Raw genomic sequence first — 46,965 nt, 5'->3', positions numbered from 1 at the left:
GCCCCGCGCCCCCCCCCCCCCCCCCCCCGCCCCCCCCCCCCCCGCCGCGCGACCCAGTATTGCAGGGCGTCAGCGATCATCAACGAGCTCTCTGGGATACTGGGTCCCCGCATACGCGGGGATGACGGCTGAAGTTGCGGCGGCGCTGCAGGAAACTCACGCGCTGAGCTCCGCTCTCCGCCCCTCCCGCCATGTTTTTTGGCGAACGCCCGGCGATTTGCTACGCAGGCCTTGGTTCGGTCCACTTCGAATCAAACAAGGCTTATAGCCACTAGAATCCTGCGAGGAATCCCCCCGATGCGCGCGCTCCTGTTCAGCCTGCTGATGCTGCTGCCTGCGACCGATTTGGCCCGTGCCCAGAGCAAGGCGGCCCCCAAGGCCGCCGCGCCGGCCTCCGAGGTGCACTACTTCACCGCGCTCGACGGCTTCATGGACGGCGCCGACGTCATCCTGAAGGAGACCCGGCAGGGCAAGGTGGTGACCTCCGCTGTGCTCGACGTCTGCTACGCGCCCACCAAAGGCTCCGACCACAAGGACCGCTTCGTCGCCAACCTGCAGGCCAACGGCCCGGCGCTGACCGGCACCACCCAGGCCAGCGGCGACAAGGCCCCTGTGACGGTGAAGCTCGCTCGCAAGCAGAACGGCGAGACCGTCGACTTCAAGGGCCAGATCAGTATCGGCAGCACGGTCCACGAGATCGCCTCGGTGGACAATTCCGATCTGAGCGAGAAGGAATATCTCGAGAACCAGTCGACCGACGACGCCATCGCGCCGGCGCCGAAGGACTTCACCGAGGTCTCGCCCGAGGCTGTCGGCGTCCGGGTCAGCCTCGAAGCCGCCGCTGATTTCCTGAAGACGCTGAAAGGCCAGAACCTGCAGGTCTCGCTGTCGAGCCTGAGCATCGGTTGCGACGCTTTGCGGGCCGGCACGCTGGTGATCAACCTGACCACCGATCCGGCCCGCGCCGCCGCGGTGATCGCCAAGGCCAAGACCTTTCCGGGCGTGACCGCCGCGGGCTGGACCAATGGCATCATCGAGCTCGATCGCACCATCCTGTTTCCGGCCGCCGGCTGGCGTGACGGCGACAAGCTCAATCGCGACAAGATCGCCACGACGATCGCCGGCGTGCTGGCGCAGACGCTCGGCGCAACGCTGGCGACCTCCGCCTGGAACGACGAGACCGGCAAGCTGAAGATGACCTTCAAGAAGCCGAGCGACCTGGTGCCGTCGCTGCAACTCACCGAGATCATCGAGGTCGAGGCGATGGTCAGCGCCGACAAGCCGGGCGCAACCGACAAGCTGCTGGTGTGGGTCGGTAACCCCACCGATACCACGGCGGACGAAACCACGGGTCCGAAGCTCGTCATTAATGACGATGCAACCGGCGACGAGGAAGCTGAGCCGCGCAGCGACGGCGGCGCGGTCGCGGCGCTGGCCAAGGAGCTGAAGGGGCAGCGTTGGGACTCCGAAAGCTCGACCTGGCAATCGCCGTAGCCGGAGCGGCCGCCCGCGGGCGGCCGTTTGACATGCCGCCGCGTTGCAGCAATGAAGCGCCCTTCTCGGCGGCAGGATTTCGGTTGAATGACGCGGACTGATGTAGTGGTGATCGGCGCCGGCCTCGGCGGCCTGACGGCGGGCGCGATCCTTGCCCGCGACGGACGCCGTGTGGTGGTGATCGAGCGCAGCAATTCGGTCGGCGGCGCCGCCTCGAGCTACAAGGTCGGCGACCTGTTCGTGGAGGGCTCGCTGCATCTCACCGGCGCCCCGCATCATCCGCAGGACCTCAAGCATGCCGCACTGGCCCGGGCCGGCGCACTGGACGGCGTGCAGTGGATCGCCACCGGCGCCCTTTACGAGATGCGCGGCGGTCCGCTCGATCCGCCGTTTGTGCTGCCAGCCGATTTCGACGGCGCGCACGCCGCGCTGATCTCACGTTTCCCAGAGGCTGCCGCCGCGATCGACCGCTTGCTCGGCGAAATGCGGCGGCTGGCGGTCGCCGCCGGCGACGGCGGGCTCGACGCGGTGTTCGCGCTGGCGCCGGAATTTCCCGACTGGTCGGCGTCGCTGGCCGACAAGCTGCAGGCACTGTTCGGCGACAACGAAGCGCTGAAATGCGCGATCGCCGGCAACCTCGGCTCCATCCACGACGACACCGCCGCGCTGTGGTGGGTGTCGTTCGCGATCGCGCAGGGCGGCTTCCTGCTGTCGGGCGCGCGCTTCGTGCAGGGCGGATCGCAGCGGCTGTCGAGCGCGATCGCGCGGCAGATTCGCAAGGGCGGCGGTGACGTGCTGCTGCGGCGGTTCGTCAGCGGCATCGAAATCGGCGAAGCCGGCGCGCCGAGCCGCATCACCCACACCGCACGCGACGGCAGCGACCCGCAGACCATCGAGGCGACGACCGTGATCGGCAACGCCGCGCCCGCCACGCTGGCGTCGCTGATGCCGGCGCCGCAGGCCGAGCGGCTCAACCACAGCAATGCGGATCGTCCGCTCGGGCTTTCCCTGTTCGCGCTGACGCTGGGCCTGTCGGCCCCGCCGCGCGAGTTCGGCGTCAGCAGCTTCGTGACACAGCTGCTGCCCGACTGGATGCGCACGCTGGCGTCCTACGCCGAGGGCAAGACGCTGATGGCCGGCGAGCCGGGCGACCGGATGCCGCCGCTCGCGCTTGCCGACTACGCGGCCATCGAGTCCGGCGTGCCGGCCCCGCCTTACGTGCTGTCGGTGGTCGGCCCGGACCAGCTGTCGAATTGGAACGGCCTGTCGCAAGACGAGTACCGCGCCAAGCGCGCGCGCTGGCAGCAGGCGATCGTCGCTTATCTCGATCGCTCCTATCCCGGGCTTGCAGCTGCGGTGACGGCGAGCTCGTTCAACGTCGCCCTGTCGGTGCAGCAATATCTCGGCGCGCCGGAAGGCTCGGTCTACGGCTTCGCCCCGTTGCCGCCCGATGGCAGCGGCAAGCCCTATCGCTCGCCACGCACCGTGCTGCCCGGCCTCTACCTCGCCTCGTCCTATTCAGGCATCGGCGGCCACAGTGGCGCCATCCAGTCGGCCGCGCTCTGCGCGGATATGATTTTGGCTGACGGAGCGGCTTCGTAACACTCGCGACCCGCACTCTCGTCATTCCGGGGCGCGCGCAGCGCGAACCCGGAATGACGAACGATGGGGCGTTTACTTGGAGAACCGACTCTACGCTCTCGTCATTGCGAGGAGCGAAGCGACGAAGCAATCCACGCCCCATGCACGGCGCTGGATTGCTTCGCGGAGCCTGTCATCGGGCGGCGCTTTGCGCCGACCCGTTGGCTCGCAATGACGGGGAGAGGTCTTGGCTCGCCTGAGTTAGTTCGTATTCAGCCGAAACCGCAGCGTCTCGCCGCCCGTGAAGGTGACAGTGTCGCCCTGACGCGACCATGTGGTTGCGGCCGAGAGCGCGGCCAGCAGGGCGTCGTCGGCTTGGGCGCGGTCGGGTGGGCAAGCGCGATTGTCGATGGTGCCGGGGACGAAGATCACGGTGTTGCCGGCCACCGAGAATTGCCCCGAGCCGCCTTTGCACCACAGCTCCAGCCGGGCTTCGCCCTTGTCGTCGATCTCGATCGAGGGGATTCGCTTCGACCCGGGCTTGGGCGGCGCGTCGAGCGTCATCTCCAGTTCGAACGGGAATTCGCTCGCGGGCTGCGCCGGCGCGACGCCGGCGGATCCAGCCAGGAGCGATGCTGCAAATGCGGCGAAGGTCAGCAGGGAAGTTGGTCGCATCATGCCTCGTCGGGTGTGGTGGCCGGATCTCTGTTTATCCCGCACGCAGCCGGCTTGGCCAGATTGCGACCACCCTGAAAACGTCAACCCCCGCGGCTCGCGCCGCGGGGGTTGCACCGTCGCGGTTCCGGATGGCTATTTCAGGACCATCGCGGTGAACGGATAGACGTAGGCCTGCAGCATCACCAGCACGCCGACCAGGCAGGCCAGCGAGATCGAATGCAGGAACACGTAGCGCAGGATCGTGCCTTCGTGGCCGTACCAGTTGGTCGCCGTCGAGGCGACGACGATCGACTGGGCGTCGATCATCTTGCCCATCACGCCGCCCGACGAATTGGCGGCGCTCATCAGGATCGGCGACAGGCCGAGCTGCTCGGAGGTGATCTTCTGCAGATTGCCGAACAGCACGTTCGACGCCGTGTCCGATCCGGTCAGCGCGACGCCGAGCCAACCGAGCAACGTACCGAAGAACGGATACAGCACCCCGGTCGCCGCGAAGGCGAGGCCAAGCGTGGCGTCGACGCCGGACAGCCGCGTCAGCGTGCCTATCGCCAGCATCGCCGAGATGGTGATCAGCGAGATCGCACACAGCCGAATGGTGCGGCCGTATTCGACGATCATCTTGGCCGGCGAGATGCCCATCAGCACGCCGGAGACCAGCGCCGCCAGCAACATGCCGGTGCCGGTGAACGACAGATAGGTGAAGCTGAACACCGCGGCTTCCGGCGTCGGCTTGGCGGCGACCGGCGGCACCTTGTTGATCATGTTGTGCAGCTCGGGCACCGGGTAGTTCCAGACGAAGATCGCGTTGGCCCAGCTCTTGAACATGCCGGTGCCCCAGATCAGCATCACGATGCAGACGATGATCCACGGCAGCAGCGCGCCCCACAGCTGCGACTGAGTGAGCTTGGTGGTGTCCATCGGCTTCGGCGGCTTCATGGTCGCGGCCGATTCGTCATTGCCGCGCAACTTCGGCGACAGCCACAGTTCCTTCGGCTGCCACACCTTGAGGAACAGGATCAGGCAGCCCATCGAGATCAGCGAGGCGCCGATGTCGACGATCCACGGATTGATGTAGTTCGAGATCACGAATTGCGGGATCGCGAAGCCGACGCCGGTGACCAGGATCGCCGGCCAGATCTGGATCATGCCGCGGAAGCCGGCGAACGCCCAGATCAGCCAGAACGGCACCAGCAGCGAGAAGAACGGCAGCTGCCGGCCAACCATCGCGCCGAGGGTGTAGGGATCGAGGCCGGTGACCGACGCGAGGCCCTGGATCGGCGTGCCGAGCGCGCCATACGCCACCGGCGCGGTGTTGGCGATCAGCGACAGGCCGGAGGCCGCGAGCGGCGAGAAGCCGAGCCCGATCAGGATCGCCGCGGTGATCGCCACCGGCGTGCCGAAGCCCGAGGCGCCTTCGAAGAACGCGCCGAACGCGAACGCGATCAGCAGAAGCTGCAGACGGCGGTCTGTGGTGACGCCGCCGATCGCGCGCTGCAGGAGTTCGAAGCGGCCGGTCTCGACCGTGATGCGATATAGAAAGATGACGTTGAGGACGATCCAGCCGATCGGGAAGAACCCGGTGACGACGCCGAGCAGCGAGGCGCGGATCGACATGTTGGCCGGCATGGTGAAGACGAAGATCGCCACCAGGTTGGCCAGGATCAGCGCGATGATCGCCGCGAGGTGTGCCTTCACTTTGCCACTGGCGATCAGCACCAGCAGCGTGACGACCGGGATGGCCGCCGCCAGTGTCGACAGCGCGGCGCTCCCGAATGGATTATAGATCTGATTCCACATCCGAATTCCTCCCTGGAGTTCGAGCGGCCGGCTTTTTCTGCCGATACCAAGAAGGGAGCGCGCCGCGCGGGTAATTGAGCCGCAGCGCACTGCCGCTCACAACCTCGCGAAATCGGCCAGCTACCATCCCCCGCCGTTGGCTTCATGCTAGGGTGCGACAAAGGGGCGCGACAAGCCGCGGTAGGTCGATTTACCTACAACTTTCGTCTAGCGCGCCGCCGTTCGGAGGCGCCGCATCCGGAGAAGCTCAGCCTGTGACAAATATCCGATCCACCCTCGCCACCGTCTGGCGGATCGCCGCGCCCTACTTCAAATCCGAAGACAAACGCATGGGATGGACGCTGCTGACGGCGGTGGTGGTCATCGAACTCGCCGTCGTCGGACTATCGGTGCTGTTCAACCGCTGGAACAACGTGTTCTACACCGCGCTGCAGGAGCGGAACTTCGACGTCTTCGTCTATCAGCTCAGCTATTTCTGCGTGCTCGCGGCGATCTTCATCGCGCTCAAGGTCTATCAGCTCTATCTCAACCAATGGCTGCAGATCCGCTGGCGGCGTTGGATGACCGAGCGCTATCTCGGCGACTGGCTGCACGACGCCAACCACTACAAGATGCAGCTCCTTGGCGACGCCGCCGATAACCCGGACCAGCGGATCGCCGAAGACACCCAGCTGTTCGTCGAGCGGACGCTGTTGCTGGGCGTCGGGCTGCTCAACGCGGTGGTCACCCTCGCCTCCTTTGTGGTGATCCTGTGGGGTCTGTCCGACGAGGCGCCGCTGCACGTGTTCGGGCGGGACATTCCGATCCCGGGCTATCTGGTGTGGGGCGCGCTGATCTACGCGATCGTCGGCACGGCGCTGACGCACTGGATCGGCTCACCGCTCGCCGATCTGAACTTCCGCCAGCAGCGCTTCGAAGCCGATTTCCGCTTCAACCTGGTGCGGGCGCGGGAGAACGCCGAACAGATCGCGCTGCTGCGTGGCGAGCCGGCCGAACGCGGCAAGCTGGCGTCGCGGTTCGGGCTGGTGGCCGACAACTTCATGCGGATCATGACCCGCACCAAGAAGCTCACCGCGTTCACGGCGAGCTACTCGCAAGCCTCGATCATCTTCCCCTACATCCTGGTCGCACCGGCCTATTTCGCCGGAAAGGTCCAGCTCGGCGGCCTGATGCAGACTGCGTCCGCATTCAGCAGCGTGCAGGATTCGTTGTCGTTCTTCATCACCGCGTATCGCACCCTCGCCGAATGGCAATCCGTCGTCGCCCGACTCGACGGCTTCGAGACGGCGATCAAGAGCGCCGATGCGCTGCGCGCCAATCCCGGAGTGGCCCGAATCCGCAGCAGCAGCGACGCCATCGCCTTCGACAACCTGAAGCTGACGCTGCCGGCCGGGCAGCCGCTGATCGCCGCCGACGATTTTCAGATCAACACCAAGGAGCGGACCCTGATCGCCGGCCCGTCGGGCTCCGGCAAGTCGACACTGTTTCGGGCCATTTCGGGGATCTGGCCGTTCGGCTCCGGCTCGATCGCGATCCCGGCCGACGCTACGCTGATGATGCTGCCACAGCGGCCGTACTTCCCGGTCGGCGAGTTGCAGGCCGCGATCGTCTACCCATCCGAAACCAGCGCTTTCACCGCCGCGCAGGTCGGTGAGGTGCTGAAGGAGGTCGGCCTGCCCGCACTGGCAGATCGCCTCGGCGAGCACGGCCATTGGAACAGAACGTTGTCACTCGGCGAGCAGCAGCGGCTCGGCGTCGCCCGCGCGCTGCTCCACGCGCCACAATATCTGTTCCTAGACGAGGCCACCGCCTCGCTCGACGAGCCGTCCGAAGCCACGCTGTACCGCCTGCTCGATCGCAAGCTGCCGGGCACCACCATCGTGTCGATCGGCCACCGCTCGACGCTCGACGCCTTCCATCAGCGCAACGCCGTGCTGAGCCGAGCCGGCGATATCTTCGAGCTCCAGGACAAGGTGCAAAGCCCGGCGCCAGCGGGAGGCTGAGCAGGAAGGCGGTTCCACCGTTCCAAGCGTCGTCACCCGCGAAAGCGGGTGATCCAGTCTTGCAGATCGTGTGTTCACGAGCTCGAGCGGACCAACGAACGCTCTGGGATACCGAGGTGCCCGGACAAGCCAGAGCGATGACGGCATGGCGAGCCGAGCGGGATCAACCCAGCGGCAATCTGGCTTTTATCAGTCCAGGCCTTTCATCAGCACACTGCAGCAACAGCCCTCGCAAACGAAAAGGGCGGCAGATTGCTCTGCCGCCCTTGATAAGCCCCTGGAGAAAGGGGGGATTTACTTGACGCTGGCCAGCGACAGATCGGCCGACAGCTTCGCCACGAAACGGGCGCCGCACCAGTTGGAGGTCACGCCGTTCGAAGTGAAGTCCGAGGTGATCGCCTGGCAGCCACCCTTGGAGAGATCGGTGTCGGTGTAGCGCAGGTCGAGCGTGAACACCTTGTAGGTGAAGCCGACGCCGACGTTCCAGGTGTTGTAGTCCGGCAGAGCCGTGAACAGGTAGAACGCGTCGGTCGTGCCCAGCCACTGACGGCCGTACTCACCCGAGATGTACGAACCGATGCCGCTGGTGCCGAAGAAATTGCTCGGCATGGTGATCTTGGCGTTCACCGCGGCGTAGGTGCCTTCGGTACCGAAGCGCAGGAAGTCCGGCGAGTAGTTGACGCTGGCACCGGCGGTGAAGACGTCGTTGAAGGTGTAGTTCACCTTTCCGTACACTTCGTAGAACGACACGTCCTTCTTCATGGCGTTGCCGTTGAAGATGGCGCTCGATCCGAGCGGGCAAACCACGCCGCCGCCCTGCACGTAGTCGATGCACTGGCCGCCCGGATAACCGTAGTACCAGAAGCCGAAGTCGAACGCGACCGGACCGAAGGTCGGGCGGATACCGGCGTATCCATCGATCTCGACCGCGGCGCGGTTGGTGAACGAGATGCTCGAGGCCGACACACCGGCATAGAGCTGCAGGTTCGGATTGATGTTGTAGCGCGGCTCGAAGTAGCCGGTCACCGACGGCTGATGGTTGGACTGGGTGATGCCGCGGAACACGTATTCACTCGAGATCGAGGTGCCGAAAGCGATGTCCCAGGGATCGACCGCCACGATCGGCGGAGCCTTGGTGTAAACTTTCGCGGGCAGATCGGCGGCGGAGGCCGAAGTTGCGCCGACAGCGAGCAGAGCCGCGACCGACAGAAGTGCTTTGTTCATTGTGATCCCCATCGATTTAAAATCCAGCCCGACCCGAAGTCCAAGAGACGCGACATCGACCTGCTAAGTAACTCACACACAATCTGCGGCGAAGGGTCGGAACCGTGAAGCAAAAAACACAAGCAGCTGCCTGTTTTTTGAGCAATTCAGCCCTTTCAATCACGAGTAGTTGTGGGGTGTTGCAGTTTGACAACTGATTTGCGAATAGTTCCCACTTACCGCGGCCAAATTCGGCTGCGAGAGCAACACTTTCGGCGAATATGACAGACCTATGACGTGGGCTCTGGCCATCGAATGTCAGCGATTCGCCTCGTTTCGGGATACCGACCTGCGCATCAGATCGCCCAAGCGCCGCCATGGCTCCAAAAGCAAAGACCGCGGGGGCGCCGCGGTCTTTCGGTATGAGGCGTGATGCGATGGCTGATCAGACCGAGTCCGGGGTCCTCGGCTTTTCGTCGCCTGTGTTCTGCTCGTCCGGCTCCGCATCCTCGTCGTCGTCCTGAACCGAAGGCTTCTCGACCGGCACGTTGTCCTCGTGGCCAGCCTCGGCCTCCGCCGGAAATGGCTCTGCGGGCTCGTCGTCGGCAGGCTCTTCGGAAGCCGGCTCTTCAAAGGCCGCTGGTTCGACCTCCGGCTCTGCAGCTTCTTCATCCGCAGGCTCATCGGACGAGGAGGTGGGCGGCGGCGCTTCGGACTCTGGCTCGTCGAGATCGGCCGAAGCCGCTTTGCGGTCTCCGCCATCCGCGTCCGGCGCCGAAGCTTCTTCGGTGCCTTCCGGATCCGGGATCGGGGGGGCCACCGGCTTCTTCGCCCGCGGCTTCCGCGGCTTGGCGACCTTGGTGACCGCCGGCGCCTCGGCGGGCGCAGCCGCGTCGATCGCCTCGAGGAGTTCGCTCGGCGACTCCTGCGGAGCGGCCTCGGGCGCGTCAGACGTTTTCGGCTTCGGCGCAGCCGATTTGGACGTCCTCGGCTTCGGCGCTTTGGCTGGTGTCTTCTCGGGCGTCTTGGCGGCCGCCGATGAGGCCTTCGCTGCCTTGGTGGGGGCCTTGGCAGGTGACTTGGCGGGCACCTTGGCCTTCAACGCTTTGCCGGCCGGAGCTGGCTGGCTGGAAGCCGTCTTAGTTGTCTTCGCCGCAGTCTTCTTGGCTGGCGCCTTGGCTGCGACGACCTTCTTCTTTGCAGCGGACTTCGCCGATGCGCCCGGCTTCTGACCGGCAGGCTTGCTGGTCTTGGAAGAAGCCTTGGGGACGACGGCCTTCTTCGATGAGCCCTTCTTCGACGAGCCCGTCTTGGCGGATGATGTCGTTGCGGGGGATTTGGCGGGGGACTTTACGGGAGTCTTGCCGGGCTTGCTTCCGGCCTTCTTGCTAGCCGGCTTGGGGGCCTTCTTGGCGGTTGTTTTCTCGGACTTCCTGGCGGACTTCTTGCCGTCCTTCTTGCTCTTCTTAGCGCTCAGCAGCAGCTTCGCCTTGTCGGACTTTTTGGCTTTCTTGTCCTTCTTGTCCGCCTTGTTCTTTTTGGACTTCTTGTCCTTCGCCATCGTCGTCCTCCTGTTGGGCGGATCGCCCCAGTTCGGCAATCACGCCATCCGCCAGCAGGGCCTGCAACGCTCAGCTTGTCGCAGGCCGGGGACCGCCTGTCGCCCAGTCGAGCAGTTCAATTGTGTGCAACACAGGGACGTCCGTTCCGCTGGCGATCTGCACCATGCAGCCGATGTTGCCCGCAGCAATCACATCCGGCTTGACCGAAGCGATGTTGGCGACCTTCCGATCGCGCAATCTGGTCGCGATGTCAGGCTGGAGAATGTTGTACGTGCCCGCCGAACCACAACACAAATGACTCTCTGGGATATCTTTCACCACGAATCCGGTCTTGGAAAGCAATTCTTTGGGCAGCCGTGTGATTTTCTGCCCATGTTGCAGCGAGCATGCGGAGTGATAAGCGACCACCAAATTGTCATGCGGCTGTTGTGATTGCAGCTCCAGACTACTGACGTACTCGCTGATATCTTTGGCCAGCGCGGACACGCGCGCGGCGGAGGCAGCGAACTCCGGGTCCTCGCGCAGCATGTAGCCGTAGTCCTTGATCACCGTGCCGCAGCCCGAGGTCGTCACCAGAATCGCATCGAGACCGCCACGATCGATCTCGCGCAGCCACGCTTTGATGTTGGTCCGCGCATAGTCGAGCGTGCGGGTGTCGCGGCCGAGATGATGGATCAGAGCACCGCAACACGCCTCGTCGGCGGCGAGCACCACCTCGATGCCGTGACGCGTCAGCAGATTGATCGCCGCGCGGTTGATCCGCGGCGCCAGCACCTGTTGGGCGCAGCCGTGCAGCAGCGCCACGCGGCCTCGCTTCGGACCGAGCGCCGGAAACGAGGTGCCGGAAGCCGGGCCCGGCTCCGGCAGATGCTTCGGCGCCAGCGCCAGCATCGCCTTGATACGGCCGAGCAGTGTCGGGCGCGCGAGATCGTGCGAGCTCGGCAGCAGCGCCGCGAACGGCTGCAGGATGCGCGCCGCCCACATGCCGACGCGGAACATGCCGGGATGCGGCATCATCCACGACAATGCCTCGCGGACCACACGGTCCCAGAACGGCCGCTGATAGTCGCGCTCGATGCGCACCCGCGCCTGATCCACCAGATGCATGTAGTTCACGCCGGACGGGCACGTCGTCATGCAGGCCAGGCACGACAGGCAGCGGTCGATATGCTTGACGACATCCGCTGTCGGCGGCTTGTCGTTCTCCAGCATGTCCTTGATCAGGTAGATGCGGCCGCGCGGGCTGTCGAGTTCGTCTCCGAGCAGCACATAGGTCGGACAGGTCGCAGTGCAGAACCCGCAATGCACGCAGGCGCGCAGGATCTTGTCCGCCTCGGCGACATCCGGATCGGCGAGTTGAGCGAGGGTGAAATCAGTTTTCATGCTGCGGTTCCACGCGACAACCGGCCGCGATTGAGAACGTTCCTGGGATCGAAGCTCTGCTTCACCCGCTGCCCCAGCGCCGCCAGCCCGGCAGGCTGCGGCGGGAACACGTCGACACTGGCGCGAACGTCGTCGCCGGCCCGGATCAGCGTGGCGTGGCCGCCGATCTTGTCGACGCGCTGGCGCAGCGCCTTGGCGTGGGCATCGGTGGCCGGCGGCAGCGCTGCCCAGATCAGGCCGCCGCCCCAATCGTAGATCACCTCGCCGCCGCTCTCCCGCTGCAGCGCCTGGCCGAACGCGCCGCCCGAAGCCGGCGGGCACACGATCCGCCAGACCGGCCACAACGCGCGCGGGCCAGCCGCCGCGAACGGCTCGACGTCACGCACCGCGCACCACAGCGCCGCCGAGGTTTCGTCGGTGATCAGCTCGGCCGCGCCATAGATCGCCAGCATCTGGCGCAGCGACTCGGCGCGGTGGCTCGCTGACGAGGTGATGCCCTCGAGCCGCAGCAGGGTCAGCGCCTGGTCGGGTTGCGCGATGTCGCCGAGCGCGCCGCCGGAGGTGCGCAGCGCCGAGCCCGGCAGATGCGCCGCGCCGCTGACATCGTAGGGCGAGCCGAGCGCCGCGGTCATCACCTTGTTGGCGGCGACGTCGTCGAGGCCGCGCAGCAGCAGCGTGCGCTCGCATTCCGGCCGCGGCGTCACCTTCAACGTGGCTTCCGTGGTCGCCGCCAGCGTGCCCCAGGAGCCGGCCAGCAGCTTGCAGAGGTCGTAGCCGGTGACGTTCTTCACCACCTTGCCGCCGGCCTTGAAGCTCTCGCCGAAGCCCGACACCGCGTGGGCGCCGAGCAGATGATCGCGCGCACCGCCGGACTTGATGCGGCGCGGCCCGGCGAGTCCGGCCGCGATCATGCCGCCGACGGTGCCCTCGGTTTCGACGGTGCCGAGCAGCAGCGCGGTGTTCATCGGCTCGAAGGCGAATTGCTGGTTCTTGGAATCGATCAGCGACAGAACGTCGGCGAGCGGCGCGCCGGCCTGCACGGTGATGATCAGTTCGTTGGGCTCGTAAGCGACCACGGCATTAAGCGCCGACAGATCCAGCACTGCATTGGTCGCCATCGGCTGGCCGACCTGCCGCTTGGTGCCGTGGCCGACGATTTCGAGCGGCTGCTCATTGGCGATGGCGGCGCGCACGACGTCTTCGACGTCCTGCGCATCGCGTGCTTTCAGCGTGTCCACGGGCGGCTTTCGTCCTTCAAAATCGGGGGCAAATCCTCGACCGTCATTGCGAGGAGCGATAGCGACGAAGCAATCCACGCCGCGCGCGCGGCGCTGGATTGCTTCGCTCCGCTCGCAATGACGTCGAGAGGCTGTGCTTCGTACATCGCCGATCGAACTATCAACTTCAGAACCGCGGAAGGTCCGGGAACGGCAGCTTTCCGCCGTGCACGTGCATGCGGCCGAGTTCGGCGCAGCGGTGCAGGGTCGGAAACACCTTGCCGGGATTGAGCAGGCCGTCGGCGTCGAACGCGCATTTCAGGCGCTGCTGCTGATTGAGATCGATATCGGAGAACATCTCCGGCATCAGGTCGCGCTTCTCGATGCCGACGCCGTGCTCGCCGGTCAGCACGCCGCCGACCTCGACGCACAGCCGCAGGATGTCGGCGCCGAAGGCTTCGGCGCGGTCCTGCTCGCCGGGCTGATTGGCATCGTACAGGATCAGCGGATGCAGATTGCCGTCGCCGGCGTGGAACACATTGGCGACGCGCAGGCCGTATTTTTCGGACATCTCGTTCATCCGCCGCAGCACCAGCGGCAGCTGCGCGCGCGGGATGGTGCCGTCCATGCACAGATAGTCGGGCGAGATCCGGCCCACCGCCGGGAACGCCGCCTTGCGGCCGGACCAGAACAACAGGCGCTCCTGCTCGCTGGTCGAGATCTGGCACGTAGTCGAGCCGCACCCCAGCGCAATGGTCTCGACGCGCGTGATCAGTTCGTCGACTTCGACCTGCGGGCCGTCGAGTTCGATGATCAGCAGCGCCTCGACGTCGAGCGGATAGCCGGCGTGCACGAAAGCCTCGGCGGCGTGGATCGCCGGCCGGTCCATCATCTCCATGCCGCCCGGGATGATGCCGGCCGAGATGATATCGGCGACGCACTGCCCGGCGGCTTCGACATCGGTGAAGCCGACCATCAGGGCCCGCGCCGTCTCCGGCTTGCGCAGGATGCGCACGGTGACCTCAGTGACGACGCCAAGCAGACCTTCGGAGCCGGTGATCACGCCCATCAAATCGTAGCCGGCGTTCTCTGCGCATTTGCCGCCGATCCGCAGGATCTCGCCGTTCATCAGCACGATCTCGCAGCCGAGCACGTTGTTGGTGGTCATGCCGTATTTCAGGCAGTGCACGCCGCCGGAATTCTCCGCGATGTTGCCGCCGATCGAGCAGGCGATCTGCGACGACGGATCGGGCGCGTAGTAGAAGCCGGCGTGATCGACCGCCTGGCTGATCGCCAGATTGGTGACGCCGGGCTCGACCACCACGGCGCGGTTGTCGAAATCGATTTCGCGGATGCGCTTGAACTTGCCGAGGCCGAGCAGCACCGCATCGGCGAGCGGCAGCGCGCCGCCGGACAGCGACGTGCCTGAGCCGCGCGGCACCACCTTGATGCCGTGCTGATGACAATAGCGCAGCACCTCGGAGACCTGTTGGGTCGTGCTCGGCAGCACCACCACCATCGGCGGCTGGCGATACGCCATCAGCCCGTCGGACTCATAGGGCTTCATCTCGGCGGCGCTGGAGATGGTGCCCTCGCCCGGCACGATTTTGCGCAGCGCCGCCACGATCTCGTCGCGGCGGGCCAGCACGGCCTGATCGGGCTCCGGCATCAGAATGGTCATCAGGAACTCCTGCGCGAACCCGGCTTCGGCCGTGGCAACGGCGGCGTCTCCGCATCGACTAAGCCGGCACGAGCAGCGGCGTACGCTCTCAACCCTTACTTAGAGCTCTTCCATTCGGCAAACGGATTGTTTCGGAACCGACTAAGCGCCGACGAGGGTCCGGGACGGCACCACGGCCTGAACCACCAGCCCGCGGGCGCGAGCGTCCATCACGCCGACGGCACGCAGCGCCAGCAGCGTCACGGTTTGCACTGCATCACGTAGTTTGGCCGGATCGTCGAGATTGTCGGGCGCCAACGGCCCGACCAGCGACTCGTGCACGGCGCCGAGCAGCGCCGTCGCCGCCAAGGCCGTATCCTGCGCCGGCAAGTGCCCGGCCCGCACAGCGGCCGTAATCCGCAACTCGATCTCGCCGGCGATCTCGCGACGGCTCGCAAGCCGCGAGGCGGTGACATCGACGTCGACCGGCTCGGCCAGAATCCCCCACGCCAGCTTGCGATGCGACAGCACATGGACTGCGACCGTCGTCACCGCCGCGGCCAGCGCGGAGGACGGCCCCGGCGCAGCATCGGCCGCGCGCCGGATGGCGGCGAGTTCGTCGCGCGAAACCTCGGCGATCAGTTCGGAGATCAGGTCGGATTTGGAGGGGAAGTAGCGGTACACAGTTCCGGCCGCAACTTTGGCCCGGCTGGCGACCGGCGCGATCTGCACCGCCGCCATGCCACCTTCCTCCGCGGTCTCGCGCGCCGCCGCAATGATCGCACTGCGCCGTGCAGCCAGCCGCTTCACGACCTGATGGGTCCGCCGATAAACCATGGCGCTCTCGTTCCGGAATCCGGCGCGTCCGATCCTGAGGGGACCGGAAAGTCGTCGCTTATCAAGATCTTGGAGCACGGGTGGGTCTCGAGACTGCGAGCGCCCGCTGCCAAATCAGTCGAAAAAACTGAACACCTATTCAGACGCGAAGGCAAGCCTTTACAGCAACGAGTGAATAGCACTCCAGCCGACTAGCCGCCAAAGCCGGCTGCGCGAGCCAGAGTCGCTACCAACATACCGGTCGCGACGGCCAGAAAATCATTGCGCCGGAGGATGCTGATGGCGATGGCGGCCGCCAACGCGATCATCACGATCGGGCCGCCCTTGACGGCGACCGGAAGCGCTGCGGCGACGATGATCGATCCCGGCAACGCATCCAGCATCCGCCGCACCCGCGGGGTGACGTTGACGTAGCCCATCAGCCAAAAGCCGCCGAGCCGCGACGCGACGGTCACCGCCGTCATCACCGCGAATGCGATCATCACGTCGCTGTGCAGCATCTCGCTCACGCCTGCGGCTGCCGCGGCGGCGGCTCGTCCATCAGGCCGGCGCTGAGTGCGCCCGACAGCGCGCCGGCGATGATGAACCAGTAGCCCGGCGTCAGCCAATGCACCGCGAGCGCAACCGCGCCCGATACAGCCCACGGAATCGCGCGCCGCGCGCCCTTCCAGGCCGGCACCAGCATCGCGGCGAAGAACGCCGGCATCGCCAGGTCGACGCCGAATTTCTTCGGATCCGATAGTTGCTCGGCGAGCAGAAATCCGGGGATCGAAGAGATCAGCCAGACGAAGTACAACACCAGCCCGCCGGCGACGTAGAATGTCGCGTTGGCGCCGCCGTGCTCGCGATAGCGCATCGCGGCCAGCCAGCCGCCGTCGGTCACCAGCAGCATCGCCGGATAGGACTGCCACGGCGGCAGCGTGCCGAACCATGGCCGCATCGACGCGGTCATCAGGAAGAAGCGGATGTTGACCGTGGTGGTGAGCAGCGCCAGCGTCGCGATTGTCCATGGCGTCAGCGTCTCCGGCCAGGACTGCACGGCGACGAATTGCGACAGCCCGCCATAGACCGTCGCCATCATGATTTCGACTTCGGCCAGCGTAAAATTCTTTTGGGCGCACAGCGCTCCGAACGCCATGCCGAACGCCAGCGTGCCCGGCAGCATCGGGCCGATCGCGACGATCCCCGGCCAGATCGCCTCGCGCGACCAATAGGCCGGGGCTTTGGTGATGTGAGTGGTCATGACAGCTTCCGCATGGCCACCCACGCCTGACCGCTTCGCTTAGTCCGGTCAAGTCGCCAGCGCGCAGCCCTGCCCGGCCCGCCCGACCGGCAACAAAAAACGCGGCGTTTCCGCCGCGTTTTCGATCTCATTGCTGTCCGGCGATTACGCCTGCGGCTGCGGCTCCAGGCCCGGATCAGGCCGCGGGCGCGGCTTGCCGGCCGGCGGCACCGCCGAGGTGCGCGGGCCCGACGGCTCGAGCACCGACTCGCGGTTCGGCTTCTTGCCGTTGATCAGATCGGTGATCTCGTCGCCGGTCAGCGTCTCGAACTCGAGCAGCCCCCTGGCGAGAGCCTCAAGGTCGGCGCGCTTCTCGGTGAGAATACGCTCGGCTTCCTTGTAGCCCTCTTCCACCAGCCGCTTGATCTCGGCGTCGATCTTCTGGACCGTCGCTTCGGACGCGTTCTGAGTGCGCGACACCGACATGCCGAGGAACACTTCGTCCTGGTTCTCGCCATACGAGACGGTGCCGAGCTCTTCCGACAGACCCCAGCGCGTGACCATCATGCGGGCAAGGCGCGTGGCCTGCTCGATGTCGGACGAAGCGCCCGACGTCACCTTCTGGCGGCCGAAGATCATCTCTTCGGCAACGCGGCCGCCCATCATGATGGCGAGACGCGAGGTCATCTGCTCGAGCGACATCGACAGCTTGTCGCGCTCCGGCAGCTGCATCACCATGCCGAGCGCACGACCGCGCGGAATGATGGTGGCCTTGTGGATCGGGTCGGTGGCCGGGACATTGAGGCCGACGATGGCATGACCGCCTTCGTGATAAGCGGTGAGGAGCTTCTCCTCCTCCGTCATCACCAGCGACTTGCGCTCGGCGCCCATCATCACCTTGTCCTTGGCGTCTTCGAATTCGGTCTGGGTGACCATGCGCTTGTTGCGCCGGGCCGCCATCAAGGCCGCTTCGTTGACGAGGTTCATCAGGTCGGCGCCCGAGAAACCCGGGGTGCCGCGCGCGATGGTCTTCAGGTTGATATCCGGCGCCAGCGGCACCTTGCGGACATGCACCTTGAGGATCTGCTCGCGGCCGACGACGTCCGGATTCGGCACCACGACCTGGCGGTCGAAGCGGCCGGGACGCAGCAGCGCGGGATCGAGCACGTCGGGCCGGTTGGTGGCGGCGATCAGGATCACGCCCTCATTGGCCTCGAAGCCGTCCATCTCGACCAGCAACTGGTTGAGAGTCTGTTCGCGCTCGTCATTGCCACCGCCGAGGCCGGCGCCGCGATGACGGCCGACTGCGTCGATTTCGTCGATGAAGATGATGCACGGCGCGTTCTTCTTGGCCTGCTCGAACATGTCACGCACGCGAGAGGCGCCGACGCCGACGAACATTTCGACGAAGTCCGAACCCGAGATGGTGAAGAACGGCACGTTGGCTTCGCCGGCGACCGCGCGCGCGATCAGCGTCTTACCGGTGCCGGGAGGGCCGACCAGCAGCACGCCGCGCGGAATCCGGCCGCCGAGACGCTGGAATTTGCCCGGGTCGCGCAGGAATTCCACGATCTCCTGTAGGTCCTGCTTGGCCTCGTCGACGCCGGCGACGTCTTCGAACGTCACGCGGCCGTGCGCCTCGGTCAGCATCTTGGCGCGCGACTTGCCGAAGCCCATCGCCTTGCCGGCGCCGCCCTGCATCTGCCGGGACAGGAAGATCCAGACGCCGATCAGAGCGATGAACGGCAGCCACGACACCAGCAGCGACACGAACCACGGCACGTTGTCGCCCGGCGGCTTGGCGGTGATCGCCACCTTGCCATTGTACAGCCGCGTCACCAGCGACGGATCGTTGGGCGCGTAGGTCTGGAAGCTCGAGCCGTTGGTGAAGGTGCCGTGAATTTCCTGGCCCTGGATCACCACGTCGCGAACGTGGTTCTGATCGACCTCGCTGAGCAGCTGCGAGAACGAGATGTCCTGCGAAGCGGCGCGCTGGCCTGGGTTCTGGAAGAGCGTAAACAGCGCCAACAGCAGCAAGACAATAATGACCCAGAGGGCGAAATTCCGCAAATTGGCGTTCATCGGTCTTCCTTATTGGTCGCGCGGATCGCGACCGTTGGCCCGGGTGAGCCGTCAGGGACTCCCGGACCGGCTAGCCCACAATCTAGGTGTCACACGGCGCGCTGCCAAGAGAAGCTGACGGGACTATTTAGCGCAATTTAGACGCCTTACGGCTCAAATCCCGGCGAGGGCGTGCTGTTTTTCCCAGGTGGTTACCTAGGTGTGTCTGCGGCTGTACCGGCTTTGCGCCGCCGAGGCGGCGCCGGAGTGATCAGCAGGCGGTCCGCCGTCAAGGTGATCACGGCGCCGGCAAGCGTCTGTTTCAGCTTGATTTGTCCACGATCTGCGCGAGCCTCTGCGGCGCTCCGGAGCGCCTCCGCGAGCGCTTCGACCTTGCCGAGTTCGGGCCGTCCCTCATAGCCGACACGTCCCAGGAAGCGGAGCAGCAGGCGGACGCGGATTTCGGCCGCGAGGCCGCAGAACGCCTTGGCGTCGTAGCCTTGGACAAGATGTCCAGCGCTGCGGACCGACAGATATTGTTCCGCGCCGTCAGTCAGCAATTCCAGCGCCTGATCGGCACGGGCCGCCCGGGCCGCGAACCGGGCGAGGCTGTGTGCATCGCATCCCTCGGCAGCCAACAGCGGCAGCAGTTCGCGCAGCCGCGGACGCGTGAAGCGCGGGTCGGAGTTGCTCGGATCGGTGGCGAAGTCGAGCCCTGCCCTGGCCAGCGTGGCGATCAATCGCTGTTTCGGGACATCCAGCAACGGGCGCGCCAGCACCACCCCGTCGCGCGGAGTTTCCCGTGCCATCGCCGCCAGCCCGGCGATGCCGCTGCCGCGCGCCAACCGCATCAGCACGGTCTCGGCCTGATCGTCGCGGGTGTGCGCCGTCATGATGTGGCTTGCGCCCAACGCTTTGGCCGCACGCGTCAGCAGGCGATAGCGCGCCTCTCGCGCGGCAGCGGGCAGACCGGAGGCCGGCTTATCGCCGGTCCAGCGCAGCGTCCGGTGCGGCAGATCGAGCGAGTGCGCGAGCTGCTTGACGGTCCGCGCCTCCCGGGCTGCGGCGGGGCGTAGGCCATGATCGACGGTGACGACGGACAGCGTCGGGCCACGCTTGAGGCTCCGGCGCCAGCGCGCGGCGAGCCACATCAGCGCCACAGAATCCGGTCCGCCGGAGACGGCGAGTACGATACCGGGCGCCGCTTTCCAATTGGCGAACAGACGGCTCGCGTCGCGCGCCGAAATCGTCCCCTCATCTGATCCGGACATCAGCGGCGTGATCCCCGAAAATCCGCTCCGGCGCCCCGGAGCTTCAGTTCAGCACTTCAGCTTCTTCTGCTCGGCCTCGACCGCCCGCTTCACCCCGGCCGAAGCCTTGGGATATTTGCGGCCGATCTCGCCCAGCGCGGCGCAGGCAGCTTCCTTTTCCTTCAGCGCCGACAACGACTGGCCGAGCCGCAGCAGCGCGTCGGCCGCCTTGCCGGACTTGTCGTATTTGCTGGTCACGGACAGGAAGGCCTCGGCGGCGTCGCGATACATCTGGCGCTGATAAAAGCTCTCGCCGAGCCAGTATTGCGCATCAGGAGTCAGCGCATCGTTGGGATATTTCGTGGTGAAGTTACGCATCGTCTCTTCGGCGAGCGCATAGTCGCGGCGCTGCATGTAGCCGATGCCGAGATCGAATTCGTCCCGCGGGGTCGCGGAGGGCGGCAGCGTCGTCAGCCCGCCGCCGGCCGGGGCGGCTCCACCGCCGCGTGGCGGCTGCGCGCCGGCGTCCGGATAGCGGCCTGCCGGGTTGTTCGACAGGTCGATCGGCTCACCCGCACGGCCCTGCCCTTGCTCCGCCGGCATCGGCAGCTGACCGCCGCCGAGCGCGCGCGGCACGCCCGGCGCCTGCGGATTCTGGCTCGGATCGAACGCGTCGCCGCGCCGCCGACCGGTCGGCGCCGGAGCGGCAGGCTGCTCCTGCACGATCGGCGCCTGTGGCTGCTGGCCATAAGGCTGCTGACCATAGGCTCCGCCCTGCTGAGGCTGACCATAGCCCGGGGACTGCTGCTGCGGCGGGCTATAGACCGGCGGCTGTTGGGCGGGCTGCGGCGGCGCGGCGTTGCCCGCAGCGGCCGGCGGCGCGCCGGCGCCGCTCTGCAGGGTTCGAAGCTGCTCTTCGAGGCGACGATTGCGGTATTGCAGCTCCTCGTTCTGACCGGTGAGCGCGCGGAGGCGCTCCTCGAGCTGCTGAACGCGAATTTCGGGATCGACCTCGCCGCCATATTGCTGGGCCAGCGCAGGAGCGGCGAAAGCAAGCGTCGCGACGACGACGAGGCAGCGCGCAGAAACGGAGAATGATGACATGGGGCCACGACGGTTGAGAATTGCGCGCCAGATTAGTAGCGCCGGATTGACCGCCGGACTACGCCTAAAATGTGACTACGGCGACGTGCGAAGGTCGCAGGGCGTCGGAACGGAGACGAGCTCCGCAAACGAAAACGGCGCCCGAAGGCGCCGTCCGCTGGATCTATGGCGAGACGGGCTCAGGCGCCGGCGTTCAGCACGGTGACGGCCCGGCGATTCTGCGACCAGCACGAGATGTCGTTACAGACCGCGACCGGGCGCTCCTTGCCGTAGGAGATCGTTCGCATCCGCGAGGCATCGATGCCCCGCGAGGCGAGATAGTTACGGACCGATTGGGCGCGCCGAGCACCGAGAGCGATGTTGTATTCGCGGGTGCCGCGCTCGTCGGCATGGCCTTCGATCGTGAAGGAGTACCGATTGTAGGTCTGCAGCCACTGGGCCTGCTTCTCGAGCGTCGCGATCGCCTGCGGCGACAGGTCGGTCTGGTCGCTTTCGAAGAACACGCGGTCACCGACGTTGACGACGAAATCCTGCTGGCTCCCCGGACTCGCCGCGCTGGCCATAGCCCCGTCGGCACCCATCCCGGTCTTGTTGTTCGCGCAAGCGCCCATCGACAGGGCCACCGCGAGCACCGCGGCCAACTTCATCCCCTGGAGGATTCGCTTTTGATGTGTCATTCCGGAGCCTCCACGCTCGCGATATTCGGACTGTCATCCGGTCTACAGGGCGATGGTTAAGCGAACGTTCCGTCAACCTTGATGAGACGTTGCCTGCTCCGATCAAATGCCCCCGACCGGATAAAAGCAATCGCGATGGTTAATGGGGTGCAAATATGGCGCCAAGGTGAAGCCGAGCGCCCAAATGGCCCGTTTTCCGACTTTGAAGAAGCGACGTCGCGGCTGCGGCCCGTGCCATTCGTCTCAAGATCCGAAAAGGCGACTTCAAATAGCAGAAGGCCGCCGGGAGGCCGGCGGCTCTTCAGGGCATCCTGACATCTGCGGGGCGTCGCTACTCGATCGTCAGATGTAGCATTCGGACGATTTCGCCGGGGCCATGTTGGGCGCATCCGCAGCGCGCAGCGTTGGCGCGTCGGCCGCCCGCCCGAACAACATCCGTCGCTCGAATGCACTGGAACGCATGAATGGGAAGCGCGCGTAGACCCGCTCGCGGATCTCACGATAGTCAGCCGCCATCAGCCCGACCGGCTTCAACAACCCCGGAAACAACCGCGGCTCGCATAGCGGCTTCTGCAGGAAGACACGGCGATAAAACGCCTGGTGCTCGGCCCTGACCGTGGCAAGACCGATGTCGGCGTCGAAGTAGCAGCAGGCGACGTAGCCGAGCCGCACCGTCACATAGGGCAGCTCGGGAATACGCTGAATCCGATCGGGATCGGCAACGAACCGGGTCGGATCGACGATCACCTTGCCGTTCTGAAGTTCCGGCCCGAGGACATCCGAAAACACGTCGACCGACGGCGACGTCGGCATTGCCGGCGTTGCAACGCTGATACGGATCGATCCGGACAGCACGCCGTCGACGTGAACCCCGAACACCCAGGAGTTGGGCATGTCGTCGTGCGCGTCGGTGACGCGGCCGTCTGCATTCGGCTCGATCGCGCCTTCGTCAAGGTAGGCACGATAGCGCAGCTGGTAGATCGCTTCCTTCGCGGCGGGCGTGTCCGCCAGGCGATAGTCGATGCGATCTAGCAACTCATGGCCCCGAGGGGATGACACCCCGGGAACCTTCGTCTGTTGGTGAACGGAGCTCATTTAATGCACCTCAACTCCGGATAACGACTTTAAGAGGTTAACAAACTACTAATACAGGAGCAAAGCAGTAGAACTATTAGGGTTAACCCATCGCAATGCATACCTTGCGGTTGCGGCGACACGACGACACCAAGGAGGGGTTGCTAAGCGACGGAGGTTAGGCGATCGACCGGAACGGCAGGACCAATTTATCGCCGTCGTTGGGCCGACGCTTGTGCGAGGCGACGAGTAATTGTCGGATCCGCGCGGCTGGCACCGGACGGCTGAACAGATAACCCTGACCTTCGGTCACTGTGCCATCGGCACTGATACGCTCGAGCTGCTCGTTGGTTTCGATCCCCTCCACCACCACCGCCATGCCGAGGTCGGCACTCAGCCGCGCAACGCCGCGAAGCAGCGTGAGGGGCCGGTCGGTGTCGATGCCTTCGAGGAAGGAACGATCGATCTTGACCTTCTGCAGCGGGAAATTGTGCAGATAGCTCAAGCTCGAATAGCCGGTACCGAAATCGTCCAGCGAGATCCGGACACCCTCGGCGTGGAGCTGCTCGAGCGCGTCATGGGTGAACTGGGTGTTCCGGAGCAGCGACGATTCGGTGATCTCGATCTCCAGCCGAGTCGACGGCAGGCCGGACACCTCCAGCGCATAACGCACCTCGTTGAGCACGTCGCGCTGATGAAATTGCTGCGACGAGAAATTCACCGCGACGCTGACATGCTCGGGCCACATCATGCATTCCATGCATGCTTTGCGCAGAATCCATCGGCCGAGATCGACGATCAGCCCGATCTCCTCCGCCACCGGAATGATGTCGACCGGCGAAACAGTGCCGCGAACCGGGTGATTCCAGCGCAGCAACGCTTCGCAGGTGGTGATCCGGCCGGTCTTCAGATTGACCAGCGGCTGGTAGTAGAGTTCGAACTCCTCGTTGGCGAGCGCCTTGCGGAGATCGAGCTCGAGGATACGCCGCGCCTCGACCGTGTGGGCCATCTCGTCGCGGAAGAAGCAATAGGTGCCGCGGCCGTCTGCCTTGGCGCGGTACAGCGCCATATCGGCGTTCTTCAGCAGGATATCGGCGCGCACGCCCGGGGTGGTCATCGCGATGCCGATCGACGCGCCGATTTCGACGACGTGGTGGTCGATCAGATAGCGATCGCTGAGGCGGTCTACGATTCGGCGCGCCAGAACCGCGGCGTCCTCGTTGGAGCGCACGTTCTGCTGGAACACCACGAACTCGTCGCCGCCGAAGCGGGCGACGAAATCTTCCGGCCGCAGCATGTCGCGCAGCCGGTCGGCGACCGAGCAGAGCAGCCGATCGCCGCAGGGATGGCCGAGCGTATCGTTGACCTGCTTGAACTGGTCGAGGTCGATGAACAGCAGGGCCGACAGCGCGGACCGGTCCGATGATTGCAACGCCAAGATGCGTTCGATCTCGTCGCGGAAGTTCACGCGGTTCGGCAGCGCAGTCAGTTCGTCGTAGCGGGCCAAATGCAGGATGCGCGCTTCTGCGTTACGCCGTTCGGTGATGTCCTCGACCAGCACGACCGTGCCGCCCCCGGCCATCGGCTGGAACGTCCAGGACAGCGAACGCGGACTGGCTTCGTCGCCGACCGTGACGATTTCTCCGGCGAGCGAGTTATCGATCTCCGACAGGATCAGGCGGCCGCTCGACGCCGAGATCGCGCCGGTGGTCACGCAGGATGCGACGATCTCGGTCGCGCTGGGCGCGCCTTCGACCAGCGACTCCTTGAGTTTCATCATGTCGGCGAAGCGGCGGTTCATCACCGCGAGCTGACCGCGCGCGCTGAACATGCACAGCCCGTGCGGCATGTTGTTGAGCGCAGTGTCGAACTGGGCGGCCAATGCCGATTCGCGTTCACGGCCGAGCAGAGCCCGAACGAAGATCTGCTGCAGGCTGGTGGTGATGTGCTTGACGCCGATGAAGAAGATGACGTTGAGCAGCGCCAGACCGCAATAGTAGATATTGCCGTGCCATGCGAGCGCCGCAGACATCGAGCCGCATGCCAGCAGGATCTGCAGATGGAATATCCACGGCCGGCCGTAGGTTCGGCCGGCTCCCGCAGCCATGTAGCTGAGGGTGACGCACACGCAGATCATATGAGCCACGGTGTCGTCCGTCGCGATCAGCGCAATGACGCACCAGACGCCCAGCACGCCGGCATAGAGCATGGCGCCGATCTGATAGCGGACTTCCCACGCCTCGACATCCTTGAACGTCAGCGCTTCCTTGCGGCGCTGATAAGCCCGCATATCGAGCGAACGCAACGCACCGGTGGCGATCAGCAGGGCGGCGCACACCCACAAGAGATGATTGCCCGTCTTCAGCGCGGTCATGGTCGCGGCCACTGCCGCACTCAAGGCCCCGGCGAACATCGGTGCAGGATTCTGGAACAGCGAGTCCACGAGCGCGGCGTAAATCGACCGCGACATCTCCTGCTCGGTGGTTCGACCGGATTTAGCCAGCTGAATTCGCACTCATTTGCCTCTGTTCGAAGGCATGTTTACTTGTTCTCAATGAACTAATACTGAGGGAATATCCTTAGCGGATCGTTGTAATGACTCGGGCAGAGCAAGCTGTTGTTCGATTATTCGATCGAAACAACGCAAGAGATCGCTATCCGACGCCGAAGATCGGCGACGGCCAGCCCCCCGCTAGGATTTTGTTAACTACGACAGCAGCGGTGACCAGGCCGGGTCGGAGGCGTAGCCCGGCGTCGGAACCCGCAGCTCATTGCGGCCCGAGACGTCGACCGTAAACAGCGACGGCCCGGCCTTGCCGCCCGGATCGCGGAAGAACATCAGCACCCGGCCGTTCGGCGCGAAGGTCGGGCCTTCGTTGTGGAACCCGGAGGTCAGAATGCGCTCGCCGGAACCGTCCGGCTTCATGATGCCGATCGCGAACTGACCGCCGCCCATCTTGGTGAAGGCGATGTAGTCACCGCGCGGCGACCAGACCGGCGTCGAGTAGCTGCCGTCGCCGAACGAGATCCGCTGCGCCTGCCCGCCATTGGCCGGCATCACGTAGATCTGCGGCTTGCCGCCGCGATCGGACTCGAAGCAGAGCCGGCTGCCGTCCGGCGCGTAGGACGGCGACGTGTCGATCGCCGGCGTGTCGGTCAGCCGCGTGGTCGATTTGGAGCGCAGATCCATCACGAACAGGTTGGAGTTGCCACCCTGCTGCAGGCTCATGATGATGCGCTGGCCGTCCGGGGAGAAGCGCGGCGCAAACGACATGCCGGGGAAGTTGCCGACGATCTCGCGCTGTCCGGTCTCGATGTTGAACAGATACACCCGCGGGTCGCCCTGGCCGAACTCCATATAGGTGATTTCCTGCGTCGACGGCGAGAACCGCGGCGTCAGAACCAGATCGGCGCCGCGGGTCAGGTAGCGCACATTGGCGCCGTCCTGATCCATCAGCGCCAGTCGCTTGACCCTGCGTTCGGCAGGACCGCTTTCGTCGATGAACACCACGCGACTGTCGAAATAGCCCTTTTCGCCGGTGAGGCGTTCGTAGATCTGGTCCGAGATGATGTGGGCGATGCGCCGCCAGTATTCCGGCGAGGTGAAGTACTGCTGGCCGGCGAGCTGCTGACCGGTGGCGACGTCCCAAAGCCGGAATTCGGCCTTGAGCCGGCCGTCCGACTGCCGCGTCATCCGGCCGGTCACCAGCGCCTGGGCGTTGATGCTGCTCCAGCTTTTGAACTGCGGCGGCACGTCGATGTTGGCGATCTTTTCGAGGAAGGCAGCCTGATCGATCGGAGCGAACAGCCCGCTACGCTTCAGATTGTTGGTGATCACCTGGCTGACGCCGTTGCCGACTTCGGTGTCGGACGGCGTGCCGGCGATGAAATTCGGGATCGCGATCGGCAGCGGCGCAACGTCGCCGCCCGTCACGGTGACGCGCGCCTGGCCGAAGGCGCGACCGGCGCCGGCCGCGACCAGACCGGTCGCCGCCAAGCCGGACAGAACTTGCCGCCGTCCGATGACGAATGGCGCGGCGATCGGCTTTCGTGAATCTGACATCGTTGCTTAGCCTCAGCGCAGAGTTACAGGTCTCTGCTATCAAACACAGGGTTGAAATAACGCCATTCCCCGAAGAAACCGGGTGGCAACCGATAGGGCGCGCATTCGATGATGGCACGCAGCCCGCTTTCCTGGAACACCCGCTGATACGCGCTCGCCGGCGATGACACCGCCACGGGCATGGCTTCCAGCGTGCCGTCCTGCTTCAGCCGGATGCTGAATTCCGCTTCGACGCGCTGGGCGTCGAGGCCGCCATACGGCTTCTTCCAGCAACGCAGCACCTGCTCCTTGAACATCGCGCCCCAGGTCGCGGAGTTGTCTGCCGACTTGCCCTTGGCCAGACCGAGCGCCGCATTCGAATTCAGCGCGTCGCCGGTCGCCGACTGGCGCGTCGGGTCGCGCTTGTCGAGCAGCGCAGCGATCTTGGACTGATCGAACACCCGCTCGGCCTTCTTGGTCGGCTCCGGCGGCTTGGCGGCCGCCTCCGCATGCGGCTTCGGCGGCGTCGGCTTCTTCTTCTCTTCCTTCTTCAGCGCCTCGGCGATCGGATCGACCTTGGGATCGGGCTCCGGCTTTTCGGCCTTCTTGGTCTCTTCCTTCGGCTCGGGCTTCTTCTCAGCCTTCTTCGGCTCTTCTTTCTTGGGCTCTTCCTTCACCACCGGCTTCGGCGGATCGGGCTTCTTCTCGACCGGCTTGTCGGGCTTGGGCTGGGGCGGCGGCGCGGTGTCGGTAACCACCGGCGGCTTCTTGTCGTCGATCTTGCCGACGGCGTCGTCCATCGGCTTGGCTTCGGCGACCTTCTCGACCAGCGGCTTGGGGTTTTCCTTCTTGCCGGTCTTCATGCCGGCCATCACCTTGGCGAGCTGATCTTCAGAGATCGTATCGACCGCAACGGACTCTTGCGGCTCGAGTTCGAAGGCCTTCGACGAAAAAGACAGCATGGCCCAGCCGAGCACGAGGACGTGCAACGCCACCGAGGCCACCAATGTCTTGTCGATCTTCACCTTCAGAATTCCTGCTCCATCCTCAGTGTCGGTCGTCGCCTTCCCGGTTCAGGAGCCCTGCTCCGGCAGAATCACGATGTTCGGCTTGAAGCCGGCCGCCTTGATCTGGCCGAGCAGCTTCATCATGTCCGTGTAGCAGACGTCCTTGTCACCCCTGAGATAGATGACGTTGTCGGTGTCCGAGCGCGTCGCCCGGATCGCCTTGATCTTGGCGTCCAGCTCGGCCGACGGCACCGCGCTGTCGCCGACATACATCTCGACCTGCGAGTTGCAGGCGCCGCCGGTGCGCTTCACCGATAGCGTCAGCGGCGGCGAGTTCGACTGGATCTGCGCGCCGCCGCGCGCGGTCGGCAGGTCGATGTCGATCGAGGTGGTGAGCATCGGCGCCGCGACCATGAAGATGATCAGCAGCACCAGCATCACGTCGACCATCGGGGTGACGTTGATCTCCGCCATCACCGGACGCTTGCGACTGCCGCGACGTCCGCCGCCGCCCGCAGCTACGTTCATCCCCATGGTCGGATGCTCACCTTGCGCTCACCTGCCTGGATCATGCGCGCTCGTCGATCTGACGCGACAGGATGGCCGAGAACTCGTCGGCGAAACCCTCCAGCCGCTGGGTCTGGCGATTCACCTCGGATGTGAACTTGTTATAGAAAATTGTCGCCGGAATGGCGGCGATCAGGCCGACCGCGGTGGCGAACAGCGCCTCGGCGATGCCCGGCGCGACCACCGCCAGCGACGTGTTCTTCGAGGCGGCGATCGACTGGAAGCTCGACATGATGCCCCAGACGGTGCCGAACAGGCCGACGAACGGGCCGGCCGAGCCGACCGTCGCCAGCACCAGCAGGCGGCGCTCCAGCCGCTCGACCTCGCGGGCGATCGAGACGTTCATCACCTTCTCGATCCGCATCTGCAGGCCGGCGAAGGAGCGGGAATGGCTCTCGAACGAGCGCTTCCACTCGCGCATCGCCGCGACGAAGCAGGCCGCCATCGAGTGCGTCGGCTTGGCCGACAGCGTCCGGTAGAGATCATCGATGGATTCACCCGACCAGAACGCCTGTTCGAAGCGGTCCATCGCCCGCTTGGTGCGGGAATAGAGAATCAGCTTGTCGATCGCGATCGCCCAGACCCAGACGGAGCAGCCGATCAGGCCGAGCATCACCGACTTGACGATCCAGTGCGCCTGCCAGAACAGCGCGATCAGCGAGACGTCGGCGGAAACCATCGGCATGGCTGACTGGGCAACGTCGGCCGGATTCATGATCGATTATCCTCTCACGCAAGGGTCCGGCCGCAGCCGGCATCGGCTCCGTTCGCGCAGCACGCGCCGCAGTCCGGCAAGAGCGCCACCGCCAAATTTTGAGTTGTCAATTGGGAGGGCCCGTCCGAAGCCGGGCCCTGCATCCCTTGCCAACGTGTCAAAACGAGGGCTGAAAGCGCATCCTGACGCCCCTAACCAATCGCTAATCAGGGTTAAGAAGGCGTTACCAGTTCCAGGAAAATGCCCGTGATCGCACGGGCCTGTGACTGCCCGGAGAGCGTAGCTGCTCAGTGGAGCGGCGCAGAACCGGAGGCCGGCAACCGCAGATGGCGCAGCTTGTCGGGATTGCGGACCACGTAGATCGCGACGATGCGGCCGTCCTCGATCGCCAGCGCCGTGGTCTGTGGCCCATCACGTTCCTGCGAGAGAAATCCGGGCAGGCCATCGATCGACTGCATCGCGAGCAGCGTCGAGGTGCCGGGCTTCTTTCGGGCGACGCCGACCAGGAACCGCAGGACGCGTGCCGCGCCGTGGATCGGGTTGAGCGCGGCGAGCCGCTTGCCGCCGCCATCGCCGGTGAACACCACGTCGTCGGCGAGCAGTGCCGTCAGTCCCGCAAGATCGCCGCTGCGCGAGGCTTCGAAGAACGCGCCGGCGATGGCCAGACCACGCTCTTCGGACACCGGAAAGCGCGGCCGCGCGGCGCGGACGTGACCACGCGCGCGCGTGGCGAGCTGACGGCAGGCGGCGGGATCGCGGTCGAGCGTGCGGGCGATGTCGTCGAACGGCAGCCCGAACACGTCGTGCAGCAGAAACGCAGCGCGCTCCAGCGGTGACAGTCGCTCCAGCGCCAGCATCAAGGTGAGGGTGATATCATCGCCCTCCTCCTCGGCCTCCGGCGCGATCAGGGGCTCGGGCAGCCACGGCCCGACATAGGTTTCGCGCTTGACCCGCGCCGATTTCAGCACGTCGAGAGACAGCCGCGTCACGACCTGGGTGAGAAAGCCGGCGGCGTCGCGCACCGCGGCGCGGTCGGTGCGGTGCCAGCGCAAGTACGCGTCCTGCACCACATCCTCGGCCTCGGCGACCGAGCCGAGCATCCGATAGGCGACGCGGACGAGCCGCGGCCGCAGCGGCGCGAAGCTCGCTGCGGCGTCGTCGGCAGTGATCTGCTCAGGAGGCCTTGGCATGGGCGTTGGCGACCGGGTGAACATAGCGAAAGCCGATCGCGATGCGATTCCAGGCGTTGATCGCCCCGATCAGGAAGGTGAGATTGGCCTGCTCGGCACCGCTGAACTGCTGCGCCAGAAGTTCGTAGTCAGCATCCGGCGCATGCGTTTCGGCCACCAGCGTCAGCGCCTCGGTCCAGCCGAGCGCGGCGCGTTCGCGGTCGGTGTAGAGCAGCGACTCGCGCCAGGCGTTCAGCAGAAAAAGCCGCTGCTCGGTTTCGCCATGGGCGCGGGCGTCCTTGCTGTGCATGTCCAGGCAGAACGCGCAGCCGTTGATCTGCGAGGCGCGCATCTTCACCAGTTCGATCAGGCTCGGTTCGAGGCCGCTGGCCTTGATCGTGGTCTCGAGCGCGACCATCGCCTTGTAGGCAGCGGGCGCCGCAGTGGCGGGGTTGAGGCGGGGCTTCATCGTGATCTCCTGCGATTGCACGATGATAGGACGAGACAGCGGCGCCGGGTGTGACATTGCCGCGAGCAAAACTCTGCCGCAGCCAAAACAAAGCCGCCCGCCTGAGATCCAGGCGGGCGGCGATGTCACTGATTGCGTAGCTCGATCAGCCCTGCTGCGGCGCGTCGGGCGAACCCGCCGGCTTGGTACGGTGCTGCGCCATGAAGGCGTCGAACTCTTCCTTGTCCTTGGCGTGGCGCAGACGCTCGAGGAAGTCCTTGAACTCGACCTGCTCTTCTTCGAGCCGGCGGAGCGTTTCCATCCGGTACTCGTCGAAGGCGCGGTTGCCGCTGGACGGCGGGCCGAAGCCGAAGCCGTGGCGGTCCATGCGCTGGCGCATCCGCTCCATCTTGAACTGCATCCGCTCCATCTTGTTCGAGAAGCGATCACCGCGATCCCAGCAACCCATGTTTCTGCTCCAGAGTGTGTAGAAGAGAAGTGCCAGCCCGATCGGCCACCAGACGATGAAGCCGGCCACCGTCAGCAGGATCCAGCCCGGGCTGAAGGACGACCGTGGCGCCGGCTGGTAGCGCGCCTCGGCAGGACCCCATCGATTGTAGTCAGCGGCGTTGGCCATGAGCCTCTCCATTCCCGGCAGCGCCGGTGTGAATGTAAATAACATTTACATAGCTAGTTCATTCTCTGGTTTTGTCAAGCGAACGTGGGAAACGGTCGGGGCGACAATTGCGCACGTCGCTCACATCGAGGTGAGCGCACGCCTTACGGGGCGGTGCCCCACGGGCCAGAACGCCTTGGTTCGGTTGGCTTTTCCGGCTGGGAGCGGAGGTCGGCAGGAAACCCGAGACCGCGCAGATAAATCAGCACACCGGCTTCGAGCAGTTCTTCGGCCGCCATCGGCAGCTTGCGCCGGGCGGCATCGCCGCGGCCGAACAACGAAGCGATGCCATGCGACATCGACCAGATATGCAGCGCCATCATCAGCGCCGGCGGCCGCGCGACATTCGGCGGCGTCAGCGCGGCGAGGCGCTCGGCGGCGGCGCGGATGACGTTGAAGGCGCGTTCCGACGAGGCCATCAGCAGCGGATTGGCGTCGACCGGCACGCCGGATTCGAACATCGCCGAGTAGTAGGCCGGCTCGTTGCGGGCGAACGCCAGATAGGCCGGGCCGACCCGCATGAACGCGGTCAAAGTGTCGGGACGGCCGTCGTCCCAGGCCTTGGCGAGCACCTGCTCGAACTGGTCGAAGCCGCGCTGGGCGATGTTGGAGAGCAATTCGTCGCGATCGCGGAAGTGCCGATACGGCGCGGCCGGACTGACGCCGGCCATCCGGGCGGCGTCGGCGAAAGTGAAACCGGCAGGCCCCTTCTCGGCGATCAGCCCGAGCGCGGCCTGCAGCAGTGCTTCCTTCAGATTGCCGTGATGATAGCCGCGCTCGGCGCGGCGGTCTTCCTTGCGCCAGCTCATGTGAAGGGCTTTTACATGAGAGGGGCCGAAAGGTCACGGGGCATCGCGCCGTGTTGCGCTCCCGGTTCCCCGCCCGTCCGGCGGTCCAGAAACGGCATTTCGGGCGCGAAAAACCATGCGGCAAACCTGTGGCAGCCGCGATCCGGCGGATGGTCTTGCGGCAAACTCGGGGCAGGCGCCACCTGCCCAGCGAAATCGGTGGCGGGCTACCTTACCGGCGCCCGCAGGCGGCCGAAATGAAATACCGACGCTCTCGCCGAAATCTCCGCGGCCAGGATCCACCGGATCTCGATCGCATCGCCCGGTCCGAACGGCGCGCGTCTGATCCAGCCGACCGCCTCGTCGAGCGATCCGGTTTCGATCAGCCAGAAGCCCGCGGCGAGATCGCCCGCGAACGGACCATGTATCACGCCACCCTTGATCATCTCCTCGTTGAAGCGGCCCATCGCCGCGAACATCTCGGTCGACGGCATCACGCCGGCTTCGCTGCCCGTGCTGCCTTCATGATCACCATGAAACGCATCGTCATCCTCCCGCGTGATGCCGGGCCGCCAGATAGCAGCCCCCCGCGTGAGAATGACGATCCGGCCGGACGCCATCCGACATGCGCGGTGAAAACAAACACCGCAGCTGTTACCGCGTCGCCGTCTCGCGTTGTGACAAGACGCGCGCCGCGCGTTCAAGATTTCGCGACTACGCCGCGACCGCGATCGAATTACTACCGGATGTTACCACACCAGCGTCGCGGCTTTTGTCACACGCAATATTTGACGCTTGCACGCCTGCAAGATTCGGCGCGACAGTCGAAGACTTCTAAAGCACTGCAATTTTAAACAAACGATTTGCAAGAGGCGACACCATGACGGCTCCGCTTCGGCGTATTGCGCGCACACTTCCGGCGATCGTCGCGATCCTCACACTCTCCGCGCCGGCGATGGCGCAGACCCCGATCTACGTCGACCAGGGCAGCGACTGGACAGCGGCCGAGCGCGCCGATTTCTACATCCGCGATCAGGGCTCGCGGATGATTCCGCTGGCCTGGCTCAAGGCCTTGAAACAACCGGACGGCGCGCCGTTTCTCGAGGGCAGCCTCGCACGCTACGGCTATCTGCCGAACCCGGCGGTGAGTAACAACCTGCCGGTCGGGTTTTCGACCTCCGGCGCCGGCGGCGCCGAGACCGTCGGCATGACCTGCTCGGCCTGTCACACGAGGCAGATCGTCGCCGAAGGCAAGACCTATCGCATCGACGGCGGCCCGGCGATCGTCGACTTCCAAAGCTTGCTGACCGATCTGGACGCCGCGGCCGGCCGCGTGACGGCGACCGACGCCGACTTCAAGGCGTTCGCCGCAACCGTGCTGCGAACGCCATCGCCTGATCCCAACGACGTGCTGGCGCTGCGGCAATCCTTCGACCTGTGGTACACGCGCTATCACACGCTGGTTCAGCGCGCGCTGCCGAAGCACCAATGGGGACCGGCGCGGCTCGACGCCGTCGGCATGATCTTCAACCGCCTGACCGGGCTCGATGTCGGGCCGCCGCCGAGCTTCATGATCGCCGACAACATCAAGGTCGCGGACGCGCCGGTCCGCTATCCGTTCCTCTGGAACGCACCGATCCAGGACAAGACGCAGTGGCCGGGCTTCTCCGACAACGGCAGCGCCCTGTTGGCGCTGTCGCGCAATCTCGGCGAGGTCTACGGCGTGTTCGGCATTTTCCAGCCGACCAATAACGGCTTCTACGTCAACTTCCTCAACAACAATTCGGCGAATTTCGACGGCCTCGGCAAGCTCGAGGATCTGGTCAAGAAGATCGGCCCGCCGAAATGGCCGTGGCTGCTCGACGGCGGTCTCGCCGCCAAGGGCAAGGCGATCTACAACGCTTCCGGCAGTTGCGCCGATTGCCATGGCATCAAGCCCGGCGAAACGCGTTTTTACAACAACAAGACCTGGAAGACGCCGGTGCAGAATGTCGGCACCGATACAAGGGAATACAACATCCTCGCCTGGACGGCGAAAACCGGCGTGCTGCAGGGCGCCTTCATCCCGGGAGTGACTACGCCGCTGAAGGAAACCGATCTCGCCTTCAACATGCTGGCTACCTCGGTGATCGGCTCGATCCTCGAACAGGGATTGAGCTCGATCGGCACTGCGGCAACGACCGCGCCGGTGGCGACCGCGCAGCCGCCGCTGTCGGACCGCGCGCTGGCGGAACGCAGGACTGCGCAGGGCTTTCAACCCGGCGCGCCGCAATTGCAGCAGCTCTCTCCGCAATTCCGCGATCTGCGCGGCGCGTTTCGCGGGGCGACGCCGCAGCCACCGCCGCAGCTCGATAATTTCTCGGTCCAGGGGTTGCGGATTCCGGCCCCGCCGGTCGCGGCCGCGCCGCCGCCGCAGGGTGCCTATGAGGCGCGAGTCATGCGGGGGATCTGGGCCGCCGCGCCCTACCTGCACAACGGCTCGGTGCCGACTCTCGCCGATCTGCTGAAGCCGGCGAACCAGCGCGCCAAGCAGTTCAAGGTCGGCAATGCCTACGACACCGTGAATGTCGGCCTGGCCGCCGACCAGACCGATTTCGACTACACGCTGGTGACCACCGACTGCAGCAACCTCAATTCCGGTAACAGCAATTGCGGCCACGAGGGGCCCGAGTTCGGCACGCAATTGTCCGACGAGGACAAGAAAGCACTGCTGGAATATCTCAAGTCGTTGTAGCGCGCCGTTTCTCGAACGACGACTGATCGCGCCGGCAGAGATTCTGCCGGCACGATTGTTTGTGCGGTCAGCTTGTGAAGTTCGCTTGTGAAGTTCGCTTGTGAAGCCAGCATGTGTAGCTGCGAGATTAGCGTGCGAGATTTGCGCCGACGGACCGCACGCTGGCGCACGCATCGTCCGGCTGGCTGACGCATCGTATGACAAATTCCCGCCGCATTGATTGACGAACGTTCATCCGTCGATGTTCGCGGAGTGGGGACTCCAGGCGAAGAGCGAATCGTCGTCGCGGGGCGTATCAGCGTAGCAATCTCGATCGGCCGGACTGCGCAATTGCGCGGGCAGTTCACACGTCACGCAAGGTGACGGGTGACGGGGATTTGCTGCGCCTTCGTCCACGCTGTCTCGGGAGGATGGAATGGACGAAGCAACCAAACTCGCCGCCTCGCGCGCGATGGCCCATCTGCTGGCGGTCGCCGCATTGCTGGTGATCGCCTCGGTGGTGTTCTATGTGCGGTGAGGACGTGGGCGCAACGCATCGATGACGGACACGCAGATGACCGACACGATGGCGCGGATGGCCGGACATGCCCGGCCATCATAGACTCGTGAGCAGACTAAGCGATCTGGAAAACTCGCTTGTTGCGCGATCGATCAGCTGTTGGTCGTGACGCTGGGGTCCGACTTCAGCTCCTGATAGGTGTCCTGCTCGCCGCGGACTTCCTTTTCGGCTTCAAGCCAGAATTCGTCGCTACGGCCCTCGGGGTAGCCGGCGAGCTCCCACTTTTCACGGGCACGGTGGCGGATACGCTGCGTCAGTTCGTCGTCCATGGCTGATCTCCGGTCGGAACGCGGCACGTGTAGCGCGTCGGGTTTTCTATCTCAGCTTCATGTAATCCTGATGTCAGCGACTGGTTCCTGGCCGGACCGCGCGACAGTGACGCCGCCAGCCTGCTGCGCGATGCGGCGGCCGCGACAGGAAATTCTCCGCTGCGCCCGAACAACGCAACCTCGCCTCGCGCGGCCTGTGCTAACGCTGCGGGCGATCGCCAGATCGCTCACCAACGACAGCCCACGGGACAATTTATGACCACCTCTCCGCCCAAAGTCGCGCTTGTCACCGGCGCCGCACGCGGCATCGGCCTCGCCACCACGCGCCGTTTTCTCGCAGAAGGCTGGCGCGTCGCGCTGCTCGACAACGACGATGACGGGCTGCGTCAGGCGATCGAACAGCTCGCCGCACCGGAGCGGACGCTGGCGCTGCATTGCGACGTCGCCGATGCCGCATCGGACGCCGGCGACATCGCGGCGATCGGCGAGCGGTTCGGCCGGCTCGACGCGGTCGTCAACAATGCCGGCGTGGCGGTGTTCAAGCCGCTGATGGAGACGACCCATGCCGAATGGCAGCGGGTGATCGACGTCAACCTGACGGGGCCGTTCAAGCTGATCCAGGCGTCGGTGCCGCTGATGCGCGACTCCGGCGGCGGCGCGATCGTCAACGTCACCTCGATCTCGGGACTGCGCGCCTCGACGCTCCGCTCGGCCTACGGCACCAGCAAAGCCGCCCTCGCGCATCTGACGAAGCAATGCGCGGTCGAACTCGCCGGGCTCGGCATCCGCGTCAACGGCGTGGCGCCCGGCCCGGTCGAAACCGCGATGGCTCAGGCGGTGCATTCGCCGGAGATCCGCGCCGATTATCGCGACGCCATTCCGCTCGGCCGCTACGGCCTCGAAACCGAGCTGGCGGAGGCGATCTACTTCCTGTGCAGCGACCGCTCCAGCTACATCACCGGCCAGATCCTCGCCGTCGACGGCGGCTTCGACGCCGCCGGCATCGGCCTTGCCACGCTCCGCGGCGAGCGGCGGAACGGGTAGTCCGGATGATCGCGGGCGTAGTGCCCGACTCGCCCTGACCCCAACCCTCTCCCGCAAGCGGGAGAGGGGGCGCGCGGTGCGCGGGGAGAGACACCGATTCCAGAGGGCGCTTATCCCAAATTACATGAGCGAGTTTGCACGAGATCGCCCAGCGACGCGGCGGGCTCCCTCTCCCGCTTGCGGGAGAGGGGTGGGGTGAGGGCGACGCGGGCGCTGCGCTTCGCTCCTTTTCCGGAGTAACTACGTCCCTGCCGCCTGCTCCCGCGCGAGCCGATCCAAATGCATCCGAATATGGCTCGCCTCCGCCGGCGTGCGCGCCAGCGCGATGGCGCGGTCGAAGGCGGTCCGGGCCTCGGGGGCGCGGCCGAGCTGGAGCAGCAGGGCGCCCTTGGCGCCGAAGTAGTGGAAGTAATTGACGAGGCGGTCTTCCAGCGGCGTGATCATGGCCAGCGCGGCGGCGGGGCCGCGGACTTTCGACACTGCGACCGCGCGGTTGAGCGTCACCACCGGCGACGGCTGCAGGATCTCGAGCGAGCCGTACAATAAATCGATCTGCGTCCAATCGGTGTCTTTGAAGCGCGGCGCGCGGGCGTGCAGCGCGGCGATTGCCGCCTGAATCTGGTACGCGCCGGGCCGGCGGTGGCGCATCGCCTTGTCGATCAGCGCCAGCCCTTCGGCGATCAGCTTCGGAGCCCACCGGCTGCGGTCCTGATCTTCCAGCAGCACCACCTCGCCCTGCGTATCGAACCGCGCGGCGGCGCGGGCGTGCTGCAACAGCATCAGCGCGGCCAGCCCCATGATCTCCGGCTCGGCCGGAAACAGCCGCAGCAGCAGCCGCGCCAGCCGGATCGCCTCCTCGCACAGCGGCGCGCGCACGCCGGCGCTGTCGCCCGCCGCGGAGTAGCCCTCGTTGAACACGAGATAAATCATCGCCGCCACGGCGCCGAGCCGCTCGCTGCGCTCGACCGCACCGGGGGTTTCGAACGGAACGCCCGCGCGAGCGACTTTTGCCTTCGCCCGCGTGATGCGCTGCTCCATGGCGGCGTCCGACACCAGGAATGCGCGCGCGATCTGCGGGACCGTGAGGCCGGAGACAATGCGCAGCGCCAGTGCGATCTGCTGGGTCGGCGGCAGTTCGGGATGGCAGCAGACGAACAGCAGCCGCAGGATGTCGTCGCGATAATGCGAGCCGTCGAGCCGCTCCGCCAGTTCGGTCTCGGCGTCGCCGAGGTCGGAGATCGCATGGTCGTCGTCGGGCAGCGGCTGCTGCCGCTTGCCGCGGCGCAAATCGTCGATCGCGACGTTGCGGCCGACCATGATCAGCCACGCCGCGGCGTCGCGCGGCGGACCGTTCTGCGGCCAGGCTTTCAGCGCCCGCAGGCAGGCGTTCTGAAACGCTTCCTCGGCGGTGTCGAGATCGCGGAAATAGCGCAGCAGCGCGCCGATCGCCTGGGGACGCGCCGCCGTGATGGCGGTTTCGATCCAGGCGAGATCGGTCATGGCTGCGCCGGGCCAGGCATGAAGGTGCCGATCGGGCGGATCTCGTAGGAGCCGCCCGGATTGGCGCGGCCGAGATCGCGCGCGACCTCGAGCGCGCCGTCGAGATCGTCGCATTCGACCACGTAGAAGCCGAGCAGTTGCTCCTTGGTCTCGGCGAACGGGCCGTCAATCACCAGCGGCGGCTCGGAATCCTTGCGCAGCGTTGTCGCCGCCGTGGTCGGCAGCAGCCGCGCCACCGGGCCGAGCTGGCCCTGCGCGGCGAGTTTGCCGTGGACGGCCTTCAGCCGCTCCATCACGGCGGCATCCTCCTCGCGGCTCCAGGAGCCGACGAAGTCTTCGTCGTGATAGCAAAGGATGGCGTAGAGCATGCGGCGCTTCTCCATGACTGCAAGACGAACGGTGTCGCCGTTGCCCGACAGCATGGCGGAGAAGTTTGCGCCGGCCAAGGCAGGCAGTTCGGTTCCGTCGTAAGGGATGGATTGCGCCGCGACTTGAACCGATGAGCGAGCCCGAGGCCGCAGCGCGCTCCCTCTCCCGCTTGCGGGAGAGGGGGCGCTTTGCGCGGGGAGAGACGGTCGAGGACTACGCCAGCAGCCGCGCCTTCAACTCCGCCAGCGCGCGGCCGAAAACCTTGGCGTCGTCGCGGGCGCGGGCGAGCACCAAAGCGCCCTGGATCGACAGCACCGCATCCTCGGCCCGCCGACGTGCGGGCGCGGGCGACAGGCCGGAGCGGCGCAGTGCGGCGGCGAGCGCGTCCTGCCAGCGGGCGAAGTAATCATTGACCGGCGCGGCGAATTCGTCGCGCGCATGGCCGAGCGCCAGCACGCCGACCAGACAGACGCGGGCGCCGGAGCGGAAGTAATCGTCGACGCCGGCCAGCATCGCGGCAATCGCGGCGCGCGGGTCCTGCGGATCGCGCAGCGGCGCGAAGATGTGGGTTTCGAACCAGCCGTCGATCTCGGCCAGCACTTCGTCGGCCATCTGCTTCTTGCCGCCCGGGAAGAAGTGATACAGGCTGCCCTTGCCGAGCCCGGTCGCCTCAGAGATCAGCGCCAGCGACGCGCCCTCGTAGCCGTGGGCGCGGAACACCTCCCCGAGCAACGGCAGCAACGCGGCGCGGTCGGTGGATGGCTTGGTGATAGCTGGGCGCGGCGTTTTCACAGGCACTGTTTCTTCAACTACGCAAGCACCCCCTCCCCGTCATGGCCGGGCTTGTCCCGGCCATCCACGCCTCTGTCCCGGTCGAAGTCTGCAAGGCGAGGATGCCCGGGACGAGCCCGGGCATGACGGAGTTGGTTCACCGCGTTTCCTAATATCTATCGAGCGCGACTGCTCAAAACGGCTCTGCCGCCAGCCCCGGCACGTCCGCCGGGCGTGGCCCCGGTGCCGGCCAGTGGAAGCGGCGGTCGCTCTCTTTGATCGCAACGTCGTTGATACTCGCCTCGCGGCGGCGCATCAGGCCGGCTTCGTCGAACTCCCATTGCTCGTTACCATAGGAGCGATGCCACTGGCCGGCATCGTCGTGCCATTCGTACTGGAAGCGCACCGCGATGAAATTCCGGTCGAAAGCCCACAGGTCCTTGATCAGCCGGTACTCGTGCTCGCGCTCCCATTTCCGGGTGAGGAAGGCGACGATCGCGTCGCGGCCCTGGAAGAATTCCGCGCGGTTACGCCAGCTGCTGTCCGGCGTGTAGGCGAGCGACACCTTCACGGGATCGCGCGAATTCCAGGCGTCCTCGGCCATCCGCGCCTTCTGGGCGGCGGTCTCGCGGGTGAACGGCGGCAGCGGCGGGCGCGACATCGGGCTTCTCCACGGCGGATCGAATGCCGCGAAGATTGTACCGATCGGTACACCGAGTCAAGCCAAGGCCTAGACCGACGCCTTGACGATTTCCGGCTGCTCCGCCTTGGACTCGCCCGGTTGCTTCGCCGGCTCGTCCGCGACCGGCATCGTCACCGGCACGGTGAACAGCGTCGGCAGGCTGCGATACCAGGTGGCGACCCAGGCGATACCGATCATCAGGCCGATGCCGGCGAGGCTGACGAATATCTGCATCGCGACGCCGCCCGAGACCTGGCGCAGGATCCAGTGCGCGGTGAACGACAGCAGCACGCCGAAGCAGAACACCGGCAGCGAGCGCTGGCCGCACAGGATGATCGGATGCAGCGCGCGCGAGCGCAGCGCCGGCAGATCCGGCGGCAGCAGCTTCACCACGATCGTCAGCAGCGCCAGGAAATGGATCAGCCGCAGCGGCGACAGGCTGGTCTTGTCGATCGGATAGATCACCTTGCCGACCGCCTCCGGCACCAGCCCCCACAGCGCCTCGAAATTCCACGACATCGCGATCACGAACGCCACCGCGACGATGATCCACGACAGCGTCTGGTTCGGCCACGACTTCACCCAGGGGCGGATCTGCGGCCCGTTGCCGAAGCCGCACCAGATGCCGAACACGAACAGGAACTGCCAGGCGAACGGGTTGAAGTACCAATGACCATCCGGGAACGAGGGAAGATTCCAGCCGGCCGTGCGCGACACCAGATACAGCAGGCCCGACAGCACCAGCGTGACGGTCGGGCGCCGCATCAGTCCCCACAGGATCAGCGGCGCCACCACCACGAACACGATGTAGAGCGGCAGCACGTCGAGGTTGACGGGCTTGTACTTCAGCAGCAGCGCCTGCTGGATCATCACGTCGGGATTTTCGAGAAACTGCGCGACGTTGAATTCGTCCTTGTACATCGGATTGTCGAAGCGCCGCGCGGCGCGCGCGATCTGCGCGGTGAAGAACAGGAACAAGAAGACGTGCGCGACATAGAGCTGCGCCGCCCGCGTCCACAGCCGTTTGATCGCCGCCACCATCTCGCCGGAGCGGATCGCGGGGCCGTAGGCGAAGCCGATCGAATAGCCGGAGATGTAGACGAAGAACTCGGCGGCATCGCAGAAGCCGTAGTTGCGCAGCGTCAGCCAGCTCATCACGTTGTAGGGAATGTGATCGAGAAAGATCATCCACTGACCGAGGCCGCGCAGAAAATCCAGCCGCAGATCGCGTTCACGCGGCCCGAGAATTTCGACGCGCGGCTCCTTGCCGATGTCTACGCCCGCCATGCCGCGCTCCTCGCCCGAATCATCTGTTGAGCCGCGCAATCTATCCGACGCGGAGCGGAACAGCTCCCTGCGACAACACGGAGTCCGCCGGCTGCGGCACGCGGGACACTCTTGTTCCGTCGCGAACGAGGCCCGCAGCCGTCAGTGCAGCTTCACCGTCGGTGTCGGCCGGGTCGAGCCGGACAGCATGCTGAGCAGCGTCCGGCCGCGGCCGTACAAAGCGGCTTCGTGCATCTTGTACAGCGAGCGATACATGAAGCGGGCGAAATAGCCCTCGATCAGGAAGCTTCGGCCGACCAGCGAGCCCATCAGATTGCCGACCGCGGAATATTTGCCGAGCGACACCAGCGAGCCGAGATCGCGATAGCGGAACTCGCCCAGCGGCTGACCGGCCAGCCGCTTCTCGATCTGCGCCAGCAGGAACTCGGCCTCCTGATGCGCCGCCTGGGCGCGCGGCGGCACGTTGTTCTCGTAGCCGGGGATCGCGCAGGCGGCGCAATCGCCGAGCGCGAACACGTCCTCGTCGCTGCTCGACTGCAGCGTCGGTTTCACCACCAGCTGATTGATCCGGTTGGTCTCGAGGCCGTCGATGTCCTTGAGGAAATCCGGCGCGCGCACGCCCGCCGCCCACACCACCAGTTCGGACGGGACGTGCTGACCGTCCGCGAGCTTGATGCCGTCGGGCAGCACCTCGGCGACGCGGGCGCGGGTGCGGACCTCGACGCCGAGGTCGGTCAGCAGCTTGAGGGTCGCCTGCGAGATCCGCTCCGGCAGCGCCGGCAGGATGCGGTCGGCCGCCTCGATCAGCACAATCTTGAGGTCGTGCTCGGGATCGATCTTGTCGAGCCCGTAGGCGATGATTTCTCGCGCGGTGTGGTGGAGTTCTGCGGCGAGTTCGGTGCCGGTGGCGCCGGCGCCGATGATGGCGACGTGCAACTGGCCCGGCTCGATCGGGGTGTGCTGATGCTGGGCGCGCAGGCAGGCATTGACCATGCGGCGGTTGAACCGCGTCGCCTGCTCCGGCGTCTCCAGCGGCACCGCGTAGTCCTTGGCGCCGGGCGTGCCGAAATCATTGGTGACGCTGCCGACCGCGACGATCAGCGTGTCATAGCCGAGTTCGCTTTGCGGATTGATCTCGCGGCCTTCGTCGTCGATCACCGGCGCCAGCTTGATCACCTTGCGGGCGCGATCCAGCCCGTTCATCTCGCCCAGCCGGTAGTGGAAATGATGCCAGTGCGCCTGGGCCAGATAGTTCAGCTCGTGCTGCGAGCGGCGTAGCGAGCCGGCCGCGATGGCGTGCAGCAGCGGCTTCCAGATGTGGGTGCGGCTGCGATCGACCAGCGTGACGCGGACGGAACCGGCGTCGCCGTATTTGTCGCCGAGCGCGGTGGCGAGCTCGAGGCCGCCAGCGCCGCCGCCGACAATGACGATCCGGTGGGGCGTATCAGCAGCAGGCTTGTCAGCAGCAGGCTTATCAGCAGCAAGCGGACCAGCAGCAAACGGACCAGAAGAAATCGTACCAGTCATGGGCGATCCTGGCGCGGGGGGACAGCGAACGAACCCTGTCGTAGCATCAAACGACCGGACGCCCTAGCGTCGGTGCGCCGCCGCACACAGGATCAGTTAACATCCGCCTTCATCGCCACCCGCAGCGGTAGTGGGATCGGCCGCGCCCGGCCGCCGGAGACGAACGCGACCTTGTTTCTAACCAATGGGCGGATTGTTGCGGTTCCCCTGCGGGAATAAATTGAACCTTCATAGCCAACACTAGAAATGAATGGGTAGCGCGCGTGCCCTACTTTCCTCACGTATCAGCTGGAACATTGCCGCCGGAGGAGACAGTAATCTGGAGATTTATGAGTTTGGCAAAGTTTCTTAGCTTGCTGACCAAGTCTTCCATCTATTTCTGTCGGGGGCTGGAGCTTCGCGAACAAGACCCGTTCGAAGGAACGCTATCACGCCCAGACCTTGATTTGTGCAATGCGCTGATAAAGGATGAAGAGTTCATGCAGCGATATACGGGGTTTCCGCTGGAAGCTTGCCGCTCGCGCGAGCTACGCGAGTATCTTTTTGATCCGCAACGGCGGAAACAAGATGGAGATAATTCCGCGGCCCTAATCTATATCAACTGTTGGAACATGAATGAACATGAATCGGCGTTTCTTTGGTCGGTCTATGCACCCCCCGCAGACGGGGTTGCAATCAAATCAACAATTGGAAGACTCAAGGAGAGCATCAAAAACGACACCAGAAGTATCTGCATCGGCCCGATACAGTACATCGACTATGACCGAGATCATATCGAACCAGGCAACATGTTTAATCCATTCTTCCGAAAGCGAAGAAGCTTCGAACCTGAACGCGAGCTACGAGCGTGCTTCTTGCAGAGCGTTGAGAAGCCCGAAGATTTAAGGAATGCGAAGGCCATTTATCCTTCCGGACAAGATGTTGCGTGCGATATCCGCACTTTGATCGAAAGAGTCTGCATCTCGCCATCGGCTCCTGCATGGTACTCGGACGTTGTAAAAGATACGGTCGCGCGACTTGGTGCCGATCTCTTGGTCACTAAATCATCGATTTCCGACCCTGCGATTTTTTGATCCTGAATACTAGCAGATCAAGTCACGTCCGCCTTCATCGCCACCCGCAGCGGTAGTGGGATCGGCCGTGCCCGGCCGCCGGAGACGAAGGCGACCTTGACCCTGGCCTCGATCAGCACGTCGTCACGGCGTTTCACCTGCTGATGCATGCTGATCGAGGCGCCGCGCACCTCGATCGGCCGGGTGATCACCTCGAGCACATCGTCCATTTTGGCCGGCTTGAGGAAATCGAGCTGCATCGCCCGCACCACGAACGCGAACCCCGGCGTCTCGCTCTCCGCCTCCGCAAACAGCTCGCTCTGCGCCGCCCCGAGCAGCCGCAGATAGTTGGTCCGCCCGCGCTCCAGGAACCGCAGATAGTTGGCGTGATAGACGATGCCGGAGAAGTCGGTGTCCTCGTAGTAGACGCGAACCTGCATGTGATGGGCGCTGTCGATGATGGCGCCGTCGAGGGGGTGGGGCACTGGATTACTCATTGCTTTCGGCACGCCTACTCTGGATCCCCGGCATCGCCAAACAGCCCGAATTGCCCCGGCTCGCGCGACGGGGCGGCTAGGCCGAGGTGGCGGAAGGCGTGGTCGGTGAGCAGGCGGCCGCGCGGGGTGCGCTGCAGGTAGCCGCACTGGATCAGATACGGCTCGATGATGTCCTCGATGGCGTCGCGCGGCTCGGACAGCGCCGCCGCCATGGTCTCGACCCCGACCGGGCCGCCGCCGTAGTTCAGCGCGATGGTCGTGAGGTAGCGCCGGTCCATCGCGTCGAGCCCGGCGCTATCCACTTCGAGTGCGCCCAGCGCGTGGTCGGCGATCTTGCGGTCGATCGCTTCGGCGTCGGCCGCCGAGGCGAAGTCGCGGACCCGGCGCAGCAGCCGGCCTGCGATGCGCGGCGTGCCGCGGGCGCGGCGGGCGATCTCGTTGGCGCCGTCATTGGTGATCGGCGTGCCGAGCACGCGGGCGCCGCGCCGCACGATGCTTTCCAGCTCGTCGATGGTGTAGAAATTCAGCCGCACCGGAATGCCGAAGCGGTCGCGCAGCGGATTGGTGAGCAGGCCGGCGCGCGTGGTGGCGCCGACCAGCGTGAACTTCGACAGATCGATCTTCACCGAACGCGCCGCCGGCCCCTCGCCGATGATCAGATCGAGCTGAAAGTCCTCCATCGCCGGATACAGCACCTCCTCGACCGACGGGCTGAGGCGGTGGATCTCGTCGATGAACAGAACATCGCGTTCTTCGAGATTGGTCAGCAGCGCCGCGAGATCGCCGGCCTTGGCGATCACCGGGCCGGAGGTGGCGCGAAATCCGACGCCGAGCTCGCGGGCGACGATCTGCGCCAGCGTGGTCTTGCCGAGGCCCGGGGGACCTACGAACAGCACATGGTCGAGCGCTTCCTTGCGCTTGCGGGCGGCGTCGATGAACACCTGCAGATTGGCGCGCGCCTGCTGCTGGCCGACGAACTCGGACAGAGTCTGCGGCCGCAGCGCCGCATCGCCGAGATCATCGCCGCGGCGCTCGGGGGTGACGAGGCGGGAGGGGTCAGTCATGGCGCGAGGATAGCATGCGCGCGCTCCAACCGGCACGGCGCAACCTCTCCCGCTTGCGGGGGAGGTCGGATCGCGCAGCGATCCGGGTGGGGGAAGAGCCCTCCACGGGTCGGAGAGTCAGTGCCCGCGTCGCCCTCACCCCAGCCCTCTCCCGCAAGCGGGAGAGGGAGCGCGCTGTGCGGGGGGTGAGCGCAACGGCCAACATCGACGCTCTGCTCACAACGTCCGCTCCCGACTGTATTTGTTCGGCAGCAGCTCGCTGATCCCCACGGCCTCCACGCCGTCCGGGCCGGGCACCAGCACGCGGGCGTGGCGGTCGTAGTCCCAGATCAGTTCGCGGCAGGCGCCGCAGGGGGAGACGACGCGGACTTCGCGGTCGGTGTCGTGCGGCTTGGGGTGGCGGACCGCCACGATGGTGTCGATGCCGGCTTCGCCGATTTCGGTGATCACCTGCCCCAGCGCGACCGCTTCGGCGCACACCGCCATCCGGCCCAAGTAAGCGTCGAGATTGACCGCGACGTAGCGCTGGCCGGTGCGCGTCAGCAGCGCGGCGCCGACTTCCTGCCAGTCGTTGCGGTAGCGCTTGGTAATCGTCTCGACGGCGCTTGCGATCAGCGCGCGGTCGGCGTCGGTGATACTCACTTCGACAGCTCCTTCAGGCCGAGCTTGATCAGTTGCGCGGTCGCGGCGTCCTCGCCGGCGGCGCGGGAAGCCGCGGCGACGGCCGCCGCCGCCTGCGGCTGGCCGTAGCCGAGATTGACCAGCGCCGAGATCGCGTCCGCCACCGCGCGCGGCGCGGTGTTGTCGTCGATCGCGCCGGACAGATGCACCACCGCGGGGTCGACGTTGCTCAGCGCCGGCACCTTGTCCTTCAGTTCGGTGACGATGCGCTCGGCGACCTTCGGCCCGACGCCGGGCGTGCGCGCCACCGCGGCCTTGTCGCGCAGCGCGATGGCATTGGCGAGATCGTGCGGCGGCAGCGTCGACAGCACCGCCAGCGCCACCTTGGCGCCGACGCTCTGCACGGTCTGCAGCAGGCGAAACCACTCGCGCTCGGTATCGGTGCGGAAGCCGAACAGCTTGATCTGGTCCTCGCGCACATAGGTCTCGATCGACAGCGTCGCCGCCTCGCCCGGCGACGGCAGCGCCTGCAGCGTGCGGCTGGCGCAATGCACCTGATAGCCGACGCCGTGGACGTCGAGCACCACATAGTCCTCGCCGTAACTATCAATGACGCCCTTGAGCTTGCCGATCATGCGATGGCTCCGAGGCAAGGCGCCTCTTCCCCCATCCCCCTTGCGGGGAGGGGTCGGGGGTGGGGGGCCACGAGCACTGTGCCCGCGTGGGGGGCCCCCCCCCCCCCACCCCCCCCCCGGGGGGGGGGCGGGGGGGGGG

42 protein-coding genes and 1 pseudogene are annotated in these 46,965 nt (G+C 65.6%); 6 read left to right on the top strand and 37 right to left on the bottom strand.

Annotation, left to right across the window (positions count from 1 at the left end):
- Positions 1 to 297 precede the first annotated feature (297 nt).
- Together LPW26_RS20970 and LPW26_RS20965 are read left to right on the top strand one after the other, a co-directional pair.
- Positions 298 to 1,494, top strand: coding sequence for a hypothetical protein (locus tag LPW26_RS20970; RefSeq protein WP_238737572.1), 1,197 nt, complete (start codon positions 298 to 300; stop codon positions 1,492 to 1,494).
- Between the two features lie 87 nt (positions 1,495 to 1,581).
- Positions 1,582 to 3,096, top strand: a complete 1,515-nt coding sequence (locus LPW26_RS20965; RefSeq protein ID WP_238737571.1) for a phytoene desaturase family protein — start codon at positions 1,582 to 1,584, stop codon at positions 3,094 to 3,096.
- Between the two features lie 240 nt (positions 3,097 to 3,336).
- Here the strand turns inward: LPW26_RS20965 and LPW26_RS20960 are convergent, their stop codons facing one another.
- Both LPW26_RS20960 and LPW26_RS20955 read right to left on the bottom strand, forming a co-directional pair.
- Positions 3,337 to 3,750: an META domain-containing protein gene (locus LPW26_RS20960; RefSeq protein WP_238737570.1), complete on the bottom strand. Its 414-nt coding sequence runs from the start codon at positions 3,748 to 3,750 to the stop codon at positions 3,337 to 3,339.
- A 135-nt stretch (positions 3,751 to 3,885) separates the two neighbouring features.
- Positions 3,886 to 5,550: an L-lactate permease gene (locus LPW26_RS20955; protein WP_238737569.1), complete on the bottom strand. Its 1,665-nt coding sequence runs from the start codon at positions 5,548 to 5,550 to the stop codon at positions 3,886 to 3,888.
- A gap of 254 nt (positions 5,551 to 5,804) precedes the next feature.
- On the opposite strand from LPW26_RS20955, the gene LPW26_RS20950 reads away from it, so the two are divergent.
- Entirely contained in the window at positions 5,805 to 7,553 is a 1,749-nt protein-coding gene (locus LPW26_RS20950; RefSeq protein WP_238737568.1) for an ABC transporter ATP-binding protein/permease, read from the top strand.
- A gap of 294 nt (positions 7,554 to 7,847) precedes the next feature.
- Here the strand turns inward: LPW26_RS20950 and LPW26_RS20945 are convergent, their stop codons facing one another.
- The 23 genes from LPW26_RS20945 to LPW26_RS20835 all read right to left on the bottom strand — a co-directional run bounded on the left by LPW26_RS20945 (position 7,848) and on the right by LPW26_RS20835 (position 32,835).
- Positions 7,848 to 8,777, bottom strand: a complete 930-nt coding sequence (locus tag LPW26_RS20945; RefSeq protein ID WP_238737567.1) for a TorF family putative porin — start codon at positions 8,775 to 8,777, stop codon at positions 7,848 to 7,850.
- A gap of 424 nt (positions 8,778 to 9,201) precedes the next feature.
- A complete protein-coding gene (locus LPW26_RS20940; protein WP_238737566.1) occupies positions 9,202 to 10,317 on the bottom strand; it encodes a hypothetical protein in 1,116 nt (371 codons plus the stop codon).
- A gap of 70 nt (positions 10,318 to 10,387) precedes the next feature.
- A complete protein-coding gene (gene glcF / locus LPW26_RS20935; RefSeq protein WP_238737565.1) occupies positions 10,388 to 11,701 on the bottom strand; it encodes a glycolate oxidase subunit GlcF in 1,314 nt (437 codons plus the stop codon).
- Complete coding sequence (locus LPW26_RS20930) at positions 11,698 to 12,939, bottom strand: FAD-binding protein (protein ID WP_238737564.1); 1,242 nt, start codon at positions 12,937 to 12,939, stop codon at positions 11,698 to 11,700. Before LPW26_RS20930 ends, glcF begins: the two co-directional genes overlap by 4 nt.
- A gap of 166 nt (positions 12,940 to 13,105) precedes the next feature.
- Entirely contained in the window at positions 13,106 to 14,599 is a 1,494-nt protein-coding gene (locus LPW26_RS20925) for an FAD-linked oxidase C-terminal domain-containing protein (protein ID WP_238737563.1), read from the bottom strand.
- Positions 14,600 to 14,740: 141 nt separating this feature from the next.
- Positions 14,741 to 15,415, bottom strand: coding sequence for a TetR/AcrR family transcriptional regulator (locus tag LPW26_RS20920; protein WP_238737562.1), 675 nt, complete (start codon positions 15,413 to 15,415; stop codon positions 14,741 to 14,743).
- Between the two features lie 191 nt (positions 15,416 to 15,606).
- Positions 15,607 to 15,924, bottom strand: a complete 318-nt coding sequence (locus tag LPW26_RS20915; protein WP_238737561.1) for an AzlD family protein — start codon at positions 15,922 to 15,924, stop codon at positions 15,607 to 15,609.
- The gene (locus tag LPW26_RS20910; protein ID WP_238737560.1) at positions 15,921 to 16,658 is read right to left on the bottom strand and encodes an AzlC family ABC transporter permease; all 738 of its coding nucleotides are present in this window, start codon (positions 16,656 to 16,658) and stop codon (positions 15,921 to 15,923) included. The genes LPW26_RS20915 and LPW26_RS20910 overlap by 4 nt, the downstream gene beginning before the upstream one ends.
- Positions 16,659 to 16,802: 144 nt before the next feature.
- Positions 16,803 to 18,719: an ATP-dependent zinc metalloprotease FtsH gene (ftsH, locus tag LPW26_RS20905; protein ID WP_238737559.1), complete on the bottom strand. Its 1,917-nt coding sequence runs from the start codon at positions 18,717 to 18,719 to the stop codon at positions 16,803 to 16,805.
- A 191-nt stretch (positions 18,720 to 18,910) separates the two neighbouring features.
- The gene (gene tilS, locus LPW26_RS20900) at positions 18,911 to 19,969 is read right to left on the bottom strand and encodes a tRNA lysidine(34) synthetase TilS (protein ID WP_238737558.1); all 1,059 of its coding nucleotides are present in this window, start codon (positions 19,967 to 19,969) and stop codon (positions 18,911 to 18,913) included.
- Positions 19,970 to 20,017: 48 nt separating this feature from the next.
- The gene (gene ybgF / locus LPW26_RS20895; RefSeq protein ID WP_238737557.1) at positions 20,018 to 21,052 is read right to left on the bottom strand and encodes a tol-pal system protein YbgF; all 1,035 of its coding nucleotides are present in this window, start codon (positions 21,050 to 21,052) and stop codon (positions 20,018 to 20,020) included.
- Positions 21,053 to 21,231: 179 nt separating this feature from the next.
- Positions 21,232 to 21,729 (bottom strand): peptidoglycan-associated lipoprotein Pal, encoded by a 498-nt coding sequence (gene pal, locus LPW26_RS20890; protein WP_238737556.1) that lies wholly within the window; start codon positions 21,727 to 21,729, stop codon positions 21,232 to 21,234.
- A 342-nt stretch (positions 21,730 to 22,071) separates the two neighbouring features.
- A complete protein-coding gene (locus tag LPW26_RS20885; RefSeq protein WP_238737555.1) occupies positions 22,072 to 22,824 on the bottom strand; it encodes an N-acyl amino acid synthase FeeM domain-containing protein in 753 nt (250 codons plus the stop codon).
- Between the two features lie 157 nt (positions 22,825 to 22,981).
- A complete protein-coding gene (locus LPW26_RS20880) occupies positions 22,982 to 25,312 on the bottom strand; it encodes a putative bifunctional diguanylate cyclase/phosphodiesterase (RefSeq protein ID WP_406678029.1) in 2,331 nt (776 codons plus the stop codon).
- 198 nt (positions 25,313 to 25,510) lie between these two features.
- Positions 25,511 to 26,866: a Tol-Pal system beta propeller repeat protein TolB gene (gene tolB / locus LPW26_RS20875; protein WP_238737553.1), complete on the bottom strand. Its 1,356-nt coding sequence runs from the start codon at positions 26,864 to 26,866 to the stop codon at positions 25,511 to 25,513.
- A gap of 23 nt (positions 26,867 to 26,889) precedes the next feature.
- Positions 26,890 to 27,870, bottom strand: a complete 981-nt coding sequence (locus tag LPW26_RS20870; protein WP_238737552.1) for a cell envelope integrity protein TolA — start codon at positions 27,868 to 27,870, stop codon at positions 26,890 to 26,892.
- A gap of 48 nt (positions 27,871 to 27,918) precedes the next feature.
- A complete protein-coding gene (locus LPW26_RS20865) occupies positions 27,919 to 28,386 on the bottom strand; it encodes an ExbD/TolR family protein (protein ID WP_238737551.1) in 468 nt (155 codons plus the stop codon).
- A 34-nt stretch (positions 28,387 to 28,420) separates the two neighbouring features.
- Complete coding sequence (gene tolQ / locus LPW26_RS20860; RefSeq protein WP_238737550.1) at positions 28,421 to 29,134, bottom strand: protein TolQ; 714 nt, start codon at positions 29,132 to 29,134, stop codon at positions 28,421 to 28,423.
- A 287-nt stretch (positions 29,135 to 29,421) separates the two neighbouring features.
- Entirely contained in the window at positions 29,422 to 30,324 is a 903-nt protein-coding gene (locus tag LPW26_RS20855; protein WP_238737549.1) for a sigma-70 family RNA polymerase sigma factor, read from the bottom strand.
- Positions 30,308 to 30,772, bottom strand: coding sequence for a carboxymuconolactone decarboxylase family protein (locus tag LPW26_RS20850; protein WP_238737548.1), 465 nt, complete (start codon positions 30,770 to 30,772; stop codon positions 30,308 to 30,310). The genes LPW26_RS20855 and LPW26_RS20850 overlap by 17 nt, the downstream gene beginning before the upstream one ends.
- Before the next feature lie 145 nt (positions 30,773 to 30,917).
- Positions 30,918 to 31,388 (bottom strand): DUF2852 domain-containing protein, encoded by a 471-nt coding sequence (locus LPW26_RS20845; protein ID WP_238737547.1) that lies wholly within the window; start codon positions 31,386 to 31,388, stop codon positions 30,918 to 30,920.
- A gap of 143 nt (positions 31,389 to 31,531) precedes the next feature.
- Complete coding sequence (locus tag LPW26_RS20840) at positions 31,532 to 32,236, bottom strand: TetR/AcrR family transcriptional regulator (protein WP_238737546.1); 705 nt, start codon at positions 32,234 to 32,236, stop codon at positions 31,532 to 31,534.
- A 206-nt stretch (positions 32,237 to 32,442) separates the two neighbouring features.
- A complete protein-coding gene (locus LPW26_RS20835; RefSeq protein ID WP_238737545.1) occupies positions 32,443 to 32,835 on the bottom strand; it encodes a YciI family protein in 393 nt (130 codons plus the stop codon).
- 260 nt (positions 32,836 to 33,095) lie between these two features.
- Between LPW26_RS20835 and LPW26_RS20830 the strand changes: the two genes are divergently transcribed.
- A complete protein-coding gene (locus LPW26_RS20830) occupies positions 33,096 to 34,949 on the top strand; it encodes a di-heme-cytochrome C peroxidase (protein ID WP_238737544.1) in 1,854 nt (617 codons plus the stop codon).
- Between the two features lie 651 nt (positions 34,950 to 35,600).
- Here the strand turns inward: LPW26_RS20830 and LPW26_RS20825 are convergent.
- Positions 35,601 to 35,777, bottom strand: coding sequence for a DUF2934 domain-containing protein (locus LPW26_RS20825; protein WP_238737543.1), 177 nt, complete (start codon positions 35,775 to 35,777; stop codon positions 35,601 to 35,603).
- Positions 35,778 to 36,032: 255 nt separating this feature from the next.
- Between LPW26_RS20825 and LPW26_RS20820 the strand changes: the two genes are divergently transcribed.
- Positions 36,033 to 36,821, top strand: a complete 789-nt coding sequence (locus tag LPW26_RS20820; protein WP_238737542.1) for an SDR family NAD(P)-dependent oxidoreductase — start codon at positions 36,033 to 36,035, stop codon at positions 36,819 to 36,821.
- 240 nt (positions 36,822 to 37,061) lie between these two features.
- Here LPW26_RS20820 and LPW26_RS20815 read toward each other — a convergent pair whose 3' ends face one another.
- From LPW26_RS20815 to LPW26_RS20785, 7 genes and pseudogenes are all read right to left on the bottom strand, one after another.
- Positions 37,062 to 38,321 (bottom strand): RNA polymerase sigma factor, encoded by a 1,260-nt coding sequence (locus tag LPW26_RS20815; protein ID WP_238737541.1) that lies wholly within the window; start codon positions 38,319 to 38,321, stop codon positions 37,062 to 37,064.
- On the bottom strand, positions 38,318 to 38,689 hold the full coding sequence (locus LPW26_RS20810; RefSeq protein ID WP_238737574.1) for a YciI family protein: 372 nt from the start codon (positions 38,687 to 38,689) through the stop codon (positions 38,318 to 38,320). Before LPW26_RS20810 ends, LPW26_RS20815 begins: the two co-directional genes overlap by 4 nt.
- Positions 38,690 to 38,903: 214 nt before the next feature.
- On the bottom strand, positions 38,904 to 39,461 hold the full coding sequence (locus tag LPW26_RS20805) for a TetR/AcrR family transcriptional regulator (protein WP_238737573.1): 558 nt from the start codon (positions 39,459 to 39,461) through the stop codon (positions 38,904 to 38,906).
- 193 nt (positions 39,462 to 39,654) lie between these two features.
- Positions 39,655 to 40,122, bottom strand: a complete 468-nt coding sequence (locus LPW26_RS20800) for a nuclear transport factor 2 family protein (RefSeq protein WP_238737540.1) — start codon at positions 40,120 to 40,122, stop codon at positions 39,655 to 39,657.
- 69 nt (positions 40,123 to 40,191) lie between these two features.
- Positions 40,192 to 41,430: an OpgC domain-containing protein gene (locus tag LPW26_RS20795; protein WP_238737539.1), complete on the bottom strand. Its 1,239-nt coding sequence runs from the start codon at positions 41,428 to 41,430 to the stop codon at positions 40,192 to 40,194.
- 141 nt (positions 41,431 to 41,571) lie between these two features.
- Positions 41,572 to 42,957 carry an NAD(P)/FAD-dependent oxidoreductase gene (locus tag LPW26_RS20790; RefSeq protein ID WP_238737538.1) on the bottom strand — a complete coding sequence of 462 codons (1,386 nt, stop codon included), beginning with the start codon at positions 42,955 to 42,957 and terminating at the stop codon, positions 41,572 to 41,574.
- 92 nt (positions 42,958 to 43,049) lie between these two features.
- A pseudogene (locus tag LPW26_RS20785) lies at positions 43,050 to 43,130 on the bottom strand (4-hydroxybenzoyl-CoA thioesterase); the annotation flags it as partial.
- 156 nt (positions 43,131 to 43,286) lie between these two features.
- Between LPW26_RS20785 and LPW26_RS20780 the strand changes: the two are divergent.
- Positions 43,287 to 44,030, top strand: a complete 744-nt coding sequence (locus tag LPW26_RS20780) for a hypothetical protein (RefSeq protein WP_238737537.1) — start codon at positions 43,287 to 43,289, stop codon at positions 44,028 to 44,030.
- 17 nt (positions 44,031 to 44,047) lie between these two features.
- Here LPW26_RS20780 and ybgC read toward each other — a convergent pair whose 3' ends face one another.
- The 4 genes from ybgC to ruvA form a co-directional block, all read right to left on the bottom strand.
- The gene (gene ybgC / locus LPW26_RS20775; protein ID WP_238737536.1) at positions 44,048 to 44,506 is read right to left on the bottom strand and encodes a tol-pal system-associated acyl-CoA thioesterase; all 459 of its coding nucleotides are present in this window, start codon (positions 44,504 to 44,506) and stop codon (positions 44,048 to 44,050) included.
- A gap of 14 nt (positions 44,507 to 44,520) precedes the next feature.
- Positions 44,521 to 45,570 carry a Holliday junction branch migration DNA helicase RuvB gene (gene ruvB / locus LPW26_RS20770; protein WP_238737535.1) on the bottom strand — a complete coding sequence of 350 codons (1,050 nt, stop codon included), beginning with the start codon at positions 45,568 to 45,570 and terminating at the stop codon, positions 44,521 to 44,523.
- 216 nt (positions 45,571 to 45,786) lie between these two features.
- Positions 45,787 to 46,212: a cytidine deaminase gene (locus LPW26_RS20765; RefSeq protein WP_238737534.1), complete on the bottom strand. Its 426-nt coding sequence runs from the start codon at positions 46,210 to 46,212 to the stop codon at positions 45,787 to 45,789.
- Positions 46,209 to 46,826, bottom strand: coding sequence for a Holliday junction branch migration protein RuvA (ruvA, locus tag LPW26_RS20760; protein ID WP_238737533.1), 618 nt, complete (start codon positions 46,824 to 46,826; stop codon positions 46,209 to 46,211). The genes LPW26_RS20765 and ruvA overlap by 4 nt, the downstream gene beginning before the upstream one ends.
- Between the last annotated feature and the right edge of the window lie 139 nt (positions 46,827 to 46,965).

The organism is Rhodopseudomonas infernalis (assembly GCF_022271405.1).
GTDB lineage: Bacteria > Pseudomonadota > Alphaproteobacteria > Rhizobiales > Xanthobacteraceae > Rhodopseudomonas > Rhodopseudomonas infernalis.
Note: the sequence above shows the minus strand (reverse complement) of the source record. Positions and strands in the feature narration are given on the sequence as shown.

Bases quoted from the DNA above. Each gene is read 5' to 3' on its own strand.
- LPW26_RS20970 (WP_238737572.1), top strand. From the start codon at position 298: ATGCGCGCGCTCCTGTTCAGCCTGCTGATGCTGCTGCCTGCGACCGAT.
- LPW26_RS20965 (WP_238737571.1), top strand. From the start codon at position 1,582: ATGACGCGGACTGATGTAGTGGTGATCGGCGCCGGCCTCGGCGGCCTG.
- LPW26_RS20960 (WP_238737570.1), bottom strand. From the start codon at position 3,750: ATGCGACCAACTTCCCTGCTGACCTTCGCCGCATTTGCAGCATCGCTC.
- LPW26_RS20955 (WP_238737569.1), bottom strand. From the start codon at position 5,550: ATGTGGAATCAGATCTATAATCCATTCGGGAGCGCCGCGCTGTCGACA.
- LPW26_RS20945 (WP_238737567.1), bottom strand. From the start codon at position 8,777: ATGAACAAAGCACTTCTGTCGGTCGCGGCTCTGCTCGCTGTCGGCGCA.
- LPW26_RS20940 (WP_238737566.1), bottom strand. From the start codon at position 10,317: ATGGCGAAGGACAAGAAGTCCAAAAAGAACAAGGCGGACAAGAAGGAC.
- glcF (WP_238737565.1), bottom strand. From the start codon at position 11,701: ATGAAAACTGATTTCACCCTCGCTCAACTCGCCGATCCGGATGTCGCC.
- LPW26_RS20925 (WP_238737563.1), bottom strand. From the start codon at position 14,599: ATGACCATTCTGATGCCGGAGCCCGATCAGGCCGTGCTGGCCCGCCGC.
- LPW26_RS20920 (WP_238737562.1), bottom strand. From the start codon at position 15,415: ATGGTTTATCGGCGGACCCATCAGGTCGTGAAGCGGCTGGCTGCACGG.
- LPW26_RS20910 (WP_238737560.1), bottom strand. From the start codon at position 16,658: ATGACCACTCACATCACCAAAGCCCCGGCCTATTGGTCGCGCGAGGCG.
- ftsH (WP_238737559.1), bottom strand. From the start codon at position 18,719: ATGAACGCCAATTTGCGGAATTTCGCCCTCTGGGTCATTATTGTCTTG.
- tilS (WP_238737558.1), bottom strand. From the start codon at position 19,969: ATGTCCGGATCAGATGAGGGGACGATTTCGGCGCGCGACGCGAGCCGT.
- ybgF (WP_238737557.1), bottom strand. From the start codon at position 21,052: ATGTCATCATTCTCCGTTTCTGCGCGCTGCCTCGTCGTCGTCGCGACG.
- pal (WP_238737556.1), bottom strand. From the start codon at position 21,729: ATGACACATCAAAAGCGAATCCTCCAGGGGATGAAGTTGGCCGCGGTG.
- LPW26_RS20885 (WP_238737555.1), bottom strand. From the start codon at position 22,824: ATGAGCTCCGTTCACCAACAGACGAAGGTTCCCGGGGTGTCATCCCCT.
- tolB (WP_238737553.1), bottom strand. From the start codon at position 26,866: ATGTCAGATTCACGAAAGCCGATCGCCGCGCCATTCGTCATCGGACGG.
- LPW26_RS20865 (WP_238737551.1), bottom strand. From the start codon at position 28,386: ATGGGGATGAACGTAGCTGCGGGCGGCGGCGGACGTCGCGGCAGTCGC.
- tolQ (WP_238737550.1), bottom strand. From the start codon at position 29,134: ATGAATCCGGCCGACGTTGCCCAGTCAGCCATGCCGATGGTTTCCGCC.
- LPW26_RS20855 (WP_238737549.1), bottom strand. From the start codon at position 30,324: ATGCCAAGGCCTCCTGAGCAGATCACTGCCGACGACGCCGCAGCGAGC.
- LPW26_RS20850 (WP_238737548.1), bottom strand. From the start codon at position 30,772: ATGAAGCCCCGCCTCAACCCCGCCACTGCGGCGCCCGCTGCCTACAAG.
- LPW26_RS20845 (WP_238737547.1), bottom strand. From the start codon at position 31,388: ATGGCCAACGCCGCTGACTACAATCGATGGGGTCCTGCCGAGGCGCGC.
- LPW26_RS20840 (WP_238737546.1), bottom strand. From the start codon at position 32,236: ATGAGCTGGCGCAAGGAAGACCGCCGCGCCGAGCGCGGCTATCATCAC.
- LPW26_RS20835 (WP_238737545.1), bottom strand. From the start codon at position 32,835: ATGGCGTCCGGCCGGATCGTCATTCTCACGCGGGGGGCTGCTATCTGG.
- LPW26_RS20830 (WP_238737544.1), top strand. From the start codon at position 33,096: ATGACGGCTCCGCTTCGGCGTATTGCGCGCACACTTCCGGCGATCGTC.
- LPW26_RS20825 (WP_238737543.1), bottom strand. From the start codon at position 35,777: ATGGACGACGAACTGACGCAGCGTATCCGCCACCGTGCCCGTGAAAAG.
- LPW26_RS20820 (WP_238737542.1), top strand. From the start codon at position 36,033: ATGACCACCTCTCCGCCCAAAGTCGCGCTTGTCACCGGCGCCGCACGC.
- LPW26_RS20815 (WP_238737541.1), bottom strand. From the start codon at position 38,321: ATGACCGATCTCGCCTGGATCGAAACCGCCATCACGGCGGCGCGTCCC.
- LPW26_RS20810 (WP_238737574.1), bottom strand. From the start codon at position 38,689: ATGCTCTACGCCATCCTTTGCTATCACGACGAAGACTTCGTCGGCTCC.
- LPW26_RS20800 (WP_238737540.1), bottom strand. From the start codon at position 40,122: ATGTCGCGCCCGCCGCTGCCGCCGTTCACCCGCGAGACCGCCGCCCAG.
- LPW26_RS20795 (WP_238737539.1), bottom strand. From the start codon at position 41,430: ATGGCGGGCGTAGACATCGGCAAGGAGCCGCGCGTCGAAATTCTCGGG.
- LPW26_RS20790 (WP_238737538.1), bottom strand. From the start codon at position 42,957: ATGACTGGTACGATTTCTTCTGGTCCGTTTGCTGCTGGTCCGCTTGCT.
- LPW26_RS20780 (WP_238737537.1), top strand. From the start codon at position 43,287: ATGAGTTTGGCAAAGTTTCTTAGCTTGCTGACCAAGTCTTCCATCTAT.
- ybgC (WP_238737536.1), bottom strand. From the start codon at position 44,506: ATGAGTAATCCAGTGCCCCACCCCCTCGACGGCGCCATCATCGACAGC.
- ruvB (WP_238737535.1), bottom strand. From the start codon at position 45,570: ATGACTGACCCCTCCCGCCTCGTCACCCCCGAGCGCCGCGGCGATGAT.
- ruvA (WP_238737533.1), bottom strand. From the start codon at position 46,826: ATGATCGGCAAGCTCAAGGGCGTCATTGATAGTTACGGCGAGGACTAT.